The sequence below is a fragment of the Thermomonas sp. genome, assembly GCF_020850895.1.
In the GTDB taxonomy this organism is placed as follows: domain Bacteria; phylum Pseudomonadota; class Gammaproteobacteria; order Xanthomonadales; family Xanthomonadaceae; genus Thermomonas.
The window spans coordinates 1-56,055 of the sequence record NZ_JADZDS010000010.1; the positions used below are offsets into that span (position 1 = coordinate 1).

Annotated in this window: 53 protein-coding genes, 1 tRNA gene, 1 pseudogene and 1 riboswitch (1 of these 56 only partly in view); of the genes and pseudogenes, 36 read left to right on the top strand and 19 right to left on the bottom strand. The window is 65.3% G+C overall.

The annotated features are described in order from the left end of the window. Positions 1-237: 237 nt before the first annotated feature. Entirely contained in the window at positions 238-963 is a 726-nt protein-coding gene (gene trmB / locus IT472_RS00890; RefSeq protein ID WP_343231796.1) for a tRNA (guanosine(46)-N7)-methyltransferase TrmB, read from the bottom strand. A 110-nt stretch (positions 964-1,073) separates the two neighbouring features. After that, a complete protein-coding gene (locus tag IT472_RS00895; protein ID WP_297176984.1) occupies positions 1,074-1,202 on the bottom strand; it encodes a hypothetical protein in 129 nt (42 codons plus the stop codon). Between IT472_RS00895 and IT472_RS00900 the strand changes: the two genes are divergently transcribed. From IT472_RS00900 to IT472_RS00920, 5 genes are all read left to right on the top strand, one after another. Continuing rightward, positions 1,201-3,141, top strand: a complete 1,941-nt coding sequence (locus tag IT472_RS00900; RefSeq protein WP_297176987.1) for an autotransporter domain-containing protein — start codon at positions 1,201-1,203, stop codon at positions 3,139-3,141. The two genes, IT472_RS00895 and IT472_RS00900, sit on opposite strands and share 2 nt — an antisense overlap. Positions 3,142-3,701: 560 nt before the next feature. Continuing rightward, positions 3,702-3,775: transfer RNA gene (locus IT472_RS00905), tRNA-Gly, on the top strand. Between the two features lie 121 nt (positions 3,776-3,896). After that, entirely contained in the window at positions 3,897-4,811 is a 915-nt protein-coding gene (rimK, locus tag IT472_RS00910; RefSeq protein WP_297176991.1) for a 30S ribosomal protein S6--L-glutamate ligase, read from the top strand. A gap of 105 nt (positions 4,812-4,916) precedes the next feature. Continuing rightward, entirely contained in the window at positions 4,917-5,597 is a 681-nt protein-coding gene (locus IT472_RS00915; protein WP_297176993.1) for a response regulator transcription factor, read from the top strand. Between the two features lie 27 nt (positions 5,598-5,624). Continuing rightward, positions 5,625-6,950, top strand: coding sequence for a HAMP domain-containing sensor histidine kinase (locus IT472_RS00920; RefSeq protein WP_297176996.1), 1,326 nt, complete (start codon positions 5,625-5,627; stop codon positions 6,948-6,950). A 23-nt stretch (positions 6,951-6,973) separates the two neighbouring features. On the opposite strand, the gene IT472_RS00925 is transcribed toward IT472_RS00920, so the two are convergent. Continuing rightward, positions 6,974-7,465: a redoxin domain-containing protein gene (locus IT472_RS00925; protein WP_297176999.1), complete on the bottom strand. Its 492-nt coding sequence runs from the start codon at positions 7,463-7,465 to the stop codon at positions 6,974-6,976. Positions 7,466-7,521: 56 nt separating this feature from the next. Here IT472_RS00925 and IT472_RS00930 point away from each other — a divergent pair, with 56 nt between their 5' ends. From IT472_RS00930 to IT472_RS00950, 5 genes are all read left to right on the top strand, one after another. Next, entirely contained in the window at positions 7,522-9,399 is a 1,878-nt protein-coding gene (locus tag IT472_RS00930; RefSeq protein ID WP_297177002.1) for an ATP-binding cassette domain-containing protein, read from the top strand. A gap of 142 nt (positions 9,400-9,541) precedes the next feature. Further along, a riboswitch (S-adenosyl-L-homocysteine riboswitch) is annotated at positions 9,542-9,618 on the top strand. 27 nt (positions 9,619-9,645) lie between these two features. Then, a complete protein-coding gene (gene ahcY / locus IT472_RS00935; RefSeq protein WP_297177005.1) occupies positions 9,646-11,094 on the top strand; it encodes an adenosylhomocysteinase in 1,449 nt (482 codons plus the stop codon). A 119-nt stretch (positions 11,095-11,213) separates the two neighbouring features. Next, entirely contained in the window at positions 11,214-12,038 is an 825-nt protein-coding gene (gene metF / locus IT472_RS00940; RefSeq protein ID WP_297177007.1) for a methylenetetrahydrofolate reductase [NAD(P)H], read from the top strand. A gap of 74 nt (positions 12,039-12,112) precedes the next feature. Continuing rightward, entirely contained in the window at positions 12,113-12,727 is a 615-nt protein-coding gene (locus tag IT472_RS00945) for a hypothetical protein (RefSeq protein ID WP_297177010.1), read from the top strand. 238 nt (positions 12,728-12,965) lie between these two features. Continuing rightward, positions 12,966-13,883 (top strand): branched-chain amino acid transaminase, encoded by a 918-nt coding sequence (locus IT472_RS00950; protein WP_297177013.1) that lies wholly within the window; start codon positions 12,966-12,968, stop codon positions 13,881-13,883. Positions 13,884-13,957: 74 nt separating this feature from the next. On the opposite strand, the gene IT472_RS00955 is transcribed toward IT472_RS00950, so the two are convergent. Next, positions 13,958-14,917 (bottom strand): DMT family transporter, encoded by a 960-nt coding sequence (locus IT472_RS00955; protein WP_297177016.1) that lies wholly within the window; start codon positions 14,915-14,917, stop codon positions 13,958-13,960. Between the two features lie 109 nt (positions 14,918-15,026). Here IT472_RS00955 and IT472_RS00960 point away from each other — a divergent pair, with 109 nt between their 5' ends. The 7 genes from IT472_RS00960 to IT472_RS00990 all read left to right on the top strand — a co-directional run bounded on the left by IT472_RS00960 (position 15,027) and on the right by IT472_RS00990 (position 24,294). Continuing rightward, on the top strand, positions 15,027-16,676 hold the full coding sequence (locus IT472_RS00960; RefSeq protein WP_297177019.1) for a serine hydrolase: 1,650 nt from the start codon (positions 15,027-15,029) through the stop codon (positions 16,674-16,676). 68 nt (positions 16,677-16,744) lie between these two features. Beyond that, positions 16,745-17,128, top strand: a complete 384-nt coding sequence (locus IT472_RS00965; RefSeq protein WP_297177022.1) for a YbjQ family protein — start codon at positions 16,745-16,747, stop codon at positions 17,126-17,128. A gap of 12 nt (positions 17,129-17,140) precedes the next feature. Then, positions 17,141-17,758 carry a DUF4126 domain-containing protein gene (locus IT472_RS00970; protein ID WP_297177025.1) on the top strand — a complete coding sequence of 206 codons (618 nt, stop codon included), beginning with the start codon at positions 17,141-17,143 and terminating at the stop codon, positions 17,756-17,758. 154 nt (positions 17,759-17,912) lie between these two features. After that, positions 17,913-20,525 (top strand): bifunctional aspartate kinase/diaminopimelate decarboxylase, encoded by a 2,613-nt coding sequence (locus IT472_RS00975; protein WP_297177028.1) that lies wholly within the window; start codon positions 17,913-17,915, stop codon positions 20,523-20,525. 67 nt (positions 20,526-20,592) lie between these two features. Beyond that, entirely contained in the window at positions 20,593-21,978 is a 1,386-nt protein-coding gene (gene murL, locus IT472_RS00980) for a UDP-N-acetyl-alpha-D-muramoyl-L-alanyl-L-glutamate epimerase (protein ID WP_297177031.1), read from the top strand. 4 nt (positions 21,979-21,982) lie between these two features. Continuing rightward, positions 21,983-23,413: a UDP-N-acetylmuramoyl-L-alanine--D-glutamate ligase gene (gene murD, locus IT472_RS00985; protein WP_297177232.1), complete on the top strand. Its 1,431-nt coding sequence runs from the start codon at positions 21,983-21,985 to the stop codon at positions 23,411-23,413. 101 nt (positions 23,414-23,514) lie between these two features. Beyond that, a complete protein-coding gene (locus IT472_RS00990) occupies positions 23,515-24,294 on the top strand; it encodes a dienelactone hydrolase family protein (protein WP_297177034.1) in 780 nt (259 codons plus the stop codon). Between the two features lie 12 nt (positions 24,295-24,306). Here IT472_RS00990 and IT472_RS00995 read toward each other — a convergent pair whose 3' ends face one another. Next, a complete protein-coding gene (locus IT472_RS00995) occupies positions 24,307-25,296 on the bottom strand; it encodes a polyprenyl synthetase family protein (protein WP_297177037.1) in 990 nt (329 codons plus the stop codon). Positions 25,297-25,440: 144 nt separating this feature from the next. On the opposite strand from IT472_RS00995, the gene ssb reads away from it, so the two are divergent. Continuing rightward, on the top strand, positions 25,441-25,956 hold the full coding sequence (gene ssb / locus IT472_RS01000; RefSeq protein WP_297177040.1) for a single-stranded DNA-binding protein: 516 nt from the start codon (positions 25,441-25,443) through the stop codon (positions 25,954-25,956). A gap of 238 nt (positions 25,957-26,194) precedes the next feature. After that, positions 26,195-26,692, top strand: coding sequence for an acyl-CoA thioesterase (locus IT472_RS01005; protein WP_297177234.1), 498 nt, complete (start codon positions 26,195-26,197; stop codon positions 26,690-26,692). Between the two features lie 72 nt (positions 26,693-26,764). Here the strand turns inward: IT472_RS01005 and IT472_RS01010 are convergent. Continuing rightward, positions 26,765-27,139, bottom strand: a pseudogene (locus IT472_RS01010) (C40 family peptidase); the annotation flags it as partial. A gap of 619 nt (positions 27,140-27,758) precedes the next feature. Then, a complete protein-coding gene (locus IT472_RS01015; RefSeq protein ID WP_297177044.1) occupies positions 27,759-28,310 on the bottom strand; it encodes a C40 family peptidase in 552 nt (183 codons plus the stop codon). 61 nt (positions 28,311-28,371) lie between these two features. Here IT472_RS01015 and IT472_RS01020 point away from each other — a divergent pair, with 61 nt between their 5' ends. From IT472_RS01020 to IT472_RS01030, 3 genes are all read left to right on the top strand, one after another. Continuing rightward, entirely contained in the window at positions 28,372-28,854 is a 483-nt protein-coding gene (locus tag IT472_RS01020; protein ID WP_297177047.1) for a peptidylprolyl isomerase, read from the top strand. Positions 28,855-29,038: 184 nt separating this feature from the next. Continuing rightward, a complete protein-coding gene (locus IT472_RS01025) occupies positions 29,039-30,472 on the top strand; it encodes a DUF418 domain-containing protein (RefSeq protein ID WP_297177050.1) in 1,434 nt (477 codons plus the stop codon). A 169-nt stretch (positions 30,473-30,641) separates the two neighbouring features. Next, positions 30,642-31,913: an FAD-dependent oxidoreductase gene (locus tag IT472_RS01030; protein WP_297177053.1), complete on the top strand. Its 1,272-nt coding sequence runs from the start codon at positions 30,642-30,644 to the stop codon at positions 31,911-31,913. Between the two features lie 20 nt (positions 31,914-31,933). Here IT472_RS01030 and IT472_RS01035 read toward each other — a convergent pair whose 3' ends face one another. From IT472_RS01035 to parE, 3 genes are all read right to left on the bottom strand, one after another. Next, positions 31,934-32,218 (bottom strand): hypothetical protein, encoded by a 285-nt coding sequence (locus tag IT472_RS01035; RefSeq protein ID WP_297177056.1) that lies wholly within the window; start codon positions 32,216-32,218, stop codon positions 31,934-31,936. A gap of 113 nt (positions 32,219-32,331) precedes the next feature. Beyond that, positions 32,332-34,284, bottom strand: a complete 1,953-nt coding sequence (locus tag IT472_RS01040; RefSeq protein ID WP_297177059.1) for an alpha/beta fold hydrolase — start codon at positions 34,282-34,284, stop codon at positions 32,332-32,334. Positions 34,285-34,545: 261 nt separating this feature from the next. Beyond that, a complete protein-coding gene (parE, locus tag IT472_RS01045; RefSeq protein ID WP_297177061.1) occupies positions 34,546-36,435 on the bottom strand; it encodes a DNA topoisomerase IV subunit B in 1,890 nt (629 codons plus the stop codon). 75 nt (positions 36,436-36,510) lie between these two features. Here parE and IT472_RS01050 point away from each other — a divergent pair, with 75 nt between their 5' ends. From IT472_RS01050 to ispD, 6 genes are read left to right on the top strand one after another with little or no spacing between them, the layout of a single operon-like run. Beyond that, the gene (locus tag IT472_RS01050; RefSeq protein WP_297177064.1) at positions 36,511-38,199 is read left to right on the top strand and encodes a CTP synthase; all 1,689 of its coding nucleotides are present in this window, start codon (positions 36,511-36,513) and stop codon (positions 38,197-38,199) included. Next, on the top strand, positions 38,196-39,029 hold the full coding sequence (gene kdsA, locus IT472_RS01055) for a 3-deoxy-8-phosphooctulonate synthase (RefSeq protein WP_297177067.1): 834 nt from the start codon (positions 38,196-38,198) through the stop codon (positions 39,027-39,029). The genes IT472_RS01050 and kdsA overlap by 4 nt, the downstream gene beginning before the upstream one ends. Then, complete coding sequence (locus tag IT472_RS01060) at positions 39,026-39,337, top strand: hypothetical protein (protein WP_297177070.1); 312 nt, start codon at positions 39,026-39,028, stop codon at positions 39,335-39,337. The genes kdsA and IT472_RS01060 overlap by 4 nt, the downstream gene beginning before the upstream one ends. After that, entirely contained in the window at positions 39,334-40,626 is a 1,293-nt protein-coding gene (gene eno / locus IT472_RS01065; RefSeq protein WP_297177073.1) for a phosphopyruvate hydratase, read from the top strand. Before IT472_RS01060 ends, eno begins: the two co-directional genes overlap by 4 nt. A 14-nt stretch (positions 40,627-40,640) precedes the next feature. Next, on the top strand, positions 40,641-40,979 hold the full coding sequence (gene ftsB, locus IT472_RS01070) for a cell division protein FtsB (protein ID WP_297177077.1): 339 nt from the start codon (positions 40,641-40,643) through the stop codon (positions 40,977-40,979). Then, positions 40,976-41,653, top strand: coding sequence for a 2-C-methyl-D-erythritol 4-phosphate cytidylyltransferase (gene ispD / locus IT472_RS01075; protein WP_297177081.1), 678 nt, complete (start codon positions 40,976-40,978; stop codon positions 41,651-41,653). Before ftsB ends, ispD begins: the two co-directional genes overlap by 4 nt. A gap of 43 nt (positions 41,654-41,696) precedes the next feature. Here ispD and IT472_RS01080 read toward each other — a convergent pair whose 3' ends face one another. From IT472_RS01080 to IT472_RS01100, 5 genes are all read right to left on the bottom strand, one after another. Further along, entirely contained in the window at positions 41,697-43,319 is a 1,623-nt protein-coding gene (locus IT472_RS01080) for a sulfite reductase flavoprotein subunit alpha (protein WP_297177084.1), read from the bottom strand. Beyond that, positions 43,316-44,230 (bottom strand): FAD:protein FMN transferase, encoded by a 915-nt coding sequence (locus IT472_RS01085; protein ID WP_297177087.1) that lies wholly within the window; start codon positions 44,228-44,230, stop codon positions 43,316-43,318. The genes IT472_RS01080 and IT472_RS01085 overlap by 4 nt, the downstream gene beginning before the upstream one ends. A 116-nt stretch (positions 44,231-44,346) precedes the next feature. Beyond that, entirely contained in the window at positions 44,347-45,195 is an 849-nt protein-coding gene (locus IT472_RS01090) for a DUF4198 domain-containing protein (protein ID WP_297177090.1), read from the bottom strand. 70 nt (positions 45,196-45,265) lie between these two features. After that, positions 45,266-45,781, bottom strand: coding sequence for a DUF2271 domain-containing protein (locus tag IT472_RS01095; RefSeq protein ID WP_297177093.1), 516 nt, complete (start codon positions 45,779-45,781; stop codon positions 45,266-45,268). Between the two features lie 33 nt (positions 45,782-45,814). Beyond that, positions 45,815-46,450 carry a PepSY-associated TM helix domain-containing protein gene (locus IT472_RS01100; RefSeq protein WP_297177096.1) on the bottom strand — a complete coding sequence of 212 codons (636 nt, stop codon included), beginning with the start codon at positions 46,448-46,450 and terminating at the stop codon, positions 45,815-45,817. Between the two features lie 154 nt (positions 46,451-46,604). Here IT472_RS01100 and ispF point away from each other — a divergent pair, with 154 nt between their 5' ends. Beyond that, complete coding sequence (gene ispF, locus IT472_RS01105; protein ID WP_297177099.1) at positions 46,605-47,108, top strand: 2-C-methyl-D-erythritol 2,4-cyclodiphosphate synthase; 504 nt, start codon at positions 46,605-46,607, stop codon at positions 47,106-47,108. Positions 47,109-47,139: 31 nt separating this feature from the next. Beyond that, positions 47,140-48,234, top strand: a complete 1,095-nt coding sequence (truD, locus tag IT472_RS01110) for a tRNA pseudouridine(13) synthase TruD (protein WP_297177235.1) — start codon at positions 47,140-47,142, stop codon at positions 48,232-48,234. An 88-nt stretch (positions 48,235-48,322) separates the two neighbouring features. On the opposite strand, the gene IT472_RS01115 is transcribed toward truD, so the two are convergent. Next, positions 48,323-48,889 carry a Smr/MutS family protein gene (locus IT472_RS01115; RefSeq protein WP_297177102.1) on the bottom strand — a complete coding sequence of 189 codons (567 nt, stop codon included), beginning with the start codon at positions 48,887-48,889 and terminating at the stop codon, positions 48,323-48,325. A gap of 71 nt (positions 48,890-48,960) precedes the next feature. Between IT472_RS01115 and surE the strand changes: the two genes are divergently transcribed. The 5 genes from surE (at position 48,961) to IT472_RS01140 (ending at position 53,144) form a co-directional block, all read left to right on the top strand. After that, positions 48,961-49,749 (top strand): 5'/3'-nucleotidase SurE, encoded by a 789-nt coding sequence (gene surE / locus IT472_RS01120; RefSeq protein ID WP_297177105.1) that lies wholly within the window; start codon positions 48,961-48,963, stop codon positions 49,747-49,749. After that, on the top strand, positions 49,749-50,426 hold the full coding sequence (locus IT472_RS01125; RefSeq protein WP_297177109.1) for a protein-L-isoaspartate(D-aspartate) O-methyltransferase: 678 nt from the start codon (positions 49,749-49,751) through the stop codon (positions 50,424-50,426). Before surE ends, IT472_RS01125 begins: the two co-directional genes overlap by 1 nt. Then, the gene (locus tag IT472_RS01130) at positions 50,423-51,037 is read left to right on the top strand and encodes a YqaA family protein (protein ID WP_297177111.1); all 615 of its coding nucleotides are present in this window, start codon (positions 50,423-50,425) and stop codon (positions 51,035-51,037) included. The genes IT472_RS01125 and IT472_RS01130 overlap by 4 nt, the downstream gene beginning before the upstream one ends. Before the next feature lie 8 nt (positions 51,038-51,045). Further along, positions 51,046-51,825 (top strand): peptidoglycan DD-metalloendopeptidase family protein, encoded by a 780-nt coding sequence (locus IT472_RS01135; protein ID WP_297177115.1) that lies wholly within the window; start codon positions 51,046-51,048, stop codon positions 51,823-51,825. Positions 51,826-51,902: 77 nt separating this feature from the next. Then, positions 51,903-53,144: a TPM domain-containing protein gene (locus IT472_RS01140; RefSeq protein ID WP_297177118.1), complete on the top strand. Its 1,242-nt coding sequence runs from the start codon at positions 51,903-51,905 to the stop codon at positions 53,142-53,144. 25 nt (positions 53,145-53,169) lie between these two features. Here IT472_RS01140 and IT472_RS01145 read toward each other — a convergent pair whose 3' ends face one another. Genes IT472_RS01145 through purM form a run of 3 tightly spaced genes read right to left on the bottom strand, consistent with a single transcriptional unit; the run spans position 53,170 to position 55,575 of the window. Next, positions 53,170-53,838, bottom strand: coding sequence for a DUF3108 domain-containing protein (locus tag IT472_RS01145; protein ID WP_297177121.1), 669 nt, complete (start codon positions 53,836-53,838; stop codon positions 53,170-53,172). Between the two features lie 43 nt (positions 53,839-53,881). After that, complete coding sequence (gene purN / locus IT472_RS01150) at positions 53,882-54,526, bottom strand: phosphoribosylglycinamide formyltransferase (RefSeq protein WP_297177126.1); 645 nt, start codon at positions 54,524-54,526, stop codon at positions 53,882-53,884. Next, positions 54,526-55,575 (bottom strand): phosphoribosylformylglycinamidine cyclo-ligase, encoded by a 1,050-nt coding sequence (purM, locus tag IT472_RS01155; RefSeq protein ID WP_297177129.1) that lies wholly within the window; start codon positions 55,573-55,575, stop codon positions 54,526-54,528. The genes purN and purM overlap by 1 nt, the downstream gene beginning before the upstream one ends. A 120-nt stretch (positions 55,576-55,695) precedes the next feature. On the opposite strand from purM, the gene IT472_RS01160 reads away from it, so the two are divergent. Beyond that, on the top strand, positions 55,696-56,055 hold the 5' portion of the coding sequence (locus IT472_RS01160) for a DUF2066 domain-containing protein (RefSeq protein WP_297177132.1). 759 nt of this gene lie beyond the right edge of the window; the window shows 360 of its 1,119 coding nt (coding positions 1-360); its start codon is at positions 55,696-55,698; its stop codon lies off the right edge, out of view.

The following is a 56,055-nucleotide window of genomic DNA, read 5'->3' on the forward strand; positions in this document are numbered from 1 at the left end:
CGCGACCAGCACCACCAGCGAGACCACGTCGCCACGGATGCGCTCGAACAGGAACATGACCATGGTGAACACCACCAGGCCCAGCACCAGCAGCATGTCGTTGGTGAGGGCGAGGGTGGTTTCCATTCCTGCGGTCGGGTTTCGGTTCGGGCGAGGGTCTGGATCGGGCGGGTGGGCTGGCGGATCAGGGATCGGTCTGGTGTCGGCGGGATGAGGGTATCGCGTTTCAGTGTGAGGCTAATCCCCAGATTGCAGGGCGACCTGCCCGTACAGCAGGTCCCAGACGCCGTGTCCCAGTTGTTGGCCACGGGTTTCGAAGTGTGTCTGCGGTCGCCAGTCCGGTCGTGGGACATGGCCGCGCAACCCGGCGATATTGGCCAGGCCGGGGGTGGCATCGAGCACGTCCCACATCTGTTCTGCATAGTCCTGCCAGTCGGTGGCCAGGTGCAGGCGGCCGCCCGGGGCCAGTTTGCGCGCCAGCAGGGCGGCGAAACCAGGGTTCACCAGCCGCCGCTTGTGGTGCCGCTTCTTGTGCCAAGGATCGGGGAAATAGATCCTGATCTCGTCGAGCAGACCGTCTCCGATTTCATTGCCCATGACTTCGAAGGCGTCGTGCCGGTAGACCCGCACGTTGCCTGCGTTGGCGGCCACCAAGGCGTTGAGCAGGCGGCCGACGCCGGGGGCGTGGACCTCGATGCCGATGTGGTCGCGCGCGGGGTCGCGTTGCGATGAATACAACAGTGCCTCGCCGTTGCCGAAACCGATTTCGAGGATCTTCGGCACACTGCGCCCGAACAGGGCGTCGTAATCACGCAGGTTGCCGGTGTAGTCAATGCCGAAGCGCGGCCAGGCCTGCTCGAACGCACGCTGCTGGGCTGGGCTGAAGCGTCCCTGGCGCAGCACGAAGCTACGGATCCTCCTGGACTGTTCGGCGTCGTGGGCAGGTGCGGTCACGGCGGGCAGCGCCGGTTTGGCGTCGGGATGGATCAAGAATTGGGCTCCAGAGAAGGGGCCAACGGCTGGCGCGGGACCCAGCCGTGGGCCGTGTCCGCGAGTTTACGGTGTGGCCGGATTCAGCAATAATGTTGTGATTTCGTGAAATCTTCAGGTACCATTCGCTTGCGTATGCTCGGAAAATCGGCTTCGGCCGGCTCCGGATCAGCATACGAAGCATTCCAACCGCTCATGTCGAGGATACCCATGAAAACCGCCTTCCGCAGGACCCTGCTGTGCGCCGCATTGGCACTTGCCGCATCGCCCGTGTTTGCACAGAGCCAGGAGCCGACCCCGCCGTCGCCGTTCAGCCAGACCGTGTTCTTCGGGGACAGCTTGACAGACGGTGGTTTCTACCGGCCGCTGCTGGGGCCCAATGGCGCCGTCATCGGCCAGTTCACCACCAATCCCGGCTATGTGTGGTCGCAGTACATGGCGGATTATTTCCACAGCAACGCGAACTCGGCCTGGTTGGCAACGGGTGGCGCACCGACCCTGTCCACCGGCAACAACTGGGCTGTGGGCGGCGCGCGGGTCGACATCGATGTCGTCGGTTCGCTGGGCTACACGCCGTCGCTGACCAGCCAGTACGCGGCTTATCTCGCATCCGGCCACAGCGTTGATCCGAACGCGCTGTACACCGTCTGGGGCGGAGCCAATGACATCTTTGCCGCCAACGCCGCCTATGTGGCGGCCTACGGCGCCACCCTCGGTGGTGGCGGGACCCCGGCGCAGGCACAGGCCGCAGGCATGGCTGCCGCGCAACCGATCATCGGCGCTGCGGTCACCGAACAGATCGGCCTGATCGGCGCGCTCCATACGGCGGGGGCCCAGTACGTCATGGTCCCGACCATTCCGGACATGGGCCTGACGCCGCTGACGATTGCCTCCGGTCCGGCCGGGCAAGCGCTGGCCACCACGATGTCAGGCGGTTACAACTCCGGGTTGTTCGGTGGACTGGCGACCGCCGGCTTGCACGTCATTCCGGTGGACACCTTCCATTTCCTGCAGGAAGTGGTTGCGCATCCGGCCGAGTTCGGTCTCACCAATGTCACCGGCGTGGCTTGCCTGACCCAGCCGCCTCCGGCCGGTGCCTCTTCGCTGTTCTGCAACCCGGCTTCCACGGTGCCGGGCGGCGCCGACGATTACCTGTTCGCTGACAGCGTGCACCCGACCTCGGGCGCGCACCGGGCGATGGCGGACCTGGCGATTTCGATGATCGACGGCCCGCGCCAGATCGCGGTGCTGCCGCACTCGGAGGCGACCATCGGGCATGCGCGTTCGCGCGAGATCGGCAGCGTCATCGCCGGCTTCGGTAACATGCAGAATGACGGGATGCGCTGGTGGGCAAACCTGCGTGGCGACCAGCAGCGCTTCAATGATTCGATCGGCTTCGATGGCATGGGCGCGACCGGCTCGTTTGGTCTCGGCTGGCGCAGCGGCAGCTTGTCTTATGGCGTCTTCGCGGGCTATGGCCAGCAGAGCATCGACTTCGGCTACCGCCGCGGTGATTTCCGCCAGAAGGACACCACCCTCGGCGGCTTCGTCGGTTGGGGCGGCGAAAGCGGGCTGTGGGCCAACGCCCAGCTCAGCTATTCGTGGCAGGACTACCGCGTGCATCGTGACGTCAAACTCGGCACCGCGGTACGCACCTACCTCGGGACGCCCGACGGCGAGAACCTGAGTTTCGGCGGTGGCATCGGCTGGAACTTCCGCAACGGCCCGTGGCAGCACGGTCCGGTCATGAACGTGCTGTGGCAGAACATCAAGGTCGACGGCTATGCAGAAAACAGCACGCAGTCGTCCGCGTTGACCTTCCCGAACCAGCGCTTCCATTCGGTGATTGCCAACATCGGCTGGCAGGGCAGCTATGCCATCAACGATCATCTGGTGCCCTATGCCAGCCTCACTTGGAACCGCGAGTTCGAGGACCAGCCGGCACAGGTATGGGCACAGTCCAATTCGATGCCCAACGCCCTGCCGTACGCGGTCCCCGGGCTGGAGTACGACCAGGCCTACGGCATGCTGACGTTCGGCGTGCGCAGCAAGGTGTGGGGCTTGGATGTCACCACCGGCAGCAGCCTGACCTTCAACCAGCGCGGCGGCGGTGACGCCAGTTCCTTCATCTCGGTCAGCGGATCGTTCTGAACCTGAACCTGGCACCCCGGCGCGTTGCATCGCTCCGGGGTGTCGGCAGACGCGGGCGGCCCGCGCGGGTGCAGTTTCATGGGTAGAACTGCGGCTTGCCGGATGTGCGACACGAGATCATGGGATCGTGTTCGCAGGGTGTAAGGCACGACAGTGTCGTCCCCCGGTGGAAAGGTGGGCTCCGGGTCGCCCTGTGGGACATGCGAAGGAACGCGGAAACCCCGCTATGCTACGGGCGGTTGATCGCCAACTGGATTCCCCGCATGTGGCTTGGAAGGCATGGCGGGACAGGAGTGCGGAAGCAGTGAATGCCCGGTGGTAAACACGGGATAGGGGATGAAGCGCTCGCCCCCGACCCGAAGGGGTGCTGGCGTCCGTGTGGTGGCCTATCGCTAGAATGGGCTGGCAATTGACTGGCCCAGAAGGGCATGATGTCCTTCGGGGGCGTCCCATGTCCCCGGGGCTCACGCGGATCAATCACTTCGGTGATCGATCCGCGGCCGGCCATCCAAGGTCGGCAGGCAACGCCGACTCAATCAGCGTTGCCCTGGGATCATCGGGCGGGTGTAGCTCAATGGTAGAGCTGTTGCTTCCCAAGCAACTGACGAGGGTTCGATTCCCTTCACCCGCTCCAGCTTGCGCTCGAGCAAGACGGCATCTCCCGGGTGCCCCCTGTTTCGTTGCCCGATTTCGCTGCTGTAACCCGTTGGTGGGAAGATCAGGGCGTCGCGGGACAGCCGCGGACGGAGATCGACGTGAAGCTCGCCATTCTCTCCCGCAACGGTAAGCTCTATTCCACCCGCCGACTGGTCGAGGCGGCGCGCGAACGCGGCCACAGCGTGCGCGTCCTCGATCCGCTGCGCTGCTACATGCGAATCGGCAGCGATGGCTTCGCGATGCGCTACAAGGGCAAATCGGTCAAGGGCTACGCTGCCGTCGTGCCGCGGATCGGGGCCTCGGTCACCCGCTACGGTTGCGCGGTGGTGCGCCAGTTCGAATTGATGGGAAGCTATAGCCCCAGCGGCGCCACCGCCATTGCGCGCGCGCGCGACAAGCTGCGCTGCCATCAGGTGCTGGCGGCGGCAGGAATCGGGTTACCTGCCACCGTGTTCGGTGACAACCCGGACGACACCAGCGACCTGTTGTCGATGCTGGGGCCGCCGCCGCATGTCATCAAGCTCAATGAAGGCACCCAGGGCGCCGGCGTGATGGCGACCGAAAAACCTTCGGCCTCGCGCGCTGCCATCGAAACCCTGCGGGGCCTGTATGCGAATTTCCTGGTGCAGGAGTTCATCGCCGAAGCCGGTGGTGCCGACCTGCGCTGCTTCGTGGTCGGCGGCCGGGTGGTCGCTGCGATGCGTCGGCAGGCACCGCCCGGGGATTTCCGATCGAACTTGCATCGTGGCGGCTCCGCGAAGCCGGTGCGCCCGAGCAAGGCCGAGATCGCCACCGCGGTGCGGGCGGCGCAGATCCTCGAACTGGGCGTGGCGGGCGTGGACATGCTCCGCAGCAAGCGTGGCCCGCTGGTGCTCGAGGTCAACGCCTCCCCGGGGTTGGAGGGCATCGAGGCCGCCACCGGGGTCGACGTGGCCGGCGCCGTGGTCGAATTCGTCGCCCACGAAGCCTCGGCTCGCGCTGCCAGGCCGGAACGGAATCCGGCGGTGATCTGAGGTTCACCCTGGCCCATGCCCGCCGTGCGTGGCTGTGCCAGAATCGTGGTGCAGCACGGCGTGGCCGTGGCGACGATCCGTACTTCCTCCATTCCGGAAGCTGGCATGCGCATCCTGGTCATCGAAGACAATTCCGACATCGCCGCTAACCTGGGCGATTACCTTGAAGAGTGCGGGCACACGGTCGATTTCGCAGCGGATGGCGTGCAGGGGTTGCAGCGGGCCGTCGAGCACGATTTCGATGCGATCGTGCTGGACCTGAACCTGCCCGGCATGGACGGGCTGGAAGTCTGCCGGAGGCTGCGCGGCGACGCCCTCAAGCAGACCCCGGTGCTGATGCTGACCGCACGAGACACCCTCGAGAACAAGCTGGCGGGATTCGAGTCAGGGGCCGACGACTACCTGATCAAGCCGTTTGCGTTGCAGGAGGTCGATGTCCGATTGAATGCACTGGTGCGGCGAGGTCGCGGCCTGCCCGCGCGCGTGCTGACCGTGGGCGATCTCGAATACAACCTCGATACCCTTGAAGTGCACCGCGAGGGCAAGCTGATCCAACTCAATCCGACTGCGCTGAAGATCCTGCAGGCGCTGATGGAATCTTCCCCGGCGGTGGTCACGAGGCAGGACCTCGAGAGCCGGGTGTGGGGCGAGGAGTTGCCCGATTCCGATTCCCTGCGTGTCCACATCCACGGCCTGCGTGCGGTGCTGGACAAGCCGTTCGCGCATCCGATGATCCAGACCCGGCATGGAATCGGCTATCGGATCTCCGCGGCAGGGAGCGATTGACGCGGCATGCCCGGTCAGGATTCCTCGGTGGGCGCACCCAAGCGCCAGGTTCGCTATCGCCGCAGGCTGCGTAGCCGCATCATCCTCTCCTACCTGTTGCTCGGCTTCGGGCTGACGCTGGCGTTGGCGTTCACGACCAATTGGGCGCGCGGGCGGGTGGAGAACCAGCTCGTCGAAGACTTGATGAACCGCAATCTCGATGAATCCTGGGCGCGGTTCGTGCAGAGCGGCGGGCGTGAGCCGGAAGTTCCCGTGCAGCAACTCAAGGCGTTCTATTACACGCCCGACAAGTTCGACGAACTGCGCATGCATCGACCGGAGTGGTATGCGCTGGGCGATGGCATCCACAACGTGACTGCGGTCGAGGAAGATGGCAGCAAGTCCTACTACAAGCTCGGCGTGCGCAAGACGCCGCAGGCGTGGTTCTTCCTCGCCTATGACATGTCGCAGTCGGCGCGCGGCGAAAAGCAGTTCAACAACGCATTGATCGGCGTGGTGATCGTGTTCACAGGCTTGTCGCTGTTGGTGGGATGGTGGGCCGCGTCCAGGGTGATGAGCCCAGTCTCGGATCTGGCACAGCGATTGCGGCGTTCGGGCACCAGCTCCGATCCGGACGCGCTTTCCCCGCACTTCCCGCAGGATGAGGTGGGTGAACTGGCCAAGGCGCTGGATGATTACGCGGCCCGCCTGACCGAGGTTGTGCAGCGGGATCGTGAATTCAATGCCGATGTCAGCCACGAATTGCGGACGCCGCTGGCGGTGATCCGGGGCGCGGTGGAACTGATGATGGCAAGGCCTGACGTCGACGAACGGACCCTGACCCGCCTGCAGCGCATCCATCGCGCCCAGCAGCAATGCACCGACCTGATCGGTGCATTGCTGCTGCTGTCCCGCAACGAACGGGCACAGGGGGCATGCGATGTCGCAAGGGTGGCCCAGCAACAGCTCGAGAGCCATCGCGCACAGCTCGGTGGTAAGCCGGTCGACCTGCGATTGGAAGGCGAAGCTGGGGTGAACCTCGACGTGCCGGATTCGGCACTTGCCGTCGCGCTGGGCAACCTCATCGGCAACGCGGTGAAATACACGCCCAGCGGAGAAGTGGTGGTGCGCGTGCACCGCGATGCCGTCGAGGTGATCGATTCCGGACCTGGGCTCAGTGCCGAGGATGCGGCCAACCTGTTCACCCGCGGCTACCGGGGAAGCCATGCCGGGCAGTCGCAGGGTGGTGGGATCGGGCTGTCGATCGTGCGCCGCCTCTGCGTTCTGTATGGATGGGAAGTGCAGGTCAGGCCGGGAGTTGATCGGGGCGTGGTGGCGACACTGCGGTTTTCACCGGCAGGTTCCATCGGTTGATCTCTTCGTGCCGTTGCCGGCGTTCAGGCGGTTGCGGAATCGTCTCCGCATTCCCCCAGCAACAGTGCCACCTGCGCGCCCAGCGCCATGTCCTCGACTTGGCCGAAGTGGTGTTCACGCAGGCGGCCGGCGCGGTCGATCAGCAGCAAGCTCGGGGTGCCGCGCATGCCGTAGGCGGCCATCGTGCGCGGGATCGGTCCGATTTCGGCGGGCGCGTCCACGCCCACCGGGAAGCGGATCTTGTACTCGTGCAGGAAGGCTTCCAGCGCCACCGGCGTCATCGCCGCGTGGTGCTCGAACACCGTGTGCAATCCCAGCACCACGACGTGCTCCTCCGGGAACACCCGTCGCAGTTTCTGCACCTGCGGCAGGCCGTGCGCCACGCAGCCCGGGCACAGCATCTGGAACGCTTCGATGACCACCACCTTGCCGTGCAGGGCAGCCAGCGTGATCGGCTCCGGGCTGTTGAACCACTGCGCAACCTGCAATTCAGGCGCTTGCTGCGGCGTGTTCATGGCGTTCTCCTGCGGATCGTCCCGCCAGTATCGCGCGCTGCCGGTAAAATCCTTCCATGCCTCTTTTGCATTTCCAGAACGTCGACTACAGCGTCGGCGGCCCGTTGCTGCTTGAGCAGATCAATTTCAGCATCGAGCCAGGCGAGCGCGTCTGCATCGTCGGCCGCAACGGTGTCGGCAAATCCACGCTGATGCGGCTGATCGCCGGCGACATCCAGCCCGACGATGGCGAAGTGCGGATGCAAGGTGGCGTGGTGGTGGCGCGGATGGCGCAGGAAGTGCCGCAGGACACCTGCGGCAGCGTGTTCGATGTGGTGGCGCAGGGGCTGGGCGATCTGGGCGCACTGCTGGCCGCCTACCACCATGCCCTGCATGACGGCGACATCGAGGCGATGGGCAAAGCACAGACGCAGATCGAAGCCCGGCACGGCTGGGACTTGGACCGGCGCGTAACGCAAGTGCTGGAGAAGTTGGAACTCCCTGAAGACGACGATTTTTCCGCGCTTTCCGGCGGCATGAAACGCCGGGTGCTGCTGGCGCAAGCACTGGTGCGCGGTCCCGACGTGCTGCTGCTGGACGAGCCGACCAACCATCTGGACATCGAGGCGATCGACTGGCTGGAAGGTTTCCTCAAGGCGTTTGCCGGCAGTATTGTGTTCGTCACCCACGACCGCAGCTTCCTGCGCGCACTGGCCACCCGCATCGTCGAAATCGATCGCGGCCAGCTCGCCAGCTGGCCCGGTGATTACGACAACTACCTGCGCCGGCGCGAAGAACGCCTGCACGCGCAGGCGCAGGAAAACGCCCGCTTCGACAAATTGCTGGCGCAGGAAGAGGTGTGGATCCGGCAGGGCATCAAGGCCCGCCGCACCCGCAACGAAGGCCGCGTGCGTGCGCTGAAGGCGATGCGCGTCGAACGGGCGCAGCGCCGCGAGCTGACCGGCAAGGTCAAGATGGAAGTCGCCTCCGCCCAGGCCTCGGGCAAGAAGGTGATCGAGATGACCGGCGTGTCGCAGGCGTTCGGCGACAAGGTCATTTTGCGCGACGCTTCCACCACCATCCTGCGCGGCGACCGCATCGGCATCATCGGCCCCAATGGCAGCGGCAAATCCACCCTGCTGAAGATCCTGCTGGGCGAGCTGACGCCGGATGCCGGCAGCGTCGAGCAAGGCACCCAGCTGCAGATCGCCTATTTCGACCAGCACCGCAGCCAGTTGGATGAAACCCGCAACGCGATCGAGAACGTCGCCGGCGGCGCCGATTTCGTCGAGATCAACGGCAGCCGCAAGCACATCATCGGCTACCTGCAGGACTTCCTGTTCTCGCCGGAGCGCGCGCGTGCGCCGATCACCCGTCTGTCCGGCGGCGAGCGCAACCGCCTGCTGTTGGCGCGCTTGTTCGCGCAGCCGTCAAACCTCTTGGTGATGGACGAGCCGACCAACGACCTCGACGTGGAGACACTCGAACTGCTGGAAGAATTGCTGCTGGACTACAAGGGCACCCTGCTGCTGGTCAGCCACGACCGCGACTTCCTCGACAACGTGGTGACCAGTACGCTGGCGCTGGAAGGCGATGGCCGGCTGGGCGACTACGTGGGCGGCTACAGCGACTGGCTGCGGCAACGGCCGGTGCCAAGGCAGGACACCGTAACGTCCATGGATGCCCGCTTGCGCGGGCATGACGAGCACAAAATCGTTGCCGCCACGCCTCCGATAAAGAAGAAACTCAGTTTCAAAGAACAGCGTGAGCTGGAACAGCTGCCAGCGAGAATCGAGCAGTTGGAAACCGAGATCGCGGCGCGCACCGAAGCAATGAATGACCCCGTGCATTTCCAACAGGACAGCACATCGATCATCGCCGCGAACGAAGCCCTCGCACGCCTGCAAGCCGAACTGGACGCCTGCTACACCCGCTGGGAAGCGCTGGACGGCTGAACCCGCCCGCGCACCCCGATCTGCGGGTGCGCACCGCGTGTTGTATCAGAGGCATTTCCCGATGCTGGCCCGCATCACGAAGCAGATGCCAGCCAAACGCAGGCCAGAACCTGACGCGTTTGAATGGCTTTATAATGCGCGGCTTGCCGAGGGGCGCTGCGACCGTGGACACACGGCCAGGCTCGGCGCAGCACAACGCAGCAACGGCGCCCGTGACCGCAATCCACCGCACTCACGGAGCACACCATGAACGCTGTTGCCAAGACCTTCTCGACCGAAGGCGATTACAAGGTCGCCGACATTTCGCTGGCCGACTGGGGCCGCAAGGAACTGGACATCGCCGAGCACGAGATGCCGGGCCTGATGTCGATCCGCAAGAAGTACGCCGCCTCCACGCCGCTCAAGGGCGTGCGCGTGACCGGCTCGCTGCACATGACGATCCAGACCGCCGTCTTGATCGAAACCCTGAAGGATATCGGCGCCGACGTGCGCTGGGCGTCCTGCAACATCTTCAGCACCCAGGACCACGCCGCCGCCGCGATCGCGGTCACCGGCACGCCGGTATTCGCGTGGAAGGGCGAGACGCTGGAAGAGTATTGGGACTGCACGCTGGCGGCGCTGTCCTTCCCGGATGGCAAGGGTGGATTCCTCGGCCCGCAATTGGTCGTCGATGACGGCGGCGATGTCACCCTGCTGATCCACAAGGGTTACGAGCTTGAACAGGGCGACACCACTTGGGTGAATTCGCCCTCCGGCAATCACGAGGAACAGGTCATCAAGGACCTGCTCAAGCGCGTGGCCAGCGAGCGCCCCGGCTACTGGACCCGCGTGGTCGCGGACTGGAAGGGCGTCTCCGAAGAAACCACCACCGGCGTGCACCGCCTCTACCAGATCGCCGAACAGGGCAAGCTGCTGGTGCCGGCGATCAACGTCAATGATTCGGTGACGAAGTCCAAGTTCGACAACCTGTACGGCTGCCGCGAATCGCTGGCCGATGGCCTCAAGCGCGCGATGGACGTGATGCTGGCCGGCAAGGTGGCGGTCGTCTGCGGCTACGGCGATGTCGGCAAGGGCAGCGCGCATTCGCTCCGCGCCTACGGTGCCCGCGTGATCGTGACCGAGATCGACCCGATCTGCGCCCTGCAGGCAGCGATGGAAGGCTACGAGGTCAAGACCGTCGAGGACAGCCTTGGCATCGCCGACATCTACGTGACCACCACCGGCAACAAGGACATCATCCGCCTCGAACACATGACGGCGATGAAGGACCAAGCCATCGTCTGCAACATCGGCCATTTCGACAACGAGATCCAGGTCGATGCGCTGAAAGCCCTGGCTGGGGTCAAGCAGATCAACATCAAGCCGCAGGTGGACCGCTTCGACCTGCCGAATGGGCGTTCGCTGTTCCTGCTGGCCGAAGGCCGCCTCGTCAACCTCGGCTGCGCCACCGGACATCCGAGTTTCGTGATGAGCAATTCCTTCTCCAACCAGACGCTGGCGCAGATTGACCTGTGGGCGAACAAGGACAGCTACTCGCCGCAGGTCTACATCCTGCCGAAGAAGCTCGATGAGGAAGTGGCGCGCCTGCATCTGGAGAAGATCGGCGTGAAGCTGACCCAGCTGACGCAAGCACAGGCCGACTACCTCGGCGTCGCGGTCGAAGGCCCGTACAAGCCCTCGCACTACCGCTACTGAACCCGGGCGATCCCCACGGGCGCGGACACGTCCGCGCCCGTCTTGCCGTGCGCACGCGACATTGTATATTCTCTTTATCGCGATAAAGCGATGAAACGAATCCCGAGCCGGACCCCACGATGCTCCCACTCAGCTTCGAGTTCTACCCGCCCAAGACCGACGACCAGCGTGCCCAGTTCGACCGCACCGCACGACGGCTGAAGGCATTCCAGCCGCAGTTCATGTCGGTGACCTTCGGTGCCGGTGGCTCCACCCTGAGCCATACCCCCGAGACCGTGCAACGCCTGCGCAGCGACCACGGCGTCACCGGCGTCCCCCACCTGACTTGCGTCGGCGGCAGTCGCGAGGAAATCCGCAGCCTGCTCAAACTCTACCGTGCGCTCGGCTGCGACCGCATCATCACCCTGCGTGGCGACCTGCCCTCGGGCATGGCCCGCACCGGCGACCTGCGCCATGCCAGCGAATTGGTGAAGCTGATCCGCGACGAACACGGGCAGCAGTTCCATATCGAAGTGGCGGCCTACCCGGAAACCCATCCGCAGGCCGAGGATGCCCACGTCGACCTGCGCCATTTCAAGGCCAAGGTCGACGCCGGTGCCGACAGTGCGATCACCCAGTATTTCTACAACGCGGATGCCTACTTTCGCTTCGTCGACGATGCCCGTGCGCTCGGCATCGCCATCCCGATCGTGCCGGGCATCATGCCGATTGCGAATTTCAGCCAGTTGCGGCGTTTCTCCGAAGCCTGCGGCGCCGAGATCCCGCGCTGGGTGTCCCAGCGCATGCGGGCACTAGGCGATGATGCCGATGGCGTCCGCGAATTCGCCTCGGACATCGTCGCGCAACTTTGCCGTCGCCTGATCGACGGTGGCGCACCGGCGCTGCATTTCTACACGCTCAACCTGTCCAAGCCGACCCTGGCGGTCCTGCAGCGGCTGGACTGAACGTTTGCAGTACGCCGGGCGGTTGCCGCGGGTCCGGGCTTTCGCAACTGCATTTGTCCACGTACCCTGAGCCGATGCGCGGTCCATCGCTCCTGCTGGTGTTCCTGTTGCTGGTAGGCGTGCCTACCGTGCCGGTGCAGGCGCAGGTGCGACGATGCCTGACCTCCGCCGGCAGCGTCGTCTATACCGACCGCCAATGCCCTGACATTGGTGCAACCTCGGTGATGGCGCCCATTTCGCCCGCGGCGGGTGGCATCGGCACTGCCAGTTCGCTGCGCAGCATGTGTGCGCGCAACGTGCGTGACCTTGCCTATGGATTGGAGAGCGCTGTCCAGTCCGGAGATGCCAACCAGATTTCCAGCCTGTACGACTGGACCGGCGTGGGCAATGCGGCTGCGGATCGCCTGATGAATCATTTCGACCGCATCGCCACGCGCACCTTCGTGGACATCGTCCCCATCTTTGCAGTCATCGACGGCACGCCTTTGCCAGACGTTCCGATACACCCGGCTGACTCCGCATCGACGGCATCAACCACCCAATCTCCAGCGCCCATTCCAACGCCAACCCAACCCTCGCGCCGGCTGGTTGGTTTGCGGATTGAACAGGTCCTTTCCGATGGACACACACCGTCGCACGAAACCTTCGGATTGAGTCGGCGCATGGGCTGCTGGTGGATCCGCAATTAGGTCAATGCTGAACACGTCCCTTCCGGACGTGCCAGCACACGCTGCGTCCGGTGCATGCCCGGGCGCAGCTCACGCGGATCAATCTCTTCGGTGATCGATCCGCGGCTGACCACCCATGGTCGGCAGGCAACGCCGACTGAATCAACGTTGCCCTCGTGCCCCGCAAGATTCAGGTCAGCGGCGGTGGTGGTCCGGATGCGGCACAATGTCAGGCTCGTGATCTAGCAAGGAACCAACGATGGCTATGGAATATCCGCAGTGGATCTGGCACAACGGCACGATCAAACCGTGGGCCGAAGCCACCACCCACGTCATGGCGCATGCCCTGCATTACGGCTCGTCGGTGTTCGAGGGCATCCGCTGCTACCAGACCCGTAACGGGCCGGCGATCTTCCGCCTGACCGACCACAACAAGCGCCTGTTCACCTCGGCGAAGATCCATGAGATCGACATCCCGTTCGACCTCGATGCGATCAATGCGGCCTGCCGCGAAGTGATCCAGGCCAATGGCAACAGCACCGATTACCTGCGCCCGGTGGCCTTCCGTGGGCTGGGCGGGTTCGGCCTGTCGGCGGCCACCCCGACCGACGTGGCGGTGGCGACCTGGAAGATGGGCAAATACCTCGGCGAAGGCGTGCTGGAGAACGGCATCGACGCCTGCGTGTCGAGCTGGCAGCGGTTCGCGCCCAATACCATCCCCGCCGGCGCCAAAGCGGGTGGCAACTACCTGTCCGGCACCCTGATCGCGCGCGAGGCGCGTCGCCTCGGGTTCGGCGAGGGCATTGCACTCGCCTCCACCGGCTTGCTCAGTGAAGGTGCCGGCGAGAACCTGTTCCTGGTCATCGACGGTGCATTGCACACCACGCCGGTCAGTGCGGCACTGCTCAACGGCATCACCCGCAATTCGCTGATCACGCTGGCACGCGATGCCGGAATCCAAGTGGTTGAACGCGACATGCCGCGCGAGTACCTGTACCTGGCCGATGAAATCTTCATGTGCGGCACCGCGGCGGAAATCACCCCGATCCGATCGGTCGATGCGCGTCAGGTCGGCGCCGGCAAGGCGGGCCCGCTGACGCGGCAGATGCAGGCCCTGTTCTTCGGCCTGTTCGACGGCAGCACGCCGGACCGGCACGGTTGGCTGGAATCCGTCTGAAGCGGCTGGTCTGATCCGCATTCTGCCGCCCGGTTGCGGCAGGCGGGCTTGCTGGGTGGTGCGTGGAGTGCCGTTCAGTCCACGAGCTGGCGCGATTCACTCAATCCCAGCTGCTCGGCGTGTCCGTCGGCCGGGCCGGGTTTGCGGCGGGCGGCCAGCACGCCCTGGGTGAATACCACGGCGAGGATGATGGCGACCCCGAGGTAGAAGCGTCCGTGCAGTTCCTGCTGCTCGTTGAACAGCAGGGCGGCCAGAGCGATCGCGTAGATCGGTTCGAGGTTGACCGAAAGCTGGGCGGTGAAAGCCGACAGATGGCGCAGGGCGACCAGATACAGCGCGTACGGCAGCAGGGTGCAGGCCAGGGCCAGCAGCAGCAGCCACAGCGCATCGGAGAGCGAGGGCAGGCCCAGCAGCGAACCGGCGAAGGCCGGCATGATCCGCGGCATCAGCGGTGCCAACAGCGTCAACAGCAGGGTGCCGGTCCCCAGCTCCAGTGCCGTCACGGTCAGCGGGTCGCCGCCTTCGACCATGCGCTTGTTGAGCGAGCCGAAGGTGGCCACGAAAAATGCCGAGACGACGCCGACAAGGATTCCGGCGTGCATGCCGGCGGGCACGCCGCCGACCACCAGCCAGATGCCCGGCAGCGACAGCAGGCCGAGCGCCAGGTCGCCGGGGCGGAAGCGCTGGCGGGTGAGCAGGGGTTCGATCAGCGCGGTCATCGGGGTGGCGAAGGCCATGCAGGTGGCGGCGACCGAGGCATTGGAAAGCTTGATCGCGCCGTAGAAGGTCAGCCAATGCAGGGCGACCAGCATGCCGATGCCGGCATAGGCCAGGCGCGTGCGGACCGGCATCGCCAACAGGCCTCGCCAGACCCGCGGCAGCAGAGCCAGCGCCACCGTCACCAGCAGCATCCGCCACCACACCAGCGGCAGCGCCGGCAGGGTGATCAGCTTGCCAAGGATCGCGGTGAAGCCCCACAGCAGCACGCAGAAATGGATTTGCCAGAGGGCGCGGGCGGTGGCTGGGCTGGACATCGGCGCATTATCCCGTCCCATGCGGGTTGGCGACAGCCATGACCGATGGCCAGTCGCGGCAGCCGCGGGCTGGGGGCATACTCGGGACTTTCGACTCGCCGGAATCCTCATGCGCACCCGCCTATTGAACCTTGCCCTGACCGCCCTGTTGACGGCGCTGGTTCCTGCGCCTTCGTGGGCGCAGCAAGCCCCACCGGTCCGCGTCGACGACACCATGGCGCCGCTGTCGGCGCAGCTTCCCGATGCGGCGCGGCTGGCCCGATTCGATGATTTTGTTGCTCGCGTGCAGCAGCAGTTCAACGTGCCGGGCGTGGCAGTAGCGATCGTGGCCGACGGCCAGGTGGTGATGGAGCGCGGCTACGGTGTGCGCGAGATGGGCAAGCCGGCCTTGGTCGATGCCCACACCCTGTTCGCGATCGCCTCCAACACCAAGGCCTTCACCGCAGCGGCGCTGAACATGCTGCAGGACGACGGCAAGCTCAAGACCACCGACCGGGTGATCGACCACCTGCCGTGGTTCCGCATGAGCGATCCCTACGTGACGCATGAGATGCGCGTGCGCGATCTGCTGGCGCACCGTTCCGGCCTGAGCCTGGGCGCCGGTGACCTGTTGTACTGGCCGACCACCACCTATTCCACCCGCGAAGTGGCCGAGCGGCTCAAGGACGTGCCGCTGACCGGCGGTTTCCGCGAGCAGTACGCCTACGACAACATCCTGTTCGGGGTGGCGCAATTGGTGGTCGAACAGGCCTCGGGCCAGTCGTTCGAGCAGTTCCTGCAGGCCCGGATCTGGAATCCGCTGGGCATGAGCGAAACCCGCTTCAACAGCGATGACCTCAAACCCGGTGACAACGTCGCCGTCGGCAACGCGCTGTATGACTTCAAGGACCTGCGCCCGGTCGGGGTCACCAGTTGGCGCAATGTCTCCGGCGCCGGCGGCATCTATTCCAGCGTCCACGACATGGCCAAATGGATGAACGCGCAGCTGGCCGGCGGCGTGTATGCCGGATCGGGCGAGGATGCCAAGCGGCTGTTCTCCGAACAGCGCCAGCGCGAAATGTGGACGATGCTGACACCGATTCCGGTGCGGCCGTCGTCGATCCCGGCGCTGGCCGCCGCCACCCCCAATTTCTATGGCTACGGGCAGGGCTGGAATCTGTCGGATTACCTCGGCAACCGGATGGTCTGGCACACCGGCGGCTGGCCGGGCCAAGTGTCGCGCCTGACCCTGCTACCGGGCAAGAAGGTCGGCGTGGTGGTGCTCACCAGCGCCGAGGTTGGCGCGGCCTTCAATGCGATCACCTATGAGGCCCTCGACATGATGCTCGGCAACCCCGGCCACGACTGGCTGGCGGGCTATGCCGAGGCGGTGGCCAAGGCGCAGGGCAATGCCGATGACAGTTGGAAAAAACATGAAGCCGCACGCGATGCCAACAGCCGGCCGTCGCTGCCGCTGGCCCGCTACGCCGGCACCTATCGTGACCCGTGGTACGGCGACGTGGTCATTCGCCAAGGTGCCAAGGGCCTGGAGCTGCAGTTCAGCAAGACCGCGCAGTTGCTGGGCGACATCAGCCACTGGCAGCACGACACCTTCATCGTGCGCTGGCGCGACCGCAGCTTGAATGCCGATGCGTTCCTCAGCTTCAGGCTCGATCCCGACGGCATGATCCGCGAACTGCGGATGGTGCCGATCTCGCCGCTGACCGACTTCAGCTTCGACTTCCAGGACCTGCGGTTGGTGCCGGTGGCCGCAAATTGAAACCACGCCGCATTGGCAACGTCGGTTGATCCGGGTTGCCCACCTTCAACCCTTCAGGAGAACGTTCGATGGGCGATCCCTACAACTCCGGCGCGATGCAGCCCAGCGCGCACGTGCTCGATGATGCAATGGTCACCACGGCGCCGGAGCTTCCGGGCTATCGCATCGTGCGGAACCTCGGCCTGGTCCGCGGCATCATCGTGCGCTCGCGCTCGGTGGTCGGCAATTTTCTCGGTGGCCTGCAATCGCTGTTTGGCGGCAACATCACCATCTACACCGAACTGTGCGAACAGGCGCGCTTCGATACCTACCGCGACATGGTGCAGCACGCGCGCGGTTTGGGCGCCAATGCGATTGTCGCGGTCCGCTACGATGCCACCGAGATCATGACCGGGCTGACCGAGGTGCTGTGCTATGGCACGGCGGTGGTGGTGGAGCCGCTGTCACAGTAGCAAGATACCGCCATGACCGAAGCCCATCTCTTCGTGATCGGCCTGCTGCTGGCGTGGCTGGCGGGGATTCGCGCGTACCTGACGGTGTTCGGGATCGGCCTCGCCGGCTTGATGGGCTGGGTGGAGCTGCCGCCGGCCTTGCACGCGACCGAGTCGTACTGGGTGCTGGGCACCTGCGGTGTGCTCTCGGTTGCCGAATTCCTGGCCGACAAGATTCCCGGCGTGGATTCGGTCTGGGACCTGTTGCAGACCTTGGCACGGATTCCGGCGGGCGCCTTCCTCGCCGCGGCAACGCTGTCACCGGATGGACATCTCGGTGCGGGGGCGCTGGCGCTGGGCGGCGGCGCCGCCTTGGTCAGCCATGGCCTGAAGGCGGGGGTGCGCGCCTTGCTCAATACCTCGCCAGAGCCGTTCAGCAATGGCGTGGTCTCGCTGCTGGAGGACGGTCTGGTGCTGGGTGCGCTGGCGCTCGCTGTCGCCCATCCTTGGCTCGCGCTGTGGTTTGCACTGATCAGCAGCCTGTTGCTGGCCATCGGCGTCTGGCTGGCGTGGCGCTGGGCTTGGCGTGGTTTGCGTTGGTTGGGCCGGGCGGTGAAAACGAAGACGACGGGTGATGCCGTTTCCGGTTGAGTCACGGGTGTGGGCGCGTAACGTTCGCGCTGGATCGCAGCGGCAGGGCGTCATGACCGGATGCCATGTTGCAGCGCCGCACGACGGCTCGCCATCCCGCTAGAATTGGCGCATTGCCCGCCTTCGCGGGTCTTCTTTCGCCTCGCCGACGACGATGCCCATTCCGACTCCCCCTCCACCGCGCTGGCTGGTCCTCAAGTTCGGCGGCACCTCGGTGTCCGCGCGCGCCCGCTGGGACAACATCGGTGCGCTCGCCGCCGCTGCTGCACGCGATGGCGATGCACGGGTGCTGGTGGTGGTGTCGGCCTTGTCCGGCGTCACCAATGAACTCACTGCGATTGCCGATGGCGCAATCGATGCGCGCGAGCGGGTGGCACAGCTGGAGCAGCGGCATCGCCAATTCCTCGCAACGCTGGACCTTGCCGACGACGTGCTGGATGCGCGGCTGGCGGTGCTGCGTGGGCTGCTGGACGATCCACGTGCGGCCAGTCGCACGCTGGATTGGCAGGCCGAGGTACTGGGGCAGGGCGAATTGCTCTCGTCGACGATTGGCGCGGCCTACCTGCAATCGCGCGGCCTGGACATTGGCTGGATGGATGCGCGTGACTGGCTGGACGCGCTGCCGCCGCTGCCCAACCAGAGTGCCTGGGCGCAGCGGCTGTCGGTGAATTGCCAATGGCAGGCCGATGCCGACTGGCGGGCGCGGTTTGCCGCGCAGCCGACCCGGCTGCTGATCACCCAGGGCTTCATCGCCCGCCATCAGGATGGCGGCACCACGATCCTCGGGCGCGGCGGTTCGGACACCTCGGCGGCGTATTTCGGCGCCCTGCTCGCTGCGCAGCGGGTCGAAATCTGGACCGATGTGCCGGGCATGTTCAGCGCCAATCCGCGCGAGGTGCCGGACGCGCGCCTGCTGACCCGGCTCGACTATTACGAAGCGCAGGAAATCGCCACCACCGGTGCCAAGGTGTTGCATCCGCGTTCGCTGCGGCCCTGTCGCAACGCCGGCGTGCCGATGGCCATCCTCGACACCGGCCGCCCGCAGCTGCCGGGCACCGCCATCGATGATGCTGCCGAGCCGGTGCCCGGGGTGAAGGCGATCAGCCGTCGCAACGGGATCGTGCTGGTGTCGATGGAAAGCGTGGCGATGTGGCAACAGGTTGGCTTCCTCGCCGACGTGTTTGCGCTGTTCAAGAAGCATGGGCTGTCGGTGGACCTGATCGGTTCGGCCGAAACCAATGTCACCGTTTCGCTGGATCCGTCCGAGAACCTGATCAGTACCGACGTGCTGGCGCGGCTGTCCGAAGACCTCGCCCAAGTCTGTCGGGTCAAGGTGATCGCGCCGTGCGCGGCGATCACCCTGGTCGGGCGTGGCATGCGCTCGTTGCTGCACAAGTTGCAGGACGTGTGGGCGATGTTCGGGCTTGAGCGCGTACACCTGATTTCGCAGTCGTCGAACGACCTCAACCTCACTTTCGTGGTCGATGAAGCGGTGGCCGATGGCATGTTGCCGAAGCTGCACGCGGCGCTGATCGATTCCGGCGCGATGCCGGTGCATGAGGCAGCGGTCTTCGGCCCGCGCTGGCGGGAAATCGAAGGCACGTTCCGCCCGCGGCAAACACCGTGGTGGCGCGATGCGGAGCAGCGCGAAACCTTGCTGGCACTGGCACAGGGCCAGACGCCGCGTTACGCCTACCACCTGCCGACGGTGCGGGATCGTGCGCGCCAGCTGGCGTCGGTCGCGGCGGTGGATCGTCGCTATTACGCGATCAAGGCCAATTCGCATCCAGCCATCCTGCGTGCCCTGGTCGACGAAGGGTTCGGATTGGAGTGCGTGTCCTTGGGCGAGGTGGAACGCGTGTTTGCCGCCGTGCCCACGCTGGCGCCCGAGCGCGTGCTGTTCACGCCGAGCTTCGCCCCGATCTCCGAATACGTCGCTGCGCTTGCCCTCGGCGTCACCGTGACGGTGGACAACGTCGAGCTGCTGTGGCGCTGGCCGGAGGTATTCCGCAATCACGCGCTCTGGCTGCGGATCGATCTGGGCCATGGCGATGGCCACCACGAGAAGGTCAACACCGGCGGCAAGGACGCCAAGTTCGGGCTGTCGGCGCAGCGGGTGGATGAGTTCGTGGAAACGGCACGTGCGCTGGGTGTGCGCATCACCGGCGTGCATGCGCACCTCGGCAGCGGCATCGAGACCGTGGGCCACTGGCAGGAAGTCGTCGATGAATTGGCCGGTTTCGCGCGTCGGATCGGCAGCGTCGAGGTGCTCGACATCGGCGGCGGCCTGCCGATCCCGTACACGGATGATGACGAGCCGTTCGATCTCGATGGATGGGCCAGCGGGCTCGCTGAAATCAAAGCCGTGCACTCGGCGTTCGAATTGGCGATCGAACCGGGGCGTTATCTGGTTGCCGAAGCGGGCGTCCTGCTGTCGCGCTGCAGCCAGGTGGTGGAGAAGGACGGCGTGCTGCGGGTGGGACTGGATGCCGGCATGAATGCGCTGATCCGGCCGGCGCTGTATGACGCCTGGCACGACATCCACAACCTGTCGCGACTGGATGATGCTGCGGCGTGCGATTTCGATGTGGTCGGGCCGATCTGCGAATCCAGCGACGTGTTCGGGCATCGGGTCAAGTTGCCCGTTGCAACCGCGCCGGACGACGTGATGCTGATCGCCGATACCGGGGCCTACGGCTTCAGCATGGCCAGCGCCTACAATCTGCGGGAGTTGCCCGGCGAGGACATCCTCGCGGGTGAACCCTGATCCGCCGCTGCGCCTTGCCGCGCATGCGCGGAGGCGGGCGGATGCCCGGCCCACCTGAAATGACGACATGACCGACTGGACTTTCCACCGCGACCAGATCACCTGCTTCCGCTTCGTGCGTTGCGGCTTCGACGCGCACACCGGCGTGGCGCGCTTGGTCTATGCCTTCGACGACGGCCCGGAATTGGTCGAGACCGTCACCGTGCCGGGCGCGCCGTTCGTGCTGGACGACGCGCGTGTAGCGGCGGCGCAGCGTGCGTTGCGCCTGCTGCATCTGATCGCCGGGGTGAGCTATTACAAGGCGGCGGTGCCGGACGACATCCGCATCGATGAGTACGCCATCGATGCCGACACCGCGGCCCTGCTGGAAAACCTCTATCGCCACGGGCTGGGCGAGTTCGCCTATCGCAATGGTCTGGATCTGCACGACCGCATCCGCTTCCCCGCTTTGCTCCCCTCTCCTCCTGGGAGAGGGGCTGGGGGTGAGGGCGCGGCACCGGCCCTCGGCCTGCGCCCGCACGCCCTCGTCGCCATCGGCGGCGGCAAGGATTCATTGGTCAGCATCGAGGCCTTGCGTGCGCTGGGCGTGGCGCAGACAGTGACCTGGATCGGCGGTTCGCAATTGATCGCCGCCTGCGCCGCGCGTACCGGATTGCCCACATGCAACATTGGCCGCCAGCTTGCGCCGCAGCTGTTCGAGTTCAACCGCCAGGGCGCATGGAACGGCCATATTCCGGTGACCGCGGTGAACTCGGCGATCCTCGCCTTCGCCGCCGTGCTGCTGGGCGTGGATCAGGTGGTGTTCTCCAACGAACGCTCGGCCAGCTATGGCTCGCTGATCCCCGGTACCGGCGAGGTCAATCACCAGTGGTCGAAGGGTTGGGCGTTCGAGTCTGCGTTCGGCGATTACCTGCAGCACCATGTCGCCGCAGACTTGCAGTACTACTCGTTACTGCGGCCGTTGTCCGAATTGGCGGTGGCGCGGCAGTTCGGCAAGAGTGATCGTTACGACGATTGCTTCTCCAGCTGCAACCGCAACTTCCACATCCTTGGCGAGCGCCCGACCTCGCGCTGGTGCGGGGTCTGTCCGAAGTGCCTGTTCGTGTTCCTCGCGCTGGCACCGTTCGTGCCCAAGCTGCGTCTGGTCGGGATCGTCGGCCGCAACCTGCTCGACGATCCGGCCCTGACTGCCGGCTACGACGCCTTGCTGGAATACGGCGACCACAAGCCATTCGAATGCGTGGGCGAAGGCCGCGAATCGCGCGCCGCGCTGGCGGCGTTGGCACAGCGCCCGGAATGGCGCGAGGATGCGCTGGTCAAGCGCTTCGTGCGCGTGATCCAGCCACAACTGGATGCCAGCGAGTTGGTGATCGAGCCGCTGCTGGCTCTGCACGACGAGCACCGCATCCCGGCCGCGCTGTGGGAGCGCCTGCGTGACCGTTTCGCTGCCTGAGCATTTGCGAATCCAGGATCTGGCGGGCCGCCGGGTCGCGCTGTGGGGCTGGGGCGGGGAAGGCCGGGCGGCGTATGCCGCGCTGCGCACATCAAGGGATTCGGGATTCGGGAGTCGGGATTCGGAGGGGCGGTTCATCGCACCGTTGACGCTGTTTTGCGCAGCCGGGGAAGCGGCCGATGCCAATGCAGTGGGCGATGCGGCGTTGCAGGTCGAAACCGAGGCAACGGGCGAGGCCTTGTCGGCGTTCGATGTGGTCATCAAATCCCCCGGTATCAGCCCGAACCAACCCGAGGCTGTGTTCGCAGCGCAGCAAGGCACGCGTTTCCTTGGTGGCACCGCGTTGTGGTTTGCCGAACACGCCGACGATGGCCGCATGGCGCGCACAGTCTGCGTCACCGGCACCAAGGGAAAGAGCACCACGTCGTCCTTGCTTGCACACCTGCTGCGTGCGGCCGGATTGCGCACCGCGCTGGCCGGCAATATCGGCGTGCCCCTGCTCGAATTGCTGGGCGCACAGGCCGACGCATGGGCGGTGGAATTGTCGAGCTACCAGACCCGCGACGTGGCCGCCTCCGGCGCGCATCCGCAGGTCGCCATCGTCACCAACCTGCATCCCGAGCATCTGGATTGGCATGGCAGCGAAGCGCGCTATTACGCCGACAAATTGGCGCTGGTGACGGAAGTGAAACCGCGGTTCGCCGTGCTCAACGCGGCCGATCCCCTGCTCGCGCGACTGCATCTGCCCGATAGCGAGATCCGCTGGTATGGCGATGCGCAGGGCTGGCATCTGCGCGGCGATGCGCTGCACCGCGGCGACGTGTGCGTGATGAACACCGCCACCATGCCACTGCCGGGCCAGCACAACCGCAGCAACCTGTGCGCGGTGCTGACGGCACTGGAAGCCCTCGGCCTGGATGCGCTGGCGCTGGCGCCGCACGCGGCGTGTTTCCAGCCCTTGCCCAATCGCCTGCAGCCACTCGGCGAGCGCAACGGCATCCTCTACGTCAACGATTCCATCAGCACCACGCCGATGGCGACATTGGCGGCGCTGGCCTTGTACGCCGACCGTCCGGTGGCGGTGCTGGTCGGTGGCCATGACCGTGGCCTGCCCTGGGACGAATTCGCCGAGGCGATGAAGGCGTACGCACCGCGCGCGATCATCACCATGGGCCAGAACGGCCCACGGATCCATGCGCTGCTTGCACCGATGGCGGCGGTGAATGGCTTCCTGCTGGATGCGGCCCGCGATCTTGCCGATGCGGTGGCCAAAGCGCGTGCGGCCTTGCCCGAGGGCGGCGTGATCCTGCTGTCACCGGGCGCGCCCAGCTTCGGTGCGTATCGGAACTATGTCGAACGCGGGCGCCATTTCGCCGCGCTTGCCGGCTTCGATCCCGAAGCGATCCTCGGCATCAACGGCATGGGCATCGCGTAGCCGGCCGATCAGGCCGACCCACCCCGGCGCGGACGCGGCGCTTCACGCCCATTGAACACAAGGCGCGTAGCGTGGATGCAATGCCAAGACGAGAGCATCCCATGCGTCGATTGATTGCCGCGCTACTCCTGTTGCTGGTGGCCTTGCCGGTCTGCGCCAGGATGCAGACCCGTTCGGTCGAGTGGAGCTCCGGTCAGAACCGGTTCCAAGGCTATGTGGTCTATGACGATGCCGTGGCCACCAAGCGCCCCGGCTTGTTGATGGTGCCGGACTGGTACGGCGTCACCGCCTCGGCACTGGACAAGGCGCGCCAGCAGGCAGGCCGCGAATACGTGGTGTTCGTGGTCGATATGTACGGCAAGGGCGTGCGGCCACAAAACGATGGCCAAGCCCAGGGCTTGGTGTTGCCCTTGCTGTCGCAGCCCGAGCAGATGCGGACACGCATGCATGCAGCGCTGGCGGCCTTCAAGGCGCAGGCCGGACGGGTGCCGCTGGATACCAGCCGGATCGGCGCATTCGGCTTCTGCTTTGGCGGTTCATCGGTACTGGAACTGGCGCGCAGCGGCGCGCAACTGGCCGGGATCGTCACCTTCCACGGTGGCTTGCAGACACGGTCGCCGGCACTGCCCGGGGCCGTCAAGACCCCGCTGCTGATACTCAACGGCGCCTCCGACCTGACCCAGAGGTCAGCCGTGCAGCCCTTCGAAGACGAAATGACGGCGGCGGGCGCGGATTGGCAACTGGTCAACTTCAGCGGCGCGGTGCACTGCTTCGCGCTGGAAACCGCGAATCGGCCCGGGTGCAAGTACGATCCGCGCGCGGCGAAACGCGCCTACGCGATGATGCACGCGTTTTTCGCGGAGCGATTCGCGCTGCGCTGACGCAGGGCGGCGTCAGTGGTCCCGATTCAGCGCGTAGCGCGCGAGGCCGCGCAAGGCGTCGGTGTACGGATTGTCGGGCATGCCGTCCAGCGCCGCGTCGGCGCTATCGGCATAGGCCTGTGCGCGTTGCCGGCAGTAGTCGAGGCTGGCGCAGCGTTGGATCGCCGCTTGCGCTACCGCAAGGCCCGCCTGGTCACCGTGTTCGACGATGCGGCGCAGCTCGGCGCGCGTGGCTGCATCGCAATGCGCCATCGCGTGGATCAAGGGCAGGGTCGCCTTGCCTTCGGCAAGGTCATCGCCGAGGTTCTTGCCCAGGGTGGCGGCATCTGAGGCGTAGTCGAGCACGTCATCGGCGATCTGGAAGGCATAGCCGAGGTTGAGCCCGTAGCTGTGCAAGGCGCGACAGGTGGCGGTGTCGGCATTGGCCAGCATCGCGCCAAGCTCGGTGGCCGCGGCGAACAGGATCGCAGTCTTGCGTTCGATCACCCGCAGATAGGCGGCTTCGTCGGTGTCCGGGTTGTGGACGTGCAGTAGCTGCAAGACCTCACCTTCGGAGATGGTGTTGGTGGTGTCGGCAAGCAGCTTCATCACCGGCATCCGATCCAGTTCGACCATCAGCTGGAAGCTGCGCGAATACAGGAAGTCCCCGACCAGCACCGAGGCCGCATTGCCCCAGACGGCATTGGCGGTCTGGCGGCCACGACGCAGGTCCGATTCATCGACGACGTCGTCGTGGAGCAAGGTCGCGGTGTGGATGAACTCGACCACGGCGGCGAGTTGGTGGGTGTCCGGCCCGCCGTGCCCGAGTGCGCGTGCGGCGAGCATCAGCAGCATCGGGCGCAGACGCTTGCCGCCGGCGCCGATGATGTACTCGGCGACTTGGCGGATCAGGACCACGTCCGACTCCAGCCGCTGGCGGATCAGCGTATCCAGCTGCGCCATGTCGGGCGCGGCGAGGGCCTGGATCGCCCTGAGGTCGGGAATTTGGGTGGTTGCGGGCATGGGTCGGGTTCGAAAGCGACCGGCAATTATAGGCGGCCGCGGCATTTCCTGACCCGCCGGCGCGGAGTTCGCCGGCGGCGCGGGTGCCGCCGCTATACTTCAATACCGTTGTCCGATCCGGACGGCACGAGATGAGGCAGCGTCATGGCACGTGGTGTGAATAAAGTGATTTTGATCGGAAACCTGGGCAACGATCCGGATGTCAGGTCCACCCAAAGCGGCTCGATGATCGCTACCCTGAGTATCGCCACGACCACGTCGCGCAAGGACCGCGACGGCAACTGGCAGGAAAAGACCGAGTGGCACCGCGTCAAGGTGTTCGGGAAGACCGCCGAGACCGCCCAGCGCTATCTCACCAAGGGCAGTCAGGTCTATATCGAGGGGCGCCTCGAGTACGGCTCCTACGACAAGGACGGTGTGAAGCACTACACCACCGACATCATCTGCGATGACATGCAGATGCTGGGTGGGCGCGGCGGTGAGGGTGGCGGTGCCGCACGTGAGGGTGGCTACCAGCAGCGTGGCAGCGGTGGTGGCTATGGCGGTGATCGCCCACAGCGCAGCGCAGCCGCTCCTCGCAACGAATCCGCGGCACCGGCCTCGCGTCCGGCCGACTTCGGCAATGACATCCCCTTCGGTGACGACGATATTCCGTTCTAGATCTGCGCTGAACCAGCCCATCCGGGACTTGTCAGCGGCCAACCGTCCATGGTCGGTAGACAACGCCAAATAAATCAGCGTTGCCCTGGGACATGAGGGCTCGGCCGCGGATCACTCGTACCGACGACGGCTGTCCACGCCAAGGTTCTGGCGATCACGGGACGCTGTCTTCGATGAGCAGTCCTCGGTCGTGTACAGCACCGCCTTGGGCCTGCGCGGCAACTGCACTGGAATCGCCATGAGTGGACAGCAACGGCAATTGACCATGCGCTTCCTGGCCGAACCGTCGGACGTGAATTTCGGCGGCAAGGTCCACGGCGGGCAGGTGATGCGCTGGATCGACCAGGCCGGCTACGCGGCGGCGGTGGGCTGGAGAGGCTGCTACTGCGTCACCGTGGCGGTGGAGGGGATCCGATTCGTCTCACCGATCCAGATCGGCGATCTGGTCAACGTGGACGCACTGCTGATCCACACCGGAACCACGTCAATGCATTTCGCAGTCGACGTGCGCGCTTCTGACCCGCGCTCCGACGCCGACACGGCACGGTTGTGTACCCACTGCTTGATCGTGTTCGTGGCACTGGACGGTCCACAGGGGACGCCGACCTCGGTTCCAGCCTGGATGCCCGTGACCGACGAGGATCGTCGGTTGGCCGAATACGCCATGCAGATCCAAGCGCTGTGCCGGGATGTCGATCAGATTGCGGCGCATTACCGGCAGCACGGAATCGACTGAGCCGTTTCACCCATCCCCAAAACACCAACGCCGCCCAGCGGCGGCGTTGCTTGTGTGCGATTGAACCCGGACTCAACTTCCAACGGCCACGCGACGTGCCGAAAGGAAGGTCTGGGCCCAATAACCAGTAGACAGGCTGGAGACGGTGACGTCACGCCCGGTGCGGGGGGCGTGCAGGAACTTGCCGTCGCCGATGTAGATGCCGACGTGGTCGATGTGCCCGCGGCGGCCAAAGAACACGAGGTCACCCTCTGCCAGGGCATTGCGATCGGTCACCGGGGTGCCTTCACCGGCCATGGCCCGGGATACGCGGGGAAGGTTGATGCCGATGGTGCGAAAGACGTAGCCCACCAAGCCGCTGCAGTCGAAACCACTCTCCGGCGAGGTGCCACCCCAGCGATACGGGGTGCCGAGCAGGGTAAACGCGCGCTGCATGAGGGTCCGGACCAGCGATCGATCGGAGGGGGTCGTTGCCGCGGCAGCAAGAGGTGCTGGGGCCCGGGTGGCGCGTGCCTGGGTATCCAAGGCAGCTAGGGCCGTCGACGCCGGAGGCAAGACCAGCTCCGTGGCCAGGGAGGGGACCGCGGGTGCCGGCATGGGGGCAGGCTGCAATGGGGCCGATGGAAGCGCCAGTGCGGGGGGGATCGAAGGGGTGACGGTCGATGCCGGGGGGGCCACGCTCGCAGGCGCTGGATTGGCTGTGCTCAATGCAGGATCGTCGGGGCTGACGACTGGCAGGGTTGCCATTGCAGGACCCCAAGCAATGGCAAGCAACAGGGCCGCTGCTGTGCGGAAGGCGCCCTTGGAAGCAGGGCGAGCGGGATGGCTGTGTGGGAAGGTTGTTGGCTTCACGCGGTCATCACGATCAAAAATCAGGTCGCACTATGCCCGCCGTGGCGGGGTTAAAGGTTCATAAAGTGTTATTTGAATGAAGATGAATGGGCTAAATCGTTGATTTTCCCAGTTCATTTACATGAATAGAGGCCGGTTTGCCGGACGGATTGCGTTTCAATCCATTGGTCGGTGTGAATTGCCGATTGGTGTGAACGCTTCTTCCGGCTGGCGATCAGAGCAGCAGCCTGCGTGCGCCACTGTAGTGGTCGTGCCACCACGGATCATCCAATCGGTCCAGGCGAACGGTGCCGCCGGTGCTGGGCGCGTGGACGAATCGGCCTTCCCCGACGTAGATGCCGACATGGCTGACCTTGCCGCCCGTGCCGAAAAACACCAGATCGCCGCCGGCCAGTTGTTCGGGCTGGATGCGCGGGCCCTGCAGCCTGATCAACTCCGAGGTGGTGCGCGGCAGGCGCAGGTTGAGCATGTCGCGGTAAACGTAGTTCACCAGTCCGCTGCAGTCGAAGCCGCCTTCGGGGGTGTTGCCGCCCCAGTGATAGGGCGTGCCGACGAGGCTGATTGCGCGAATCAGGACGGCATTGGCCTTGGCTGGGTCTGCGGGGGCAACCACCGGCCATTCGTGGCGGGCGCTGTGGCCGGAGCGCGGCGTTTCGCGGACATTGTCGCCGCCACCGCAACCGGCGAGGGCCAGCAACATTGGCGCAAGCAGCGCGCAGCGTCGATAATGCGATCCCGGTCGCTGGTTGCAGTCGGCTGGTTTCATTCCGCGCAGTGTCGTCGCAATGCGGTACGCCGGCAAGCGCCCTTCCGAAGGCAGGAGTTCCATGAAGATCGAAAACGACCGGGTCGTGCGTTTCCACTACAGCGTTGCCGAGGCAGGCAAGGACACGCTGGAAAGCTCGAAGGAGGGCGGGCAGCCGATTGCAATCCTGTTCGGGCGCGGGCAGATCATCCCCGGCCTGGAAAAGGCGATGGAAGGCCGTGAGGTCGGAGACAGCTTCAAGGCTGCAGTCAACGCTGGTGAAGCCTATGGCGAGCGTCGCGAAGGACTGACCCAGCGTGTTCCCAAGAAGCATTTCGGTGGGCAGAAGCTGGTGCCCGGGATGCAGGTGGTGTTGCAAACCAACTTCGGCCCGCGCGCCGTGGTCATCGAGAAGGTCGGCATGAGCGTGGTCGATGTGGACCTGAACCATCCCATGGCCGGCAAGGATCTGGAGTTCGACATCGAGATCGTGGACGTGCGCGAGGCCAGCGAAGAAGAGCTGGCGCACGGCCATGTGCATGGTGAAGGTGGGCACCACCACTGATCGAGCGCGGCCGGACGATCAGCCGGCAGTTCTCCTGCCCATGGGTGCCGAGACGGCCCGCGTTGCGGGCCGTTTGCGTTGCTGGGCAAGAAGTCGGCGTGACATCCTGCACATACCTGTCCCACCGGGCGTAGCCTAGAGTCAAAACCGGGCGGGTAGAGGCCGGTTCACTAGGGGTGGGGGCATGACTGTCGGGTTCTCTCCAGTTGCCGGTCGCGACCGCATCCAGGCTTTGGACGTGATCCGCGGTTTCGCCCTCCTCGGCATCGCGTTGATGAATGTCGAATTCTTCAACCGGCCGCTGGCTGCGCTGGGCGAAGGCCTGCCGACGGGCCTGGAGGGGGCCGATGCGTGGGCCGCCCTGACGGTCCACCTGTTCGTTCGCGAGAAGTTCTTCACCATTTTCTCGATCCTGTTCGGCATGGGGTTCGCGCTGATGCTGGCGCGTGCACAGGCGGCAGGCCGTCACTTCACGACGCCCTACCTGCGCCGGACGGTGGCGTTGGCATTGTTCGGCCTGGTGCATGGAATGCTGATCTGGGCCGGCGACATCCTGCTCAGTTATGCCTCGGCTGCCGCGGTGTTGTTGGCGGTGTTGTTGGGGCGTGGCTGGATGATGTGGGTGAGCTTCGCGCTGCTGATTGCATTGGGGTTTGCCTTCAACTTGCCCGAAGACGCGGGGTTCACGGCATTCCTCCTGTTGATTGATGCACTGGTATTGACCTGGTACAGGCGCGGTGCGGTGGCCGATTCACTGGCTTTGCAAGGACGCAATCTGATGAAGGCTGGTCTGACCTTGTACCTGCTGCCGGCCGTGTTGTTGGCGTTGCTGGGGGGAATCCAATGGCGCGCGGAGGCGGCGAGGGCGGAAGCTCCAGCCGCCCGGATGTCCACGGAAGAAACGAGGGCGCGGGCGGAGGGCGAAAGACGGATAAAAGAAGCACTTCGCCAGCAGGCGCAACGGGCAGCGGAGGAGGCGTCGGTGATGACCCGGGGCAGCTACGCGGATGCCGTGGAATTCAGGGCGCCGCATTTCATCGCGGACTTTACCCGCGCCATCTTTTTTGTTCCGATGGCGATGGGATTGTTCATGATCGGGGCGTGGTTGTTGCGTTCAGGGGTGGTCAGTGAGCCCCTGCAGCACCTCGGGCTGCTGCGCGCATTGGCGTGGATCGCGTTGCCTGCAGGCATGCTGACGACCTTGGCGAGCGCAATGATCGCAACCGATCTCGGCTCCGGCCAGGCGCGTTGGACGACTGCTGGCGGCTTGCAACTGATCGGCAGCCTGCCGATGGCGCTGGGCTATGTCGCAGTGCTGTTGCTGGCATTGCAGCGGCAATCGTGGCGTCGCGGTTTGGGGTGGCTGGCGCCTGCGGGACGCATGGCGCTGACCAATTACATCGGCCAGTCAGTGCTCTGTTCGCTGTTCTTCTTTGGCTATGGCTTGGGCTTCTGGGGCATGCCGCGGGCGCAGCAGGTGCTGTTCGTGCTGGGAATGTTTGTGCTGCAGGTGTTGCTGAGCCGTTGGTGGCTGACGCGGTTTCGCTTCGGTCCACTGGAGTGGCTATGGCGTTGGGCCACCTATGGCGTGCGCCCGGCCATGCGCGTAGAGGTGTAGACCGTGCTTGCCGGACCCTGACCGTTGGGTGCGCCAGGGCCGAGAGGCTCCTGCTCGATCCGGTTGGGCCTGTGCGAGCGCGTGCCGATCCAGTTCCCATCGGACCGCGCGCGGATGAGGCGCGCAGAGCGAACATAATGACGCGCCTCATCAGACTAGGTCGGCCCACATGAATGCAGCCGCGCCCGCGTTGTCCGCTGATTGCCTGATCATTGGTGCCGGCGTGTCTGGACTGGCGACCGCGCTGGCGCTGCTGGAGAGCGGGCGCGGGGTGGCCGTCATCGACGCGGCAACGATCGGACGTGGGGCCTCGCACGGCAATTGCGGCACCCTGACCCCCAGCCATGCGCCGCCGCTGGCCGGGCCCGGCACGCTCTCGAAAGCCTTGCGCTGGATGTTGACCCCGGATGCGCCGCTGTACATCAAGCCCACGCTGTCGCCCAGTCGCCTGCGCTGGTTCCTGGGATTTGCCTTGCGCTGCAATGCCCGCGACTACGTGCGCAGTGCGCGGGCCAAACATGCGCTGCTGGCGGATTCGTGCCTGCGGATTCCACAGTGGGTTGCGCGCTACGCGCTGAACTGCGAGTTCGCGCAGACCGGCGAGGACTACGTGTTCCGTACCCGACGTGCGCTGGACCAGGAGCTGCGCGATGTGCCGCTGCTGCGCGCATTGGGGATCGACGTCGAGGTGATCGACGGTGCGGCCTACGAGGCCAGCGAACCGACGCTCAAAGGCGGGCTGGCCGGGGCAATGCGCTTCCGGGGCGATGCCGCGCTGCGCCCCGATCGCTATGTGGCCGAACTGGCCCGGGTCGTGCGCGAGCGCGGCGGACGGATCGTCGAACATTGTGCGCTGCAGGGGCTGGACGACGGGTCGGGTGGCGTGCTGGCGCACACGACGCAGGGGCCGATGACGGCACGCGATGTCGTGCTGGCCACCGGCGCCTGGTCGCCGCGGATCGCGGATGCGATCGGCCTGCGCTGTATGGGCAAGGCGATCCAACCGGGCAAGGGCTACTCGATCACCTACAGCCGACCCTCGCGGGTGCCGAAACGGCCGATCATCCTGGTTGAACCTTCCGTCTGCGTCACGTCATGGAGTGATGGGTATCGCCTGGGCAGCACGATGGAGTTTTCCGGTTTCGACGACCGCTTGAATCCGCGTCGACTGGCGGCGTTGGAGCGGGGCGCCGCCGAGTTTCTGCACGAGCCAATGGGACCGCAGGTGCAGGAACGCTGGTGCGGCTGGCGGCCGATGAGCCGCGATGACATCCCGCTGGTCGGGCCCGCGCCCGGTCGCAAACACATCTGGCTGGCGGTCGGGCACGGGATGATGGGCGTGGGCATGAGCGCCGGGACCGGGCAATTGCTCGCCGACCGCATCTGCGGTCGCGTGCCCGACGTCGATCCGGGCCCATTCGACCCGGCGCGGTTTGCCTGAGGCTCAGCGTTGCTCCAGCCTCACAAACCAACCAATACGGCCACGACGCCCAGCAAGGGAACATGGCAAAGCACGATCCAGAGTGGCCGTTCGCGGCGGAGCAAGCCGGCCACGGCAAGGACGAACGCGAAAAACAGGCAGAGCAGCAGGATCGCCCACACGAAGAAGAAATCACACAGGCCATCCCCGCACGGCCCGGAAAAATGTTCCGCCAACCGCAGCAGCGGCAGGATCAGGGCATTTGCCGCCACCGATAGCCAGAGCAGCCATGGGCGCTTTGCGGTGATTAGGTCTGTTTGGTCCATGGCAGCGTCCAATCGTTATGTCAGGGACCTCGCTTGCGCCGATTCATGTCCAGCAGAGGTCTGCTTCATTCACCAGACAGGAAAAATGACAGCACGCGCTGGCCCTTGTTGGGTCATCTTGTTCCCGGCCCGATGTGTCTGCTCAAGAAGGCCTCCATGCGCCGGAACAGTTCGGCGCGGTTCTCCGGTTTGTAGAAACCGTGGCCTTCGCCTGGAACGAAGAACACTTCGGCAGGGTTCCCGGCCGCTTTCAGCGCTGCAACCATGGCCTTGTACTGGTTGAGGTCGGCGGTCCGGTCATCGCCGCCGTGGGACAACATGACCGGGACACGGATGTCGGCCGCATGCAGGGCGGGTGAAACGCTTGCCAAGGCCGCCGTGTCGGTGCCCAAGGACCGGTCGAAGAATCGCTGGGTGCTTTTCGACTGTCCCATGTTCCGGTCGGTATTTCGCATCAACGGCAAGTCGTATACGCCGACGTAGCCGATGGCGCATTTGTACATGCCCGGATTGAGGATGGGCTGCTCCAGAGCGGTGTAGCCACCGAAGCTTGCCCCGAAGGTGCAGATCCGGTCAGGATCGGCCAGATGGTTGGCAATTGCCCAGCGCACGCCGTCGGTGATGTCGTTCTGGATGGTCGTTCCCCAACCTTTCCAGCCCGCCTCCACGAACCCCTCGCCACGCCCGGATGAGCCTCGGTAGTTGATCTGCAGTACCGCGTAGCCATGGCTTGCCAGGAACTGCACTTCGCCGTCGTAGCTCCAGCTGTCGCTGACGCCGAAGGGACCGCCATGGGCCATCACGACCATCGAATGTGGACCGGTTCCCCTTGCAGTGTAGAACCCGAAGACCTTCTGGCCATCGCGGGTGGTGTATTCGATCGGCCGCGTCTGGACCAACGTGTCCGGGTTCAGCCAAGGACGGTAATCAACGATTTTCCGAACCTTGCGGGCAGTGCGATCGTAGAGGTAATAGCTGCCCGAATTGCGGTCCGACCACACGCTGAACAGGACTTTGTTGCCGTCGCGGCTGAAGCTGTCGAAGCTCACCATCTCCCCGGGGAACAGCTTCAACAACGAGGCGTGCAACTGGGCCCATTCCGACTGTGGGTTGATGTATTCGATGCTGGGCTTGGAAGCGCTGTAGCTGACGGCGAAGGGCTGGCCATCGAAGCCGCCGGGCATCCATCCGCTGACCGCCTCATCGGGATTGCCGGCCAGCTTGGTGCGGGTCCCTGCCTGCAGGTCGATGCGGTAGGCCTGCGCCGGTTCCTTGGCATCGGCCACCAGTGCGTAGAGGGTGTTGTTGTCCCTGTCGAAATGCACGCCGTAAATCAGGCGGCCGGCGATCGATTTCGGCAACGGCGCCCAGGCGTCACCCTTGTTGCGCCGATAGGACTGGATGGGTTCGTCGCTATCGTCCCATGTGGTGCGCAGCCGGGCCTCACCCGTCCGGTCAAAGTAGAACGCAGCCCTGCCACGGGTGCGCTCGACTTCCCTGCGCTCGCCGGTGCGGGTGTCGACCCGGAAGATGACCGTATCCGGTTCCTCGCCGCAGTCCCAGCAGTAGAAATTCACCAGCGCCATGCCGGGTTCGTCGTAGAGGACGTCCTCGACACTTGCCCAGCCGTGGTCATTGCGCTTGCCGCGCTTGCCGTTGCGCTCCGGCACGTAACCGAAGAGAACGTCCTGATTCTGGCCCTTGACGTCGGACGTGTAGAGCTCGCCGCGTGTCCTTGGTCGGGCCAACAGGGGTTCGAGGGCCGCACGCGCGACCACCACCTGCTCGTCTGCGGTCCAGGTGATGTTCGAAACGTGTTGCTGCGAGCCGAAGCGAAGGATCTGTGATTTGCCGGTGGCAAGGTCAAGGATCTCGAGCCTGGTTTCCATGCCATCAGGCGTGGGCACCGCCATCGCGATGTATTGGCCGGACGGCGAGAGTGAGAGTTCCCAGGCACCGGGTCGCCTTGCAAAATCTTCTGCACTGGGCGCCTGGGCCGTTGCCGAGGTGGCTGCCAGCAGAATGGGCAGGGCAAGGAGCCGCAGGAGAATGCGCTTGAATCCCATCTGTAACGTGTCCCTCGCTTGGATGCGATGCAGCTCCCCGCTGCTTCCATCGCCCTCTCTGGTGATGGTCTCGGAAGATTATCATGCAGTGGGATGCCGCTTCAATCTGCAATAGGGAAGGACTCATGCCTTGAAATTCCCAAGCTTGATTGCAGAGAATCCGATACAGGCCCGGACTCGACTCCCACGAATCAATCACCTGCATGATTGATTCGCGGACAGCCAGTCATGGCTGGCGGGAACCACTGAGTTGATCGTTTCTTACGCTTCCAGCGTCGCCAGATCACCCTTCAACTCCAGCCAACTCCTGCGATCCGGGGCGCGCTTCTTTGCCAGCAGCATGTCCATCAGGCCGGAGGTGGCGTCGGCGTCGTCGACGGTGAGCTGGACCAGGCGGCGGGTGTCGACGTGCATGGTCGATTCACGCAGCTGCGACGGGTTCATTTCGCCCAGGCCCTTGAAGCGGGTGACATTGACCTGGCCCTTGAGCTTGTCGCGCTGGATCTTCTCCAGCAGCAGGCGCTTCTCGTCTTCGTCCAGTGCGTAGAACACTTGCTTGCCGACGTCGATGCGGAACAGCGGCGGCATCGCCACGAACACATGGCCGCCGCGCACCAGTTCCGGGAAGTGGCGCAGGAACAGGGCCGAGAGCAGGGTGGCGATGTGCAGGCCGTCGGAATCGGCGTCGGCCAGCACAATGACCTTGCCGTAGCGCAGGCCGCTGATGTCGTCCTTGCCCGGGTCGCAGCCGATGGCGACCGCAAGATCGTGCACTTCCTGCGAGGCCAGCACCTGCCCCGAGGCGACTTCCCAAGTGTTCAGGATCTTGCCACGCAACGGCAGGATGGCCTGGAAGTCCTTGTCGCGGGCCTGCCGTGCGCTGCCGCCGGCGGAGTCGCCCTCGACCAGGAACAGCTCGGTGCGTGAAAGATCCTGCGAGATGCAGTCGGCAAGTTTTCCCGGCAACGCTGGGCCTTGCGTGATCTTCTTGCGCACCACCTGCTTTTCGGTCTTCAGGCGCGCAGCGGCGCGCTCGATGGCGAGCTGCGCGATGCGCTCGCCGAGTGCGGTATTGGCATTCAGCCACAGGCTGAAGGCGTCGTGGGCCGCGCCTTCAACAAAGCCCGCCGCCTGCCGCGAGGACAGGCGTTCCTTGGTCTGCCCGGAAAACTGCGGGTCGATCATCTTCAACGACAGCACGAAGGCGATCCGGTCCCAGACGTCCTCGGGGGCGAGCTTGACGCCGCGCGGCAGCAGGTTGCGGAAGTCGCAGAACTCCCGCAGCGCATCGGTGAAACCGGTGCGCAGGCCGTTGACGTGGGTGCCGTGTTGGGCGGTGGGGATCAGGTTGACGTAGCTCTCCTGCACCAGTTCGCCTTCGGGCACCCATGCCGCCGCCCAATCGACGATCTGGCCGTCGCGCTGCTGGTTGCCGATGAAGCCCTCCTGCGGCAGCAATTCACGCCCGTCCAGTTCGCCCTTCAGGTAGTCGCGCAGGCCGTCTTCGTAATACCAGTGACACCGTTCACTCGTGGCTTCGTCGAACAGGCTCACGGTCAGCCCGGGGCAGAGCACGGCCTTGGCGCGCAGCAGGTGCTTGAGTGCGCGCAGGTTGAACTTCGGGGTATCGAAATACCGCGCGTCGGGCCAGAAGCGCAGGCGGGTGCCGGTGTTCTTCTTGCCGACGCTGCCCACCACCGCCAGCTTCGTTGCACGATCGCCGTCGGCGAAGGCCATGTGATACTCGTTGCCGTCGCGCTTGATGTAGACGTCCACGCGCGTCGACAGCGCATTGACCACGCTCACGCCCACGCCGTGCAGACCACCGCTGAAGGCGTAGTGCTTGTTGTTGAACTTGCCGCCGGCGTGCAGGCGAGTGAGGATCAGTTCGACGCCGGGGATCCTCTCCTCCGGGTGGATGTCCACAGGCATGCCGCGGCCGTCGTCGGCGACCTCGCAACTGCCGTCGGCGTGCAGGGTGATGTCTATGTTGCGTGCGTGCCCGGCCAGGGCCTCGTCCACCGCGTTGTCGACCACTTCCTGCGCCAGGTGGTTGGGGCGGCTGGTGTCGGTGTACATGCCGGGGCGGCGCTTGACCGGGTCCAGGCCGGTCAGGACTTCGATATCGGCGGCGTTGTAGCGTGTATTCATTCCGTGCGTGGTTTGCATGAGGCGCAGGTCGGCCGTTGCCGTTAGAATACGGCTTTCCAGCGCCGTGCCGCCCGCATGAACACCGTGCCCGACTCCCCAACACCCCTCCTGTTCGTCACCGGAGGCGTGGTGTCCTCGCTCGGCAAGGGGATCTCCGCCGCGTCGCTGGCGGCCATCCTCGAAGCGCGTGGCCTGTCGGTCACGATGATGAAGCTGGACCCGTACCTGAACGTGGATCCGGGCACGATGAGCCCGTTCCAGCACGGCGAGGTCTATGTCACCGACGATGGCGCCGAAACCGACCTCGACCTCGGCCATTACGAGCGCTTCGTCAACACCCGCCTGTCGGGGCTGAACTCGATCACCACCGGCAAGATCTACGAGGCGGTGATCCGCAAGGAACGCCGCGGCGACTATCTGGGCGGCACGGTGCAAGTAATCCCGCACGTCACCGACCAGATCAAATCCTGCATCGACGCGGCAACCCGTGGCCACGATGTCGGCATCGTCGAGATCGGCGGCACCGTCGGCGACATCGAGTCGCTGCCCTTCCTCGAGGCGATCCGCCAATTGCGGATCGAGCGCGGGCCGGGCAAGGCGATGTTCATGCACCTGACCTTGGTGCCGTTCATCGGTGCGGCCGGCGAGCTGAAGACCAAGCCCACCCAGCACTCGGTCAAGGAATTGCGCGGGATCGGCATCCAGCCCGACGTGCTGATGTGCCGCAGCGAGCATCCCTTGCCGGACAGCGAGCGTCGCAAGATCGCCCTGTTCACCAATGTGCCGGAGAAGGCGGTCATCTCGGCGATTGATCTGGACAACATCCACAAGATCCCGCGCTGGCTGCATGCGCAAGGGCTCGATCAGTTGGTCGTGGAGCAGCTCGGGCTGGGCGGCAAGGCGCACGCGGCGGACCTGTCCGAATGGGACGCGGTGGTCGATGCCGCTGAACATCCGCAGGACGAAGTCACCATCGCGGTGGTCGGCAAGTACGTCGACCACAAGGACGCCTACAAGTCGGTGGGCGAGGCGCTCAAGCACGGCGGCCTGCGCCAGCGCACACGGGTCAACCTGACGTGGCTGGAGGCCGAGGACGTCGAACGCGACGGTGCGGCCAAGGTGCTGACCGGGGTCGATGGGGTGCTGGTGCCGGGCGGTTTCGGTGACCGCGGCTTCGATGGCAAGGTGCTGACCTCGCAGCACGCGCGCGAAACGCGGTTGCCGTATTTCGGCATCTGCTACGGCATGCAGGCGGCGGTGGTCGATGTGGCCCGCCACGTCGCCGGGCTCGACGATGCCAACAGCACCGAGAATGATCGAGCTGCCGCGCATCCGGTGATCGGCCTGATCACCGAATGGCGCACCCAGAGCGGCGATGTCGAACAGCGCAGCGAGGAATCCGACCTCGGCGGCACCATGCGGCTGGGCCTGCAGGAGCAGCGGGTCAAGCCGGGCACGTTGGCGCACCGGCTGTACGGCAAGGACGTGGTCAGCGAGCGCCATCGCCACCGCTACGAATTCAACAACCGCTACCGGGTGCAGTTGGAAGCCGCGGGGCTGGTGATTTCGGCCAAGTCGATGGACGATTTGCTGGTGGAGATGATCGAGTTGCCGCAGGCCGCGCATCCGTGGTTCCTGGCCTGTCAGGCACACCCGGAATTCCTGTCGACGCCGCGCCACGGCCATCCGTTGTTCGTCGGCTTCATCCGCGCCGCGCGTGAACACAAGGCAGGCGGCAAGCTGTTGAACGAGGTTGCGGCATGAACCTGTGCGGCTTTGACGTCGGCTTGGACCAGCCGTTTTTCCTGATCGCCGGCCCCTGTGTGGTCGAATCCGAGCAGTTGCAGGTCGATACCGCCGGCACGCTCAAGGAGATCACCGGCAAGCTCGGGATCCATTTCATCTTCAAGTCCAGTTTCGACAAGGCCAATCGCACTTCGGTCCACAGCTTCCGCGGCCCCGGCCTGGAAGAAGGCCTGCGGGTCTTGTCCGAAGTGAAGCGCCAGCTCGGCGTACCGCTGCTCACCGATGTCCACGAATACACGCCGATGGACGAGGTGGCGAGCGTGGTCGACGTGCTGCAGACGCCGGCCTTCCTCGTTCGCCAGACCGATTTCATCACCAAGGTCTGCGCCACCGGCAAGCCGGTCAACATCAAGAAGGGCCAATTCCTGTCGCCTTGGGACATGAAACCGGTGGTGGAGAAAGCCAAGTCCACCGGCAACCCCAACATCATGGTCTGCGAGCGCGGCGCCAGTTTCGGCTACAACAACCTGGTCTCCGACATGCGCAGCCTCGCGGTGATGCGCGACACCGGCTGCCCGGTGGTGTTCGATGCCACCCATTCGGTGCAATTGCCGGGCGGGCAGGGCAACAGCTCCGGCGGCCAGCGCGAATTCGTGCCGGTGCTGGCGCGTGCGGCGGTGGCCGTGGGCGTGGCGGGCGTGTTCATGGAAACCCATCCCGATCCGAGCAAGGCGCTGTCCGACGGTCCCAATGCCTGGCCGCTGGGCAAGATGGAAGCCTTGCTGGAAACCCTGCTCGAACTCGATGCAGTCACCAAGCGCCAACTTGCGCGGGGTGAACTGGGTTGAATCCGGCATCGCCAGCCGAATCGGCACTGAAGCATGCCGGATTCGGTATCGCGTCGTTGCTGCTGGGTGTGGTGAACCTGTTGGGCGCCGCGCTGTGCGTGCTGCTCTTCGTTGTCATCATCGGGGCGTTTTTTTACCCGCTGGTCATCATTTCCGCCGTGCTCGGCGCGTTGTTGGGGCTCATCGGCCTGCTCTGGCCTCGGCAACCCCGGCGTCGGGGGCTCGCTATCGCTGGCGTGGTCTTGAACGTACTCGCGCTGGTGCCCTTTTACTTCATCATGTCCACTCACTTACTCGACACCCCATGACCACGATCACCTCCATCCACGCCCGCGAAATCCTCGACAGCCGCGGCAATCCCACCCTCGAAGCCGAAGTGGCACTCACCGACGGTAGCGTCGGCCGCGCCGCGGTGCCCTCCGGTGCGTCCACCGGCAGCAAGGAGGCAGTGGAACTGCGTGATGGCGACAAGACCCGCTATCTCGGCAAGGGCGTGACCAAGGCCGTGGCCAACGTCAATGGCGTCATCGCCGACAGCCTGCGCGGCCTCGACGCCGCCGATCAGGCTGCGCTCGACGCGCGCATGATCGATCTCGACGGTACCGAAAACAAAGGCCGGCTGGGTGCCAATGCCCTGCTCGGCGTGTCGCTCGCCGCCGCCCACGCGGTCGCGGCCTCGCGCAAGCAGGCGCTGTGGCAATACCTGGCCGGCATGACCGGGGTGGCCCCGGCGCTGCCGGTGCCGATGATGAACATCATCAATGGCGGCGCGCACGCCGACAACAATGTCGACCTGCAGGAATTCATGGTGCTGCCGGTGGGCTTCGATGCGTTTTCCGAGGCGCTGCGCAGCGGCACCGAGATCTTCCACGCACTGAAGTCGGTGCTGAAGGCGCGTGGCCTGTCCACCGCGGTCGGTGATGAAGGCGGCTTCGCGCCCGACCTGCGCAGCAATGAAGAGGCACTGGAAACCATCCTCGAAGCGATCGGCAAGGCCGGTTACAAGGCAGGCGAGGATGTGCTGCTGGGCCTCGACGTGGCTTCCAGCGAGTTCTTCGAGAACGGCAAGTACAACCTCACCGGCGAAGGCAAGCGGCTGACGTCCGAGCAGTTCGTCGACTTCCTCGCCAACTGGTGCGCGCAGTACCCGATCGTCACCATTGAAGACGGCATGGCCGAAAACGACTGGGACGGCTGGAAGCAGCTGACCGACCGCCTTGGCGGCAAGGTGCAACTGGTGGGTGACGACCTGTTCGTGACCAATCCGCGCATCTTCAAGGACGGCATCAGCCGTGGCGTGGCCAACGCGATCCTGATCAAGGTCAACCAGATCGGCACCCTCAGCGAAACGCTGGAGGCCATCTCGATGGCGAACGCAGCAAAGTACGCCGCGATCGTCTCGCACCGTTCCGGCGAAACCGAAGACACCACGATTGCCGATATTGCGGTGGCCACCACCGCGACCCAGATCAAGACCGGCTCGTTGTGCCGCAGCGATCGCGTCGCCAAGTACAACCAGTTGCTGCGGATCGAGCAGCAGTTGGGCAGTACCGCGCGTTACGCCGGCCGCGCTGCCTTCGTCTCGCTGGCGCGCTGACACGACGGGCACGCATGAAGGCCGTTGCCGTACTGGTCCTGTTGCTGTTGCTGCTGCTTGCGGGGCTGCAGTACAAGCTGTGGCACGGCAGCGGCGGGCAGGATGAGGTCGCGGCGCTGCGTGCGCAGGTGGTGGGTCAGCGTGCCGAGAATGCCAGGCTGAAAGCGCGAAACGACGCACTCGCTGCCGAAGTGGTTGACCTGAAGTCGGGCGGTGCGGCGGTTGAAGAGCGGGCGCGCAGCGAGTTGGGTTTGGTCAAGCCGGGAGAGACCTTTTACCGGGTGATCGACGACAACGCCGCTCCAGGCACCGATGCCGCACCACCGCCCACCAGGGAGCAGCCGGCGCCATGAGTTGGGCGCTGGTGCCGGCGGCGGGCAGCGGTCGTCGGTTCGGCGGCGCGACGCCCAAGCAGTATCTTCAGTTGCAGGGGCGGACCTTGCTCGAATTCGCGCTGCATGCGCTGTTGACGCATCCGGACGTGGACGGTGCGGTGGTGGCGCTGGCCGAAAACGATGCAACGTGGCCGGGGTGGTCCACGCTGTGCGGAAAGCCGGTGGTTGCCTGCCAAGGCGGTGCCGAGCGCGCGGATTCCGTGCTGGCTGCTTTGCATGCACTGCCCGGCACGGTGCCAGCGGATGCCATCGTCCTCGTGCACGACGCAGCGCGGCCGAACCTGCGCGGGGAGGACATCGCTCGTCTGCTCGAAGCTGCACATGCGTGTCCTGATGGGGCGATCCTTGCCGCGCCGGTGCGAGATACGATCAAGCGGGAGGCTGCTGGCCGGATTGCCCGGACCGAGCCGCGTGCCGAACTGTGGCGTGCACTGACGCCACAGGCGTTCCGACGCGACTTGCTGTTGCGCGCGTTGCAAGCTGCGCAGGCAGACGGGATCGTCGTCACCGACGAGGCGATGGCGGTCGAGCGCTTGGGCCTGCACCCCCGGCTTGTCGAGGGCCGCGAGGATAACCTCAAGGTCACCACGCCTGCGGATCTGGCGTTGGCGGAGTTCCTGCTGTCGCATTGACCCTGGACTCTGGCCAGGTCGCAGCCATGGCTGGCGGCAGGGATCAATAGACGTCGCGCCGGTACCGGCCTTCGTGTATCAGTGCATTCACTGCGGTCGTTCCCAGGAGATCGACCAGCAGGGCATCCACCGCAGGTGCCATGCCCTGGGCACTGCCACAGACGTACAGGGATGCGCCTGCATCCAGCCATTGCCGCAAACGCGGGGCATGGGTGGATAGGGCGTCCTGGACGTAGCGCAGGGTGCCGCCATCCCGCGAGAACGTGCGATCCAGATGTTCCAACCCACCCGTTTGCAGCCAGCGTTCCAGTTCGTCTCCGAAGAAATCGTCATGGGCAGCGCTGCGCTCGCCGAACAACAGCCAGTTGCGGTGCGCACCCGCGGCAATGCGGGCTTTCAGGTGGGCGCGCAGGCCGGCGATGCCGGTGCCGTTGCCGACCAGGATCATCGGGCGGGAAGGGTCGGGGGCGTGGAAGCCAGGATTGCTGCGGATACGCACATCGAGTTGGGTGCCCAGCACGGCACGACCACACAGCCAGCTGCTGCAGATGCCGTGCGTGCCGTCGGCATTGCACATCAGCCGCACCAGCAACTCCAGTTTGCCATCGCTTGGGAGCGAAGCGATGGAATAGTCACGGTGCGGGAGGGGACGCAGGGCAGTTGCCAGCGTGTCGGCTCCACTTCCGCGGACTGTGTCGACGGGCGGCAGGTGTGATCGTGCTAGCGCGTCAGACAGTGGCATTGACTGGCCGTGGATCGAGACCGGTTCCGTCCCTGACAATCCGGTGGCTGCAAGGAATGCGCTGACTGCCTCCTCGGGATTGCGCGGCACGACTTCGACGATATCGCCAGCCTGCCAGGTCAGTACGGCGGCGTGGGAAGGCACCAGTTCCAAGTGGAAGGCGGGCCAGCCGGGGCTGTCGGGATTGAGCAGTTGGCGTTGCGTCAGGATCCAGCGATCGAACTGCGGAATGATCGAAATTTCGCAATCGTCGGTCTGGCAGATGATCGATCCCAGTCGTTGTTGCCAAAGCTGCAGTGCGTCGTGGTTGGCATTGTCGACATCCACCCGATCAAACAGCGGTCGTGCCGCATTCCCGCGCAGCCAAGCGTCGAGACGCTGCCCGAAGGCGCAAAACTGTGCGTAGTTACGGTCACCCAGCGCCAAGATGGCGTAACGGCAATCACGCAGGTCGAAGGTGGCAGCCATCGTCGTGTGGGAGAACGCAAGCGCGCCATCCGGTGGGTCACCCTCTCCGGTGGTGCTGGCGATGAACACGCAGTTCCGTCCATGCAGGCCATCGGCATCGAGTGAGGCGATGTCGTGCAGCGCCGCGGTGTGGCCACTGCGTTGCAAAATGTCCAGTGTGCGTTGAGCCAATTCGTACCCGAATCCGGTTTGGCTGGCGTGGATGACCAGCCAATCGGCAATGGATGGGTCCGCGGCTGCCCTGTGCCTGCGCCCGTCTGCAAGCATCAGGCCGCACTGGCCCAACCACAGTGCCGTGGCAAGGGCGGCCATCCAGCGTGGCTGCAACAGGGGCGTGGGCGCGAACGCGCCAGCGCCGTGCAGGAATAGCGACCAGCCGGCCAGTGCCATGAGTGCCAGCAGCACCAAGGCGTTGCCGAGGGTGGATCGGCTGATCTTCAGGCCGCGCTGGTTCATGCGGCGAGGTGGATGCGGAACGGGTCGCTCATGCACTCTTCCAGGGCGTTGCCTTCACGCCACAGGAAGCGCGCTGCCAATCCCAACCGTTGCGCCAGCGTGTGGCCAGCCTCGACGCCCAGTACGCTCAAGGCGGTGGCCCAGGCGTCGGCGTGCATGGCGTCACCCGCAACGACGGTGACGGCAACCGGTGCGTGCATGACCGGTTCGCCGCTGCGTGGATCAATGGTGTGGGTGCAGCGGCGACCGCCTCGAGTGTGGTGATGCCAACGGTCACCGGACGAGGCGACCGCGATTCCATCCAGTGCCAGGACACGGGGTTCCAGGGCATGGTCTTCTTCTTCCGGGCCGGCTTCGACGAGGACGTGCCATGCAGTTCCATCCGCTTTGCGCCCATAACCGACAAGCTCGCCGCCGACTTCCACCAGCGCACCAGGGATGCCTGCTGAACACAGGTGCGTCGCCACTCGGTCGGCAGCGAATCCCTTGGCGATGGCGGAGAGATCCAGTTGCAGCCCGCCGGGTTGGAGCAGGCGGTAGTTGGCGTCGAACGCGAGGCGCTGCCAGCCGGTGCGCTCGCGCGCGTGATCCAGGGCTGCCGCATCGGGCGCTTCCCTGTGCGCATGTGGGCCAAATCCCCATGCTGCGACCAGTGTGCCGATGGTGGGATCGAACGCGCCGTCGCTGGCAGCGGCGATTTCCAGTGCGCAAGTCAGGACCTGCGAAAATTCCAAGGGGATCTGTTGCCAATGGCCTGCTTCGGAACGGTTGAATCGGCTGATATCGGAATTGGGTTCCCAGGTGCTCATTTGGGCCACGACCAGGGCCAATTGCGCTTCGATGCCCACGTGGAGGACGCGCAGGTCTGCATCGCGTGCGGCATCCAGCCGTACGCTCCAAGTGGTTCCCATGGATTCTCCGCCCAGGGTATGCGTCACCACGATGGATCGTGCCTCCTGTCCTGCGTTGCCGCCGCCGGACTCGTTCGACTCCCGCCCGTAACGGGGCGGGAGTGCGGCGAACTGCCTTACTGCGGCAGGACTTCCAGCGTTGCGGTGTAGCCCAGCCGTCGCTGGGTTGCTTGCGGTACGCTGGACTGGTTGTCGATGGTGGACGCCTCCAGCCAGTACATGCCCGGTTCGGGCCAGCGGATCTTGAAGCTGCCGTCCGTGCCCGTCGTCACCTTGATTTCATCCTGTGCGTTACGGTAGCGCGTGCCACCGCGGATGATTTCAACGTCCACTCCGGAGGCCGGCTTGCCGTCCACCATCAAACGGAAGGTGGCTTCGTCTCCGGCAAACAGATCGTTGGGATGGGTGACGGGCAGGAGTTCGAGTCCCTTCCCGGTGAGTGTGATGGTGCTGGGCGATCCATGGGTGACGAAGGTTTCCACGCGGCCGTGGATTTCGGTCACCTTGACGTTCCGTGCATTTCCGGGGATTTGCGTTGCCAGATCTTCTGGCGTGGCGTTGCGCAGGAAGCCACCGCGCGGGCTTCCTGCTTGGGCTGCGCCGGCGCTGGCGGCTGCCAGGCTTTCGGGAGTGTCCCAGCGTGCGGACAGGCCTGCATTGACGTTGGCGATGCGGTAAGTGCCCTCTTGGTCAAGCTGGACGTCGAACACGCTGCGGTACTTCCCGGTGGTCGGATTTCTGGGGGTCTGCACGCGTCCGTCCGGTGCAATGATGGTGACGTTGTCGAGGCGCATCGGCACATGGTCCGGGAAATACAGCTGGTTCGACACAGCGGCATCGACGGTGACCCAGGCATCGTTTCCCGCGACCACGGTGGCGGACGGTACCAGCCATTGCTTGTGCGCGGCCGAGGTCAGTGGAAGCAGGCAAAGGATGGTGGCGATGGCGAGGAGATGGCGTTTCATGGAGGGTCTCGACTTGACAGGGGTGGGCGTGCTTTCGAAACGATGGCCAGATGCTGCACGGAGCATTGGGTCATGGCCTTGCGGTTAGGGTGACCGTCCCGAGTTCGGTCGTGCCGCGCGCGCTGCCAGTCGTGGGTTTTCCCTTCCACTCGAAGGGGATCTTCAGCAGTTCGCGACCGCCGACTTCGCGCACGGCCTCCACCACGAGGACGTAATGGCCGGCGGGCAACCTCGCCAGTTCGGGATGGCCTTGGTCGAAATTCAGGGTGTGTTTCCCGGCCGGCCGGGTGGGTCCGGTGATGCCATCCACCGGAACCTTCAGCGTGCGCCCGCTCTTGCGCCACCACTGGCGCAGGTCCGGGAGCCACTTGCTGCCGTGTCCTTCCCGTCCATCCTTGTCCTGGTACCAGACGGAAAGGTTGGAGACGGCCTTGCCATTTGCGTCTTCAACCCAGACCGCCACATAAGGGCGATGGTATTCAGCGGTGTTGATGCGGGGGATGTCGATTGTGACGGACAGGTCAGCTGCGTGGACTGCAGGGGCGCCGAGCAGGCTGCCGATGATGAGCGAGACGGTGGTGCGCATGGGGGCCTTGGATGTCGATGCGGGATGATTGGATCAGTGTACGAAGAGCAGGACCAACAGCAGGGGAATCAACAGGCCCAGCGTGGCCAGCGGCCAGGTGGCGCGGCGCTGGCGTGAGTGCATCCAGAGGAGGAACAGCCCGGTGAGGGTGAACACGATGCAGGCAAGTGCAAACACATCGATGAACCAAGCCCAGGCAGGGCCGGTGTTGCGGCCCTTGTGCAGGTCGTTGAGCCAGGAGAGCGTGCCGCGGTCGATGCGTTCGTATTCGATCGTGCCGTCCGCGCGCTGGAGGCTCAGCCAGGCGTCGTATCCGGGACCGGGCATCGACAGATAGAGCTCGTCTTCGGACCATTCCGCCGTGCGTCCACTGGTCGTGATGCCATGCGTCTGCCTCAGCCAATCACTGACGACAGCGGGCAGGGTGCCGTTGCCGTTGGCTCCGGTGCGCAGCGGTTCGAGCATGGAGGCGGGAAGCGTGTCGGTGACGCGCGTGACCACGGGCGTGGCCCCGATTCGTGCAGCGTGGTTCAGGGTAATACCGGTCACTGCAAACAGCAGCATGCCAACCAGGCAGACGGCAGCGCTGATCCAGTGCCACTGGTGCAGGGTGCGCAGCCAATAGCCGCGGCGTTGTTGCGTGCTGGGCGAAGTGGGCTTCGGAGCCAAGGCAGAGTCCTGCGCGGAACCAGTCCATCATTAGACCATTAATGCGAATTGCTCTCAACAACTCCAGTCGCTGGGGTGCGCCCGGCGTGCCGCCGGCGTTTGCTGGCTGGGATTCCTGAAGTAGGCTTGTGCATTGGAGATCGCGGGAAGAAGCATGCTTTTCAGGGTCGGCCAAGGCTTCGATGTGCATGCGTTCGGCGCTGGCGATCACCTCATGCTCGGTGGCGTGCGCATCGCGCATGATCGCGGCATCGTAGCGCACAGTGATGGCGACGTGGCCCTGCACGCCTTGTGCGATGCCCTGCTCGGTGCGTTGACGCTGGGCGATATCGGCCAGCATTTCCCGCCCTCGGATCCGCGCTGGAAGGATGCGGACAGCCGCGCTTTCCTGCGGCACTGCGACGGCTTGATTCGCGCACAAGGCTGGCAGGTGGGCAATTGCGACCTCACCGTGATCTGCGAGGCGCCGAAGATCGGGCCGCATGCCCAGGCGATGCGCGCCTGCATTGCGGCTGATCTGGGCATCGACGTGGACGCAGTCAGCGTCAAGGCCACCACCAGCGAACGGCTTGGGTTCACCGGTCGCGGCGAGGGCATCGCCGCGCAAGCCGTGTGCCTGTTGGTGCGCCTTCTCCCTCCGGGAGAAGGTGGCGCGTAGCGCCGGATGAGGGTACGGAGTAGCGATGTTGATGAATCATTGCGATGTCACCCCGCCCTCACCCCAACCCCTCTCCCGAGAGGAGAAGGGCGTTGAATTGCCGCGCGCCCACGGCGCGCCGGTGCTGTCGGCGACTATCCGCAGCCAACCGGAAGATTTCTTCGTCGAGGAAATCGCCGGCTTTGAACCCAGCGGCACCGGCGAACACCTGCTGCTGACGGTCGAAAAGCGCGGCATGAATACCGCGTTCGCGGCGAAAACAATCGCGCAATGGGCCGGCGTCGACGAATCGGCGATTGGCTACGCCGGCCTGAAGGATCGCCACGCGGTAACCCGCCAGCGCTTTTCGGTGTGGCTGCCGAAACGGGTCGCCCCCGAAATCGCCACCCTGGAGACGGACGAGCTGCGCGTGCTTGATCACGGCTGGCACGGGCGCAAATTGCCGCGTGGCGCGTTGGCCGGCAACCGCTTCGTGCTGGTGCTGCGCGATGTGACGGGCGAACGCGCTGGCATTGTGGAGCGTCTCGAGGCGATTGCCGCGCGTGGTGTGCCCAATTACTTCGGCGAACAACGCTTCGGCCACGGCGGTGACAATGTGCGCAAGGCGGTGGCGATGTTCGCAGGCCGGCGGGTCAAGCGCGAGGAGCGTGGTCTGTTGTTGTCGGCGGCGCGCTCGGAACTGTTCAACCGGGTGTTGGCGGCGCGGGTCGAGGCGGGTGTCTGGGACGCCGCGCTGGAGGGCGAGGTCTGGATGCTCGATGGTAGCCACAGCGTGTTCGGGCCGGAAGCCACGACGCCGGAACTGAAAACGCGGCTGGCCGCCTTCGACATCCATCCGACCGGGCCGCTGTGGGGAGCCGGGGCGTTGCGCAGCGCAGCGGCGACGTGCGCCGTCGAGACCGGTGCGCTGCAGGGCGACACCGCGACCCGCCTGCGCAACGGGCTGGAGCAGGCCGGGCTGAAACAGGAGCGCCGGGCGCTGCGCCTGCGGCCGACAGCGTGGATGTGGCAATGGCCGTCCGAGGATGTGTTGGAACTGCACTTCACCCTGCCTCCGGGTGCATATGCCACCGTGGTGCTGCGCGAATTGGGTGAGGTCAGGGATGTGATGTCGCTGGCGGGATAATTCCCGCAATCCCGCGCAGACGGGCCGCCGGTTCGAGCCGGGCTGACACGCAAGGCCCATGCGTTCCCGCTGCGGCAGGCATGCCGAATCAAGATCCCGATGCGGGTTTCTCCAGCAGCACCAGCACTGCGCCACCGCCGCCCTGCGCGGAAGGCGGCGAGTGGAATGCAAGCACATCGGCACGTTGCCGCAGCAGGCCATCCACCATGTTCTTCAGCACCGGCAGCCGATCTTCGGAATTGCGGCCCTTGCCGTGGATGATGCGGACGCAGCCGAGGCCATGCCGGCGACAGTCGCGCAGGAATTCCCGTAGCAGCGCTTCCGCGGAGGCCAGCGGCAGGCCGTGCAGGTCGAGTTCTTCCTGAGCCGCGTATTCGCCGCACGCGAGTTTCTTCAGAACCCGTGGCGTGATGTCGTCACGTCGGTAGGTGAGCGCATCGTCGGCCTCCAGTGCAGATAGCCGCATCCGCCGGAATTCGCTGCGCGCATCGTCTTCATCGCGTCGCGCCATCTTCGCCGAAGGCTTCGGTTTCGGGGTGGCTGGCGGTGGCGTCGCCTCGCGCAACGGACGCACCTTGCCGGCATCCGCACCAATGGCATTGCGGAACAGGCTGGCATCATCCCTGTCGTCGATCTCTGGCGGCACCTTGCGCATGCGTGCAGGGTACCGCGAAGCGTCGATTGCATCCGGTATCATGGCCCGATGCAGAGTGTCTTGGTGCCGTGATGCGGGTCTTGGTCAGCAACGACGATGGCGTTGATGCCCCCGGCATCCGTGTTCTCGCCCAGGGCCTGCGCGAGGCCGGTCACGAGGTGGTGGTGGTGGCGCCGGATCGCGACCGCAGCGGGGCCAGCAATTCATTGACCCTGGATGCACCGATCCGGGTGGTGCAACTCGACGAGCGCACCTGGAAAGTGCACGGCACGCCGACCGACTGCGTCCATGTCGCGGTGTCCGGGATGCTGGAAACGCTGGGCCTGCAGCCGGACATCGTGGTGTCCGGGATCAACGATGCCGCGAACCTTGGCGATGACGTGATCTATTCCGGCACGGTTGCGGCGGCGATGGAAGGGCGCTTCCTCGGCCTGCCGGCGGTGGCGGTCTCGCTGGCGAGCCGTGGTCATCGCGGCACCCATTTCGAGAGCGCCGCGCGTGCGGTGGTGGCGATCATCGAACGCCTGCGCTGCGACCCACTGCCTGCCAGCACCATCTTGAACGTGAATGTCCCGGACCTGCCGTGGGAGGCGATCCGCGGCTTCGAGACCAGTCGGCTCGGCCATCGCCATCGCGCCGGCCCATGCACGCCCTTGCAGGATCCGCGGGGGCGCCAGTGGTGGTGGATCGGCTTCGTCGGCGAAGAGCTCGATGCCGGCCCGGGCACCGATTTCCACGCCGTGCGCAGCGGCCACATCGCGATCTCCCCGATCCATGTCGACCTCACTCGTTACCAGGCATTGGAACAGGTGGCGAATTGGGTGAACGGGCTCGAGGCGGCAGCGGGGGCACGGGCTTGATGATGCCGCTGCGCCTGCGCCCTGCCGACGTCGGGATCGGGATGACCGGCCAGCGTGCGCGCGACCGCCTGATCGAGGACCTGCGCGGCAGCGGGATTGCCGACGAGCGCGTGCTCAACGCGATCCGTACCGTGCCGCGGCACCAGTTCGTCGACGAGGCGCTGGCCTCGCGCGCCTACGAGAACAACGCCCTGCCGATCGGCCATGGCCAGACCATTTCGCAACCCTGGGTGGTGGCGAAGATGACCGAGGCGCTGCTGCGCAGCGCGCCGAAGCGGGTGCTGGAAGTGGGGACCGGTTCCGGCTACCAAGCGGCGGTGCTGGCGGCGCTGGGGGTGAAGGTCTACACGGTGGAGCGCATCGGTGACCTGCTGCGGGTGGCGCGCAAGCGCTTCCGCGACCTCGGCTTGCATATCCGCAGCAAGCACGACGATGGCCGCATCGGCTGGCCGGAAGAAGCACCGTTCGATGCCATCATCGTGACCGCCGCAGGTCCGGCGCTGGTGGACGCCCTGCTGGACCAACTGGCAGCGGGCGGTGCCTTGGTCGCCCCCGTGGGTGCGTCGGCCGGGCAGTCCCTGCTGTGCCTGCGCAAGGATGCCGATGGCATCGTGTCCAGCGAGGACCTGGGTGGCGTCGTGTTCGTGCCCTTGCTGTCTGGGGTGGTGGATCGATGAAGCTGTTTGCCCCGCTGTACGCGCGCGCGATCGAATGGTCGCGGCACAAGCGGGCGCCGGCCCTGCTCGGCGCATTGAGTTTCGTCGAGGCGATCATCTTCCCGGTCATGCCCGAGGTGATGCTGGCACCGATGTGCTTGGCACAGCCGAAGCGCGGTTTCCGCTTCGCCGGCATCAGCCTGCTGTGCTCGCTGCTGGGTGCGGTGATCGGCTATTTGCTGGGGCATTACGCCTATGAACTGGTGCGGCCGGCGCTGGCCAGCATCGGCTGGCTGGATCGCATCGATGCCGAGGTGATGCGGCTGCGCGAGATCACCGCGCAATCGCCATGGAAGGCGTTCTGGTTGCTGGTCATCGGCGGCTTCGCGCCGATCCCGATGAAGATCTTCACCTGGGCCAGCGGCGTGGTCGGGGTGCCGATGCTGCCGTTCCTGCTGAGCATGGCGATCGGGCGTGGCAAGCGCGTGTACCTGCTGGCGCTGGCGATCCGGCTCGGCGGCGAGCGCGCCGAACGTGCGCTGCATCGCTGGATCGAGCCGATCGGCTGGGTGGCATTGCTGCTTTTGGCCGGTGGCATCGGTTGGCTGCTGTTGCGCGGGCATGCGGCATGATGGCGGGCATGAACCTTCGCTGGATCACCATTCCCATGCTGGTCGCCGTGCTTGCCGGTTGCGGGCATAGCCGAGTGGTGCGTGAACCGCGCCACGGCGCCTCGCGCGTCGGCAACGGGCCGGTGCGGGTGTCGCAGCCGCGCTACGGCGCAATGGCGGTCGTTCGCCCGGGTCAGACCGTGTATCGGATCGCCACCGAGAACGGCATCACCGCACTCGACCTTGCCTTGTGGAATGACATCGCACCGCCCTACACGATCTATCCCGGGCAGCGCTTGCGCTTGTATCCACGCGAGGGTCGCGCTGCGGCATCGAACCGCACGCTACCGCCGCCACGTCGATCCACGAACACCGCACCCGTGCCGCGTGCAACGACACCACCGACGGCACCGGTGGTAGCGCCTGTCGTTGCCAATGCGCCGGCATGGAGATGGCCCACCGAGGGCGGTGTGCTGACCAGCTATGCGGCTGGTGATCCCACCCGCCAGGGCATCGATATCGCAGGTCGCGAAGGCCAGCCGGTGCGTGCGGCGGCCGATGGCGTGGTGGTGTATTCCGGTTCCGGTTTGGTCGGCTATGGCGAGTTGGTCATCATCAAGCACAACGAACAGTGGCTGACGGCCTACGGCCACAACCGTGCGCGTCTGGTCAATGAAGGCACACGGGTCAGGGCCGGTGACCAGATCGCCGAGATGGGCCACAGCGGCGCCTCACGCGACATCCTGCACTTCGAGGTCCGCTACAACGGCAAGCCGGTCGATCCGCAGGCCTATCTGCCCCGGCGCTGATTCGCTGCGGCAAGCGGCTTCTGCAATTCCCTGGGCCATCGCCGTACTCCTGAAGCGCGTGTTGCTACCATCCGCGCATGGCCACCGACCACGACCCCCAGAACCCGACCGGCTACTCGCAGAAGACCGAAGCGGGGCTGGCGGAGACCACCTGCCCGAAATGCGGCGCCTCGCAGGTCACCCAACATCCGGTCACCGGTGAATGGACGTGTCTGTTCTGCCATGCGCATTGGGCCGCGACCCAGACCAAGGTGGACTCGGTCGATGACGAGAACGCCGCGCGCGGCACCGACATCGCCACGGGCCGTGTCTATGCGTGCCCGAATTGCGGCGGCACCCAGCTCAAGCAGGATGGTTACACCGGCAAGTGGATGTGCCAGGACTGCCGCAATGAATTCATCGACGTCCAAGCCCGCATGGTGGTCGTCGATGCCGGCAAGGTAATTCGCAAGAATGATCTGGTCGTCGACACGGCGAACCTGATGAGTGATTCGGAGGAGGCCGACCTGCTGGCCTACTTCCGCTCGATCGAGTCCCAGCTGGTGGTTGCCGTGGAAACGGTCAACACCGTCACCGAGAACGTCGAGTACTACGCCCGCCGTCGCGCACAGGAGCTGGGCGTCGGTCGCGATGACATCGACAATGGCGTGTACGTCGTGATCGTGCTGAATCCGCGCCGGATCCAGATCGTCACCGGCAACGGGGTGGCGCGAAAGGTGAGCGGGGCCGACCTCAATCGGGTTTCAAGCCAGTTCATCGCACCGAAGTTCAAGCGCGCCGCGTATGTGGCGGGGCTCAAGGACGGGGTGGCGGAGATCCTGCGGCTCTACAGCCGCGTCGGAACGGCAGCTTCAACGAGTGGCAACAAGCCGTTATGGAAGCGGCCCGGCTGTTTCGTCGTGCTTGCGCTGCTGGTCTCGATCATCGGTGGCTGCTTCGGGCTGGCGAATTGGTACGAGAAGCAGCCCTACCACAAGTTCTCGCGGATCACGGCGGAAGCCAACGCCTGCCTGGACCACTATTACGTCTATGACGAAGGCACGGAATCCCATCGGCTGGCGTCCAAAACGGCGGTGCCTGCGGGCAATTGCGTGCGCGAGGAGCGTACGGCCAGCTCCTGCGACAGCGAGACGTACACAACCTACGAGAGCGTCGATTGGCAGGATGTCGTGCTGAGTTCGCGCACCGTCAAGGGTGATTTCTGCTCGACCAGCAGTGACAGCAGCAGTTCCAGCAGTTCCAGCAGTAGCAGCAGTGACAGCAGCTCCTACAGTGGTGGCGATTTCGATTCCGGCTCCAGCGGTGGTTCCGACTGGTAGGGTGGAATGCGATGGTGCGCTGGATTCATCGCACCGTGCGCAGGGTCAGCTCCAGCTCGTCCTTGCCGTCCTTGCGTTGCAGGATCCGCGCGGGGGTCGGGATGCCGTCGACAATCCACACGATGACCTGCTTGTTGTCGCTGCTGCGCATGATCTTGGTGGCGGTGCGCGCCTGCCCGGCGACGGTAATGGTCTCGGTGCCCAGTACGCGGTAGCTCTGCGGGCGTGCCGAGCCATTGTCCACCAGTCGGTAGTTCAGCGGCTTGCCGGCGGCGACGTCACGGACCAGCGCGAGGTTGAGCAGCATGCCGTCCAGATCGCCTGCCATCAGCCGCACCGGTCCGGTGCGGTCGGGCTTGACGTCGCCGCTCCAGCGCGCTTCCAGCCGCGACCAGTCGTAAGTCGTTTCCACGCGTGAGCGCTTGAACAGCAATTGTGCGGTATCGAGACCGGACAGCGGCCGGAACGCGCCATTGTTCTCGTCGAACAAGGTCATCTGGCGGGCGCTGCCCAAGCGGTTGCTGATGCTCAGTTCGTAACGCCAGCGGTCGTTGCCAGCACTGTTCAGGGTGATTCTCGCACTTGCTTGCACGCCCTTCCAACTGGCGTCGTAGTCGGCGGTGAACGGCTGGATTGCCCACGCAGGCAGGCAGGCGAGCAGCAGGAAGGCGGTGGCGATGCGGAAGCGTTTCATCGTGGACCAAGCGGGCAGGCGAAGGCTCAGGCGCGGCAGCGCCTCAAGAATGGGCGGACTCTAGCGACAATGGGGTGTACACGGGATGACCGTCCATCTGCAACTGGCCCGCCTGCGCGCGCAGCCTGCCGATGGCGAGCAGCTGCAGTACGTGCAGATACAGCGGGTGTTCGATGGTCAACACGCGGGCGGCAAGGACCTCGGCATTGTCGCCGGGCAGCACTGGCACTCGCGCCTGTGCGAGTACCTGGCCAGCATCCAGCGCGGCATTGACCAGGTGCACGCTTGCGCCATGTTCGGTATCCCCGGCGTCCAGAGCGCGCTGGTGGGTATGCAGCCCCTTGTACTTGGGCAGCAGGGAGGGGTGGATGTTGAGGATGCGTTCGGGGAAGCGATTGACGAACGCGCCACCGAGGATGCGCATGTAGCCGGCACAGACGATCCAGTCCGGCTGGCAGGCGGCGACCGCATCGGCGAGCGCAGCATCGAAGCCGGTGCGGTCGGTAAAGTCTTTCGGCCTGCGTGACCAGCGCAAGGACTCGGTCACACGCTGCAGGGCCGCAGCGTCGGGGCGGTCGGAAAACACGCCAACGACGTGCGCATCCAGCGTCCCAGCGGAGATCGCATCGAGGATCGCCTGCAGGTTGCTGCCACGACCCGAGGCAAGGACGGCAAGGCGCAGCGTCATCAGACGATCCGCAAACGCTCGCCGTCGCGGGCCAGGGTGACCTGGCCGATCTGCCAGTGGGCCAGGCCCAGGCGGTCGAGGTCGGCACCGATGGCGGCCACGGCGGCGGGATCGACCATCAGCACGAAGCCCACGCCGCAGTTGAAGGTGCGCCACATTTCCTCGCGCGCCACATTGCCTTCGCGTTGTAGCCAGTCGAACACGGCAGGCAGCGGCCATGACGAAGTATCGATATCGAGGCCGAGCGGCGCGGGCACCACACGGATGATCTTCTCGACCAAGGCGCCACCGGTGACGTGGGCCATGGCGTGAATGTCGTGCTGGGATAGCAATTCCAGCACCGGCTTGACGTAGATGCGCGTCGGCTCCATCAGCGCATCGGCCAGCGATACGCCGCCGAGATCCAGATCCAGCGGATTTCCGGCGCGCTGCAGGATCTTGCGCACCAGCGAGTAACCATTCGAATGCGGGCCGCTGGAAGCGATCCCGATCAGCACATCACCCGCGCGCAGCTTGGACGAATCGATCAAGTTCGACTTTTCCACCGCGCCGACGGTGAAACCGGCCAAGTCGTATTCGCCCGGTGGGTACATGTCGGGCATCTCGGCGGTTTCGCCTCCGATCAGGGCGCAGCCGGCGATCTCGCAGCCCTTGGCAATGCCGCCCACCACGTGGACCGTGGTCTCGACGTCGAGCTTGCCGGTGGCGAAGTAGTCGAGGAAGAACAGCGGCTCGGCGCCCTGCACCAAGACATCGTTCACGCACATCGCGACCAGGTCCTGGCCGATCGTGTCGTGGCGGTTCAATTGCTTGGCGAGAATGAGTTTGGTGCCGACGCCGTCGGTGCCGGACACCAGCACCGGCTCGCGGTAGCGGCCAGCCAGGTCGAACAGGCCGCCGAACAGGCCGACCCCGCCCAGCACTTCCGGGCGCAGGGTGCGGCGAACCAGTGGCTTGATGCGTTCGACGACTTCGTTGCCGGCATCGATGTCGACACCGGCGTCGCGGTAGGTCAGGCCTTGGGCAGCAGGGTGCGGGGGATTCGTCACGGGGCGGGGAGGCGGACGCGGACCGTTGATTTTAGCAGGCATGCGGCGGGGCAATGGACGTGGCCGCCCGGCTGCGGCACCATTCCCAAGATTGGCCGGCAGTTTTGGCGGAGAGTGGTGATGCGGGCAAGATCACGGATGAAGGCGCGTGGGTGGGCAGGACTGCTGCTGGCGATGCTGGGGGTGCTAGCCTCGGGCAATGCGTTGGCGCAGCGCACCGAAGGCGACCGCGCGGTTGCACAGGGCACCTATGAAGTCGAAGTGCCGGTGCGCAACCAGACCGATGCCGAGCGCAAGCGCGGCATGGCCGCGGCGCTTGCACAAGTGCTGGTCAATGTCACTGGCGATCGCGGAGCGGCTGCACGCGGCGGCGTCCGCGAGGAAATGGCAAAGGTTGATTCCTACGTCGAGAGTTTCGATTTCCGCCAGGACGAGGGTGTGGGCTCATCCGGCGCACCGAGTTACCAGACCAAGCTGGTG

Bases quoted from the DNA above. Each gene is read 5' to 3' on its own strand.
- IT472_RS01140 (WP_297177118.1), top strand. From the start codon at position 51,903: ATGGCCACCGACCACGACCCCCAGAACCCGACCGGCTACTCGCAGAAG.
- IT472_RS00925 (WP_297176999.1), bottom strand. From the start codon at position 7,465: ATGAACACGCCGCAGCAAGCGCCTGAATTGCAGGTTGCGCAGTGGTTC.
- IT472_RS01145 (WP_297177121.1), bottom strand. From the start codon at position 53,838: ATGAAACGCTTCCGCATCGCCACCGCCTTCCTGCTGCTCGCCTGCCTG.
- IT472_RS00975 (WP_297177028.1), top strand. From the start codon at position 17,913: ATGCCCATTCCGACTCCCCCTCCACCGCGCTGGCTGGTCCTCAAGTTC.
- ftsB (WP_297177077.1), top strand. From the start codon at position 40,641: ATGAAGGCCGTTGCCGTACTGGTCCTGTTGCTGTTGCTGCTGCTTGCG.
- IT472_RS01025 (WP_297177050.1), top strand. From the start codon at position 29,039: ATGACTGTCGGGTTCTCTCCAGTTGCCGGTCGCGACCGCATCCAGGCT.
- ispF (WP_297177099.1), top strand. From the start codon at position 46,605: ATGCTTTTCAGGGTCGGCCAAGGCTTCGATGTGCATGCGTTCGGCGCT.
- ahcY (WP_297177005.1), top strand. From the start codon at position 9,646: ATGAACGCTGTTGCCAAGACCTTCTCGACCGAAGGCGATTACAAGGTC.
- ispD (WP_297177081.1), top strand. From the start codon at position 40,976: ATGAGTTGGGCGCTGGTGCCGGCGGCGGGCAGCGGTCGTCGGTTCGGC.
- eno (WP_297177073.1), top strand. From the start codon at position 39,334: ATGACCACGATCACCTCCATCCACGCCCGCGAAATCCTCGACAGCCGC.
- truD (WP_297177235.1), top strand. From the start codon at position 47,140: ATGAATCATTGCGATGTCACCCCGCCCTCACCCCAACCCCTCTCCCGA.
- IT472_RS00900 (WP_297176987.1), top strand. From the start codon at position 1,201: ATGAAAACCGCCTTCCGCAGGACCCTGCTGTGCGCCGCATTGGCACTT.
- IT472_RS00990 (WP_297177034.1), top strand. From the start codon at position 23,515: ATGCGTCGATTGATTGCCGCGCTACTCCTGTTGCTGGTGGCCTTGCCG.
- IT472_RS00945 (WP_297177010.1), top strand. From the start codon at position 12,113: ATGCGCGGTCCATCGCTCCTGCTGGTGTTCCTGTTGCTGGTAGGCGTG.
- IT472_RS01050 (WP_297177064.1), top strand. From the start codon at position 36,511: ATGAACACCGTGCCCGACTCCCCAACACCCCTCCTGTTCGTCACCGGA.
- IT472_RS01115 (WP_297177102.1), bottom strand. From the start codon at position 48,889: ATGCGCAAGGTGCCGCCAGAGATCGACGACAGGGATGATGCCAGCCTG.
- murL (WP_297177031.1), top strand. From the start codon at position 20,593: ATGACCGACTGGACTTTCCACCGCGACCAGATCACCTGCTTCCGCTTC.
- IT472_RS01040 (WP_297177059.1), bottom strand. From the start codon at position 34,284: ATGGGATTCAAGCGCATTCTCCTGCGGCTCCTTGCCCTGCCCATTCTG.
- IT472_RS00965 (WP_297177022.1), top strand. From the start codon at position 16,745: ATGGGCGATCCCTACAACTCCGGCGCGATGCAGCCCAGCGCGCACGTG.
- IT472_RS01035 (WP_297177056.1), bottom strand. From the start codon at position 32,218: ATGGACCAAACAGACCTAATCACCGCAAAGCGCCCATGGCTGCTCTGG.
- ssb (WP_297177040.1), top strand. From the start codon at position 25,441: ATGGCACGTGGTGTGAATAAAGTGATTTTGATCGGAAACCTGGGCAAC.
- IT472_RS01090 (WP_297177090.1), bottom strand. From the start codon at position 45,195: ATGAAACGCCATCTCCTCGCCATCGCCACCATCCTTTGCCTGCTTCCA.
- IT472_RS01095 (WP_297177093.1), bottom strand. From the start codon at position 45,781: ATGCGCACCACCGTCTCGCTCATCATCGGCAGCCTGCTCGGCGCCCCT.
- IT472_RS01135 (WP_297177115.1), top strand. From the start codon at position 51,046: ATGAACCTTCGCTGGATCACCATTCCCATGCTGGTCGCCGTGCTTGCC.
- surE (WP_297177105.1), top strand. From the start codon at position 48,961: ATGCGGGTCTTGGTCAGCAACGACGATGGCGTTGATGCCCCCGGCATC.
- IT472_RS00960 (WP_297177019.1), top strand. From the start codon at position 15,027: ATGCGCACCCGCCTATTGAACCTTGCCCTGACCGCCCTGTTGACGGCG.
- IT472_RS01085 (WP_297177087.1), bottom strand. From the start codon at position 44,230: ATGGGAACCACTTGGAGCGTACGGCTGGATGCCGCACGCGATGCAGAC.
- IT472_RS01130 (WP_297177111.1), top strand. From the start codon at position 50,423: ATGAAGCTGTTTGCCCCGCTGTACGCGCGCGCGATCGAATGGTCGCGG.
- IT472_RS01125 (WP_297177109.1), top strand. From the start codon at position 49,749: ATGATGCCGCTGCGCCTGCGCCCTGCCGACGTCGGGATCGGGATGACC.
- IT472_RS00915 (WP_297176993.1), top strand. From the start codon at position 4,917: ATGCGCATCCTGGTCATCGAAGACAATTCCGACATCGCCGCTAACCTG.
- IT472_RS00970 (WP_297177025.1), top strand. From the start codon at position 17,141: ATGACCGAAGCCCATCTCTTCGTGATCGGCCTGCTGCTGGCGTGGCTG.
- kdsA (WP_297177067.1), top strand. From the start codon at position 38,196: ATGAACCTGTGCGGCTTTGACGTCGGCTTGGACCAGCCGTTTTTCCTG.
- IT472_RS01005 (WP_297177234.1), top strand. From the start codon at position 26,195: ATGAGTGGACAGCAACGGCAATTGACCATGCGCTTCCTGGCCGAACCG.
- metF (WP_297177007.1), top strand. From the start codon at position 11,214: ATGCTCCCACTCAGCTTCGAGTTCTACCCGCCCAAGACCGACGACCAG.
- purN (WP_297177126.1), bottom strand. From the start codon at position 54,526: ATGACGCTGCGCCTTGCCGTCCTTGCCTCGGGTCGTGGCAGCAACCTG.
- IT472_RS00955 (WP_297177016.1), bottom strand. From the start codon at position 14,917: ATGTCCAGCCCAGCCACCGCCCGCGCCCTCTGGCAAATCCATTTCTGC.
- IT472_RS01030 (WP_297177053.1), top strand. From the start codon at position 30,642: ATGAATGCAGCCGCGCCCGCGTTGTCCGCTGATTGCCTGATCATTGGT.
- parE (WP_297177061.1), bottom strand. From the start codon at position 36,435: ATGAATACACGCTACAACGCCGCCGATATCGAAGTCCTGACCGGCCTG.
- IT472_RS00950 (WP_297177013.1), top strand. From the start codon at position 12,966: ATGGCTATGGAATATCCGCAGTGGATCTGGCACAACGGCACGATCAAA.
- IT472_RS00995 (WP_297177037.1), bottom strand. From the start codon at position 25,296: ATGCCCGCAACCACCCAAATTCCCGACCTCAGGGCGATCCAGGCCCTC.
- IT472_RS00895 (WP_297176984.1), bottom strand. From the start codon at position 1,202: ATGGGTATCCTCGACATGAGCGGTTGGAATGCTTCGTATGCTGATCCG.
- IT472_RS01015 (WP_297177044.1), bottom strand. From the start codon at position 28,310: ATGAAACCAGCCGACTGCAACCAGCGACCGGGATCGCATTATCGACGC.
- IT472_RS01020 (WP_297177047.1), top strand. From the start codon at position 28,372: ATGAAGATCGAAAACGACCGGGTCGTGCGTTTCCACTACAGCGTTGCC.
- IT472_RS01080 (WP_297177084.1), bottom strand. From the start codon at position 43,319: ATGAACCAGCGCGGCCTGAAGATCAGCCGATCCACCCTCGGCAACGCC.
- IT472_RS00930 (WP_297177002.1), top strand. From the start codon at position 7,522: ATGCCTCTTTTGCATTTCCAGAACGTCGACTACAGCGTCGGCGGCCCG.